We start from the raw sequence: 57,554 nt of genomic DNA, 5'->3' as shown, positions 1-57,554 counted from the left end.
CGAGGCGTTATGCTGCTGATAATACTGCTCCAGGTGATTGACTGCATCGCGGGTTCGCGTGATGTCGTAACCGGAGGCATTCATATTCACCACGAAACCAGCAGGTGCCACGCCAATCAGGACCAGCATGATCAGGCCGATCCCTTTCTGACCGTCATTCGCACCGTGGGAGTAACTCACGCCAATTGCCGAAACAATCAGGGCGATACGGGTCCAGAACGGCGGCTTTTTCTTGCCGTCGATCTTCTCACGGTCAGCAGGCGTCATATGAATACGCGCACGCTTTTTGGTATTGCTCCAGTAGCGACGCAGTATAAAGATTAAGCCACCCGCCATCACCAGACCGACAATCGGCGACAGGATCAGAGAAAGGAAGATGTTCAGCACTTTCGGGATGTTGAGCGCATCAACCACCGAGGTTCCGCTCATCAGGGCGTTGGTCAGACCGATACCGATAATGGCGCCGATCAGCGTATGGGAGCTGGATGCCGGCAGACCGAGATACCAGGTGCCAAGGTTCCAGATAATCGCGGCCAGCAGCATAGAAAACACCATGGCGAGACCGTGAGCCGATCCAACATTTAACAACAGATCGGTGGGAAGCATATGAACAATAGCGTAAGCGACACTCAATCCACCGAGCAGCACGCCAAGGAAGTTAAATACACCCGCCATGACCACAGCAAGCTGGGCACGCATGGCACGCGTATAGATGACCGTCGCAACTGCGTTGGCCGTGTCGTGGAAACCGTTGATCGCTTCGTAAAACAATACAAACAGCAGGGCAAGAACCAATAACAGGCTAGTACTGAGGTCTAGACCAGCAAACAGATGTAGCATAAACGTTACGCCATTTTTGGAGGACATGAACGCGGCGCATTATCCGCGACAACGTGCTGTATGGGAAAGGAAAATATAGCGCTAATTTAACCTTTCGATGTAAGGCGTAAGGGTAACTCAGAGAAAAAGGGTTAGATATTAGACAGATACAATATGACACATTTGCGGCATTTTTTTGACGCTGGCGTCTCAGTGAGCAGATCACTACAATCTGCGCCTTTCCAGTTAAGTGAGCGAGTCGTAGTGGAACAGTTTGACGTTATCATCATTGGTGCCGGTGCCGCAGGGCTGTTCTGCGCCGCCCAGGCCGGGCAGCGGGGACGCCGCGTGTTACTGCTGGATAACGGCAAAAAGCCGGGACGTAAAATTCTGATGTCTGGCGGTGGCCGCTGCAACTTCACCAATCTCTACACCGAACCGGCGGCGTATCTGTCGCACAATCCTCATTTCTGTAAATCGGCGCTGGCGCGTTATACCCAGTGGGATTTTATCGATCTGGTTAATCGCCACGGCATCGCCTGGCACGAGAAAACCCTGGGCCAGCTCTTCTGCGACGACTCCGCCCAGCAGATTGTCGATCTGCTGCTGGCCGAATGTGACAAAGGCAATGTCACCCTGCGGCTGCGCAGTGAAGTGCTCAGCGTGGCGCGCGATGAAAGCGGCTATACCCTGCAACTTAACGGCAGCACGGTTCAGGCGGAGAAGCTGGTCATCGCCAGCGGCGGTCTGTCGATGCCAGGCCTGGGCGCCACGCCGTTTGGCTATAAAATAGCGGAGCAGTTCGGGCTGAGCGTCTTTCCGACGCGGGCGGCGCTGGTGCCTTTTACCCTGCACAAGCCGCTGCTGGAGCAGTTGCAGACGCTGTCAGGCGTCGCGCTGGAGACCACTATCGATGCGCAGGATGGCACCCGCTTCAAAGAGGCGATGCTGTTTACCCACCGCGGCCTCTCCGGCCCGGCGGTGTTACAAATCTCCAGCTACTGGCTACCCGGAGAATTCGTCACTATCGATCTGTCGCCTGCCACGCCGCTTGAGGCGTTTCTGACGGCGCAGCGTGAAGCACACCCTAATCTCAGCCTGAAGAACAGCCTGGCGAAAATCCTGCCGAAGCGTCTGGTGGAAGTATTGCAGGCGCTGAAGGTGGTGCCGGATATCACTCTGAAGCAGCTCAACAGCAAACAGCAAACCGAGCTGGCGCAGACGCTGCACGCCTGGCGCATTCAGCCAAACGGTACCGAGGGATATCGAACTGCTGAAGTGACGCTGGGCGGCGTGGATACCACACAGCTCTCCTCGAAAACGATGGAGGCGCGTGCGGTGCCGGGACTTTACTTTATTGGTGAAGTGGCCGATGTCACCGGCTGGCTGGGCGGCTATAACTTCCAGTGGGCGTGGAGTTCCGCCTGGGCCTGCGCCCAGGCGTTGTAAGGCGCTTACCAGCGCTGATGCACGTGAGGCGCGATCTTCTCCTGATAGATCTGTTTCAGTGCCGCCATCGTATCTGCAGAGAGCGCATCGACATCGCTGGCGCGGGCATTGGCTTCAGCCTGTTCGCGGTTTTTCGCGCCAGGGATCACTACGCTGACATCTTCGTTCATCAGGATCCAGCGCAGGGCAAACATCGCCATGGTGGTGTCGCCAGTGACAAAGCGGCGAATCTCTTCAACCGCCTCCAGCGCCACCTCATAAGGTACGCCGGAAAAGGTCTCGCCTTTATCGAACGCTTCGCCATTACGATTAAAGGTGCGGTGGTCGTCAGCGGCAAACACGCTGTCGGCACGCATTTTGCCGGTCAGCAGGCCCGACGCCAGCGGCACACGGGCGATGATCGCCACATCACGGCGTTTCGCTTCACGCAGCAGCAGTTCAGCCGGACGCTGGCGGAAAATGTTGTAGATCAGCTGAATTGACGAGACGTTTGGAAACTCCAGCGCCTTCAGACCTTCTTCAACTTTCTCAACGGAGACACCGTAGTGACGGATTTTTCCGGCAGCGACCATCTCATCCATCACCGCAAAGACGTCCGGGTTGTAGTAGACCTCGGTCGGCGGGCAATGCAGCTGCACTAAATCCAGCGTGTCGGTTTGCAGGTTCTCGCGTGAACGGTCAATAAAGGCGTTGAGGTTTTCAGCATTGTAACCTTCAGCCACATGTGGCGAGAGGCGACGCCCCAGCTTGGTTGCCACAAACGGACGTTCACCGCCGCGCTGATTCAGCACCTCTGCGATGATTTTTTCGGAACGGCCATCGCCATAGACATCGGCGGTATCAATAAAGGTAATGCCCGCATCCAGCGCAGCATTCAGCGCGGCTTTGGCATCCTCCATGCTCACTTCCCCCCAGGTTCCGCCAATGGCCCATGCGCCAAAGCCAATTTCGGAGACGCGCTGACCGGTACGGCCCAGTGTTCGTAGTTTCATGCAAACATTCCTCGATGCGTTTCAGACAGGGTGACAGAAAGCGGCTAACCAATGAGCTTAGCGCTTCCTGGCAGAGAGGCGATGTGACGTCGTTGCAGACCTGCACGGTAAAAATACGATGCTGCTACGCCATGCTGCTGGTTACGTTGAAGATTTCAGCGGAAAACGGCATGGGCAAGGTGACTACCGCTTCGCTAATTAATTGATTTTAAGAAATTTCACCCGAAATTAAACAGGCGAGAGTGTGGATTCGGTCACATACTTCAATTTTAAGGCCAACAAGTGGATCGCCATGTTTAAATTTGTTAAGTCGGTCTTTGCCAGTCCGGATAAGTTTCTGCAGATCATGACCCGTCAGGATATCAACGACTCGATCGCTGAAGGTGAGCGCATCATTATTGATGAAAACGGCAATATCTCGGTCAACACGCTGAGCGAGGAAGTCCATGAAGATTTTGCCCGCCACGTGAATACGTTAAAGGGAGTGTGAGGTGGGTACCGCAATATTTATGGTGTTGATGGTCAGTGGTTACTGGTACACCAGCCGTGATTTGAACAGCCGCTTTAAAATCCGTCGTTCGTCGGGCTGGGATGTCTATTTCCTGGTCGCGCTTTACGGTTGTATTTTCGTCCTGCAGGGTGTGTTTGCGACCGGTATCATCTGGCTGGTGCTGCTCTGTATCTCCGGCATCGCCAACGCCGTCCAGATGATCCCCGGCGTCCACCTGAAGTGGCAGGTGGAGTTTATGAACTGGAGTTTCCTGGGCATCCAGGCTCCCGTGGTGATCATGCTCACCTTTGCCATTCTTCTCTGCCTTTACCGCTCAAACTGGGCAGGCAGTGCACGACTGAACGTTTCCGGTCGTAAAGACCTCTATCAGCAGCTGTCACGCTCTAATGGTGTGGAGCAACTGTTATTTCAGTGCATGGAAGAGGGCGAACTGGCGTGGATTACAATGAAGTCGCGCCGCATTTACATCGGCATGATTCATGCTTCGACTTTTGAATATGAGAGCACCAAAAATATCGTGCTGATCCCGATGCTGAGCGGATATCGCGACAGCAAGACGCTGAAGCTGGCGGTGGAACATAACTACAGCAAGTGGTACGCCGAGCACGACATCACGCTCGACTCGAAACCCAAAGATGCGATGTCGTTCCGTAAAGTGATCATGGTTGACCAGATTGAGAGTCTGTCGCTGTTCGACCCGGCCAGTGCGGCTGCGCTTTCGATGGGACATCCGCAGGAAGTGGAGAAGAGCCAGGGTAATGACGATGCGGACAGCCCGGACGATAAAAGCCGGGATGCCGCGGGTTAATCGAGCCCGATCTGTTTCCCTTAATGACAGCGCTTCATCAGGGGAAACAGATTCCACCTCACACCATATTTTCCGCCGTAAACAGCCGAAAGGCCACTTTCCCCGCCTGATAGACATCTGGCTGATAGCCGGTTTCGAGATGACTCAGCATCAGATCAATCGCTAAACGGGCATGCTGCTGAGCATGCTGATCCAGGGTAAAAGCCACTTCATCGTTCAGCAGTAGCTGGCGGGTGACATCATAAAGCTCATGGGTGATGTAGGTGCATTTACCCAGCAGCTGGTGGGCGCGCAGGGTGTCGCTGACATCACTATTCCCCATGCCGGTGTTATAGACCCCTGCAATTGCCTGCGACGGACGCAGATGGCGAGCCAGTTCACTGCGAATGGTTTCCCGCTGATCCTGACCCGACAGCACTTCACGCAGATGACGCTGCGGCGCGCGCTGCTCCATGGCCTCACGAAATCCCGCGATGCGCTGACGATGGGCGCGGTAATCAAAACGGCCACTGACCATCATAATGTCGCCGGGCTGATTCACTGTCTTACTCATCAGCAGTCCGGCTGTGCGTCCCGCCTGATACTGGTCGATACCAACATGACACAAGCGGTCGGCATCGGGCAGATCGGTGACGATGGTGATCACCGGCACATTGCGGCTGCGGCACAGCGCCAGTGCCCGATAGATGGGCGGCGAGTCATGCGCAAAAACAATGATGCCGTCGCGGGTGCTGCTGCGGGCGATAATGCTTTGCGCCAGCTGCTCAGGCTGCGCTTCGGCCACCAGGGTTTTGTGCAGTTTCAGGCGGCGATAGCCAAGCTGACTGGCGACCTCGCTGAAATGGGTGGTGAGCTGCTGAAAAAAGGATGAGCCGTTATTGCTGAGGAACACCTCAATCTGCCACGGATGCTGGTACTCCTCTGGCAGCAGACGCTTCAGTCCCACTTCGCGCGCGGCTTTCAGGACTTTACGGCTGGTCTCCAGGGAGACACCGCCGCGCTCATTCAGCACCCGATCGACCGTCGCAATCCCGACGCCTGCCATTTTTGCCACCACCTCTAAGGTGAGCTTTTTCATTCAGACTCCATGCGAAAATGGCAAATTGACTGCTGCCTGTCAGACTGTTTATCTCTTCTAACCGGTTAAAAGTAAAAGATAAAGCGATTTAATGATGGAAAACCATCAACAGCGCTACGCCGTGGGGTTTTACCTGCAGTGCGGTCGTCTGGCTAAAAAGCACAACTGGCCGCTGCCTGGGCAGATTTACCGTTAAGCTTGTGACGAGACAATCAACGAGGAATGAATATGGCTCAGCAAAAAGAGGTTCTGATTATTGGTGCTTCACGCGGTATCGGTCTGGCGGTGGCGCAGGCCTTTGCCGATGAGGGCTGGCAGGTCACGGCCACGCATCGCAGTGGCATCCCGGAGCAGGGTAACCGGCCAGACATTCACTGGCATCCGCTGGATATGACCCACTCATTAGCGGTTCAGCAGTTTGCCAGCCAGCTCAGTGGCAAATCGTTCGATGCGATTCTGATTAACGCCGGGATTTCCGGGCCTGCGCACCAGAAAGTGTCGCAGAGTGACGATCAGGCGCTGGCGCAGCTATTCCTGACCAATGCGATAGCCCCTGTTCGCAGCGCAGAGATCCTGTTGCCGCTGCTGAAACAGGAAGGCGTGCTGGCGCTGACCTCATCTCAGCTCGGCAGCCTGAATGAAAATCCGGAGGCGCAGATGCCGATTTACTCGGCCAGCAAAGCCGCACTGAATATGCTGAGCCGCACGCTGACTCCGGCAGTGGAAGCGCAGAGCGGGACGCTGTTGACGCTGCATCCCGGCTGGGTGAAAACGGATATGGGCGGCGAGAGTGCGCCCCTGACGGCAGAAGAGAGTGCCGCCGGTATCGTCCAGCAGCTGATCCAGTGGCGCGGTCGTGGTGGTCATCACTATGTCGATTACGCCGGCCAGCAACTGCAGTGGTAGGCTGAAGCGGGGCGGTTACGCCCCGATGTCACGCAGCGCTTTACCCTTCATCAGATTGCGTTCAATGTGCTCCAGCGTCACATGTTTGGTCTCCGGTACCAGCATCAGCGTCAGCACGATAAACACCAGGTTGAGCGCGCCGTAGAACCAGAAGGTGTTGGCATTACCCAGTTGATCCAGCATGGTCAGGAAGGTGGCGCCAACAATCATATTGCCGACCCAGTTAGTGGTGGTGGAGGCGGTAATGCCGAAATCACGCCCTTTCAGTGGCTGAATCTCTGAACAGAGCAGCCAGATCACCGGTCCGGCCGCCATCGCAAAGCCGACGATAAACATCAGCAGCATCGCGACAGCAAAGTATTTGCGGAAATCTGTTTCAACGCCGATGTGCAATAGCGTTCCCAGCACGCCCATGCCAACCGCCATCACCAGAAAACTGGTGGTGAGCATCGGCTTGCGACCCCAGCGATCGACAAAGAAGATTGCAATCAGCGTGGCCAGCATATTGACCAGCCCGACAATCACCGTGCCCCACATCTGCTCACTGGTGCTGGAGAAGCCGGCGATGTTGAAGATTTTAGGCGCGTAATACATCACCACATTCATGCCGGTAAACTGCTGCATAACCTGTAGCAGCATACCCAGCCACACCGCGCGGCGGAAATTGCCATTAGAACGGAACAGCGACCAGCCGCGCTGCTTCACCTGCAGGCTTTCCCGGATCTCTTCCAGCTCCTCCCGGGCCTGTTCGCTGCTGTTACGCAGCCGATCCAGCACCCGCTGCGCCTCGTTAAAGCGTCCGTGCGCCGCCAGCCAGCGCGGACTGTTGGGCAGAAACAGCACGCCGATAAACAGGATCACCGCCGGAATGGCGATCACGCCGAGCATCCCGCGCCAGTTACCGCTGTAGCTGAACGCGGTGTCGGAGAGATAGGCCACGACAATGCCGGTGGTCAGCATCAGCTGGTACATCGAAATCATTGAGCCACGAATACGTTCAGGCGCAATCTCCGCCAGATAGAGTGGCGCGGTGTAAGAGGCGATTCCCACCGCCAGACCCAGCATCACGCGGGCACAGACCAGCGACTCCACATCCGGTGAGAAGGCTGACCACAGCGAGCCAATGACAAACAGCGTCGCGCCCGCCAGCATACTTTTCTTCCGTCCCAGCTTTGATGACATCCAGCCCGCCGCCAGTGCGCCCAGCGCCGCGCCAAACATCATCGAACTCACTACCCACTCCTGCTGATGGTTAGTGATCTGCAAATCCTTCGCCAGAAACGGCAAGGCACCTGCAATGACGCCGATATCCAGACCAAACAGCAGGCCGGACAGCGCAGCCATAAAACAGACGAACCAGGTAAAGCGGTTCTGTTGGTTTCCCGATTTTTTTGCCGCGACCATGCGAGTCTCCTTGCGGGGGTTCTGTGTCAATATTGTTAATGTTATGTAAACATAGTCGATGCCAGTGTGGGGGCGATCACACTTCCGGCTATCACCGGTGCCATACAGCATTGCCGCGATAAGAAAGCATCAGAGATCAGCGGGTTGGTTCAGGAGAGGGAAACCGCGGCCGGGGCACGATTACGCAAAACAGGGCGCGTCAGGTCAGGTTTTGCAACTGCCCGCCTGCGGCATTACACTGCCGCTTTACTGCTATTGATTGAAGGTGCTTATGTCTGAACCTTTCCAGCGTCAGCCGCTGCCTCTGCCGGGCGGCCATAAAAAAGTCCTGCTGCACTCCTGTTGCGCACCCTGCTCGGGTGAGGTGATGGAAGCGATGCTGGCATCCGGCATTGAATACACGATCTATTTCTACAACCCGAATATTCATCCGCTCAAAGAGTATGAGCTGCGTAAAGAGGAGAATATTCGCTTTGCCGAAAAATTTGGTGTGCCGTTTATTGATGCGGACTATGACCGGGATAACTGGTTTGAGCGGGCGCGCGGCCTGGAGTGGTCACCGGAACGGGGTGAACGCTGCACCATGTGCTTTGATATGCGCTTTGAACGTACGGCACTCTATGCCCATGAGAACGGCTTTCCGGTGATGACCAGTTGCCTGGGTATTTCGCGCTGGAAAGATATGAAGCAGATTAACAGCTGCGGAGTCCGCGCAGCGGCGGCGTATCCGGATCTGATGTACTGGGATTTTAACTGGCGTAAAGGTGGTGGGTCATCGCGCATGATTGAAATCAGCAAGCGCGAGAGTTTCTATCAGCAGGAATATTGTGGCTGTGTCTATTCACTGCGCGACACCAATCGTCATCGCGTCACCCAGGGACGTGAGCGTATTCAGATTGGTGTGCAATATTATCAGCCGGATGAATCCTGATTAACCTATTTCGCGGAAAGCGTCTGCCGGCGCATATCCGCGCGCTGAGCGCGTAACAGGCCGGACTGTTACGCCACAGCTCTGCTTTAAGCTTTCCGCCCGACCGTAACTGCACAACGCACAGGGATCATCAACGTCGTCCAGCTGCTGCTTTGCCTCGTCCTTCATCAGACGTTTACGGCAGACGCTCGGCGTGCAACCCATAATCTGCTTAAAAGATCGGGTAAAAGATTGCTGGCTTTCAAAATGGTATTTCAGCGCCAGGCTGATGATGGGCGTGCGGCTGTTTTTTAAATCATGAACACTGGCGTTAAGCTTTTTCTTACGAATATATCGCGCCAGGGTTTCATTATGATAACGGGCAAAAAGTTTCTGTAAATACCACTTAGAGTAACCCGCCTTTTCTGCAATATCATCAACGCTTAAACGCTGATCCAGATTATTATTAATCCACTCAGTGATAGAGACGATCACGCTTTCGTTATATTTATTTTCGTTCATAGAACCCCCTGTTTGATTTAAGAAGATTCTAAAATATTTATCTTAATGTGCTTATTCTTTGCGTAAAGATTTTTCAGGATTTTAATCGTTATCTCTGAAGATATTCATTTGAGGGGGTGTTATTAATAAAAAAGATGAATTGTGATTAATCTGTTGGTAATTGTAGGTGAATGAATAAGTGGTTCCGCGGGACAATAATCAAAATGAGCCGTGAGTCCGCAGCCAGACTCACGGTTTACCTTGCCGGAATCTCTGTAATCACGGCTATAGCACGGCACATCAATAGATTTTTGGCTGCGACATGCCAGGCTTACGGCTAACCTTTAACCTGGAGAACCCCCCGGATGAGCCCGACATACGCGCTGAAAAAACCGCTTGCCGCCTTGCTCACCTCGCTGGCGTTATTTGCTCATGCACCGGCCAGTGCCGCTGGTGTGTATGGCGAACAGCTGGAAGGATTTCAATACCCCTATCCGTTGCAGCATTTTGATTTTAAATCCCAGCAGCAGCCGCTGAGTATGGGCTATATGGATGTGAAACCGGCGCAACGGGCCAACGGCGAAACCGTGGTGCTGATGCACGGTAAAAACTTCTGTGGCGCGACCTGGGAAGAGACCATTCGCGCACTCAGTCAGCAGGGATATCGCGTTATCGCGCCCGACCAGATTGGCTTCTGCAGCTCGACCAAACCAGCCAGTTACCAGTACAGTTTTCAGCAGCTGGCAGATAACACCCATCAGTTGCTCACCCGGCTGGGTGTGAAGAAGGCGGTGATTATGGGTCACTCCACTGGCGGGATGCTGGCAACACGTTATGCGCTGATGTACCCGGAACAGACACAGAAGCTGGTGCTGGTTAACCCGATCGGGCTGGAGGACTGGAAAGCCAAAGGCGCACCGTGGCGATCCGTGGATCAGTGGTATCAGCGCGAACTCAAACTCAGCGCAGAGGGCATTAAGAAGTATGAGCAGCAGACCTACTATGTCGGTCGCTGGAAACCCGAATATGACAAGTGGGTTGATATGCTGGCCGGACTCAACAGCGGGCCGGGCCACCAGAAGGTGGCGTGGAACTCCGCCTTAATCTACGACATGATCTTCACGCAGCCCGTATTTTATGAATTCGGCGATCTGAAAGTGCCCACCACGCTGATGATCGGCACCTCAGACACGACTGCCATCGGCAGTGATATCGCCCCGGCAGAGGTGAAAGCCCGGCTGGGTGATTACGCGGTACTGGGTAAAGAGGTCGCAAAACGCATTCCGGGGGCGCGCTTAATCGAATTCCCCGGTATGGGACACGCGCCGCAAATGGAAGAGCCGGCAAAATTTAACCAGACGCTGCTCGACGATCTGGCGCGTCCCTGAACCGTCAGGCGCTGCGGCGCCTGACCTTAGATCGCCACGCGTTTCTGCTTTTTACTGAGGTACATCTGCTCATCGCTGTCGTGCAGCAACTGCTCCAGCGATTGCGGATGCGCCGCGTCAAACTCCACGACGCCGGACGAGAATTGCAGGCGGTAACGGCGGTTCAGACTGACTGATTGCTGTTGCAGATAACGGTCAAACTGCAGGAGCAGCGCTTCGCTCTGCTGCTGCTGCAGACCATTAAACAGCACCACAAACTCATCGCCGCCCAGACGGGCAAACAGATCCGAATGCTTGAACACCACTTTCATCGCATCGGCAAAGTCCATCAGCGCCCGGTCGCCTTCGCGGTGGCCCAGCGAGTCATTAATCTGCTTAAATTTGTCGAGATCGAGAAAGGTCAGGCAGGCGGGCCGGTTTTTCAGCCGGCACTCGTTCAGCACCATCTGTCCCAGCGTCATAAAGCCGCGACGATTGGTGATCTGCGTCAGTTCATCACAGGTGGCAGTCTGAAAGGCGACCAGTTCCGCTTCGGCCATGGCGGCCAGATCGCGCATCGTGGCCTGATCCTCTTCATTAAACTGACGCGGTTCACGACCAATGATACAGAGGGTACCCATTTTAGCGCCGCCCGGTGCCCGCAGCGGACAGCCGGCATAAAAGCGGATATGCGGTTCGCCGGTAACCAGCGGATTATCATAAAAACGTTCATCTTCTGTGGCATCTTCAACGATCATGATCTCATCCTGCAGGATGGCATGACCGCAAAAGGAGATGTCGCGGGGCGATCCTGCGGGTTCATAGCCCTGAGCGGATTTAAACCACTGATGGTCAGCTTCCAGCAGGCTGACTAACGCGATAGGAACGTCATACAGGCGGCGCGCCAGACGGGTTAAACGATCAAATCGTTCTTCCGCTGGGGTGTTCATTATGTTCAGCGCACGCAACTGCGATAAACGTTGTGCCTCGTCGGCAGCGATTTCAGGTGCTTTCATCACAGAGCCCTTTATTTTTTTAGCTCAAGCCAGGTTCTGGTGTTTGCCTTACGGCGAAGAAGAAGAGCGTGACATAGCCATCACGCTCTTTATAAGGAGGGGATCAGAGCACTTTTTGTTCGGCGAGATCAAGGGCGAAATAGCTGAAAATCAGGTCTGCACCGGCGCGTTTAATCGCACCCAGGCTTTCCAGCACCACATTGCGTTCATCAATGGCACCAGCCTGAGCGGCAAACTTGATCATCGCGTATTCACCACTCACCTGATAAGCCGCCAGCGGCAATTCGGTACGTTCACGGATATCGCGCAGGATATCCAGATAAGCACCTGCCGGTTTCACCATCAGTGAATCCGCGCCCTGCGCCGCGTCGAGCAGCGATTCACGGATCGCTTCACGGCGGTTCATCGGGTTCATCTGGTAGGTTTTACGGTCGCCTTTCAGCGCCGTTCCGGCCGCTTCACGGAACGGGCCGTAAAACGAGGAGGCGAATTTGGTGGAGTAGGACATGATGGCGGTCTGAGTGAAGCCCGCGGCGTCCAGTGCCCGGCGAATCGCCTCAACCTGACCATCCATCGCCGCTGACGGGGCGATGAAATCCGCACCGGCTGCGGCGGCAACGACGGCCTGCTTACCCAGGTTTTCCAGGGTTGCATCGTTATCGACGCCGTGATCACACAACACGCCACAGTGGCCGTGGCTGGTGTATTCACAGAAGCAGGTGTCAGACATCACGATCATTTCTGGCACGGTATCTTTGCAGATGCGGGACATACGTGCCACCAGACCGTTCTCGTTCCAGGCATCGCTGCCGGTGGCATCGGTATGGTGCGAAATACCGAAGGTCATCACCGAGCGGATACCCGCTTTGGCGATGCGCTCAATTTCATAGGCGAGACGTTTTTCCGGAATACGCATCACGCCAGGCATCGCCTGAATCGCTTTGTAATCGTCGACTTCTTCTTCAACAAAGATGGGCAGAGCCAGATCGTTCAGGCTCAGTGAGGACTCCTGGAACATTTCACGCATTGAGGCGCTGGCGCGCAATCTTCTTGGGCGCTGGATAAGGGAATAATCAGACATTTTCATTCTTACGCAGGTGAAAAAAGTGACAACAGTTTACTCCCTTTGCCCGCGAGGGATGAAGGTTTGTGTGCGGTCAGGAGAGGGGAAAAGAACTCTCCCGCCGGGCGGCGGGAGAGCAGAACGGTTACTCGTTGATATCCGGATGCTGCTGCACCAGGTTTTTACGTTTCGCTTCCAGGCGGGAGATCTCTTCGTCGATATCTTCGATTTTGTGCTCGATGTTATCGTGATGTTCCTGCAGGATTTCGCGCGCTTCTTCCATATCAGAAGCCGCCGGTGTCGCGCCTTTCAGGGGCTTATTGGCAGTTTCTTTCATGTACAGACCGGTAATCAGACCAATCACTGCCACCACCATCAGATAGTAGGCTGGCATGTAGAGGTTATTGGTCGTTTCTACCAGCCAGGCGGCCAGCGTTGGCGTCAGACCGGCAACCAGTACCGAGATGTTAAACGCACTCGCCAGCGCACTGTAGCGGATGTGCGTCGGGAACATCGCAGGCAGTGAAGAGGCCATCACGCCAGTAAAGGCGTTGAGGATTACCGCCAGCAGCAGCAGACCACCAAAAATCAGTCCCAGTACGCCACTGTTGATCATCATAAAGGCGGGAATTGCGAAGATCATCAGGGCGATACTGCCGATGATGACAAACGGACGACGACCGAAACGGTCACTCATCATGCCGATCATTGGCTGGACAAACAGCATACCGATCATGATGGCGATGATAATCATCACACCGTGGTCTTCGCTGTAGTGCAGGTTATGTGACAGGTAGCTCGGCATGTACGTCAGCAACATGTAGTAGGTGACGTTAGTGGCGATAACCAGACCGACACAGGAGAGCAGGCTGCGCCAGTGTTTGGTCGCAATCTCTTTAAACGATACCTGTGGACCATCCTGCAGGCCTTCGCGGTCGCCCTGTTCCAGTTTGTCCACGTGCTGCTGGAATGCCGGTGTCTCTTCCAGCGCATGACGCAGGTAAAGACCGATAATTCCCAGCGGCAGCGCGACGAAGAACGGCAGACGCCAGCCCCACTCAAGGAAACTCTCTTCTCCGATAATGGAGGAAATCAGCACCACCAGGCCCGCACCGAGCACGAAGCCCGCAATCGAACCAAAGTCGAGCCAGCTTCCCATAAAGCCGCGTTTACGGTCAGGCGAATATTCGGCCACAAAGATTGAGGCACCGGTATATTCACCGCCCACCGAGAAGCCCTGAGCCATCTTCGCTAACAGCAGCAGAATAGGAGCCCAGATGCCGATGGAGGCGTAGGACGGTATCAGACCGATACAGAAAGTACTGACCGACATGATGATGATGGTGATGGAGAGGATTTTCTGACGACCATATTTGTCGCCCAGCATACCGAAGAACAGTCCACCCAGCGGGCGAATCAGGAAAGGAACAGAGAAAGTGGCGAGCGCCGCAATCATCTGAACGCCCGGTGAAACGTCCGGGAAAAAGACCTTACCCAGCGCATAGGCCACAAAGCCGTAAACACCGAAGTCGAACCACTCCATCGCGTTGCCCAGAGAGGCCGCGGTGATGGCTTTACGTAAACGGGTATCATCGATGATAGTCACATCATCGATCCCAATTGGTTTTACACGCTTCCTACGCAATTTCATAGAATTACCCTGTATTGGAACACGAAAGTCCTCAACGGCGCGAGCCGGGTGTGAGTCGTTCAGACCGCTGCGTTGAGAAATTTAAGCATAGCCGTAAATAAGCACTGTTTATGCGCCGGCAGACACAATAATTACTGTTGTGATTATTGCGAACAGCGACAGAGTATACCGTTTTTGTGTGATATCTGTCATGTTTGGGCTACATCCGGCCTGTTTTTACAACAAATAGAGCTGTTTGCAACCGCAGAAAAATTATCACTGAGCGTGACGACCGCCGTTTTTTTCAGCAAAACAGGGTCAAAGAGAGGGAAGTTACGGGCCATGCTGGCACCGGAAGCGGTTATCCGCTTTGCATCACAGGGCGGAGAGCAGAAAGATGAGTGAATGTTGCTCGACTGGCGGTTCAGCTGCCATCTGCTCTGGTTCAGACGTCGGGTTCCTGCCGGGTCTGAAGAGCCAGCTCCCGCTCAATCGGCTGTTCGCCCCGATCGGTCAGCCAGGCAACCAGCGCCGTGTTGTCCATCGGGCGGGCATAATAATAGCCCTGGATAAAGACCACGCCGCGCCGTTGCAGATAGCTGAACTGTAACGCGGTCTCAACGCCTTCTCCCAGCACTTCCAGCTCAAGCTCATGGCTGAGCTGGATAATGGCGTCCAGCACCGGCGTTCTGCCTTCCAGAGATTCAATCGCGTTGATAAAGCCGCGATCGATTTTCAGATAATCTATCGTGAAGGTCTGTAAATAGCTCAGCGAACAGTGACCGGTCCCAAAATCATCAATCGCGACCTTCATTCCGCAACCACGTAACTGCTCCAGCTTGCGAGCCACCTCAGCGCCATCTTTGATCAGGCTGCGTTCGGTCAGCTCAAGGGTAATCAGGAACTGCTTATCTTTGATCCGTTCGGCAAACTGCAGCATATCGTCGACAAAGTCAGGATGCTGCAGATGATCCGCCGCCACGTTAATGGCCAGGTGGAAATGGGGCTCAACCTGCCACGCCTGCACATCCTCTGCAATTAAATCGAGCAGATGGCGGGTCAGCGGCACAATCATGCCTTCCGCTTCTGCTGCGCCGATAAAAATATCTGGCCGCACGCCTTTACCGTCGGGCGTTGTCCAGCGCAGCAGGGCTTCAGCGCCGCTGCAGCGTTGCAGCCGGTTGTCGTAGACCGGCTGATAGTGCGCCCTGAACTGGCCGCTGGTGATGGCCCGGCGAATCTCATCGCGCCATGAAATACGCCGTTTCAGCCAGTTCGCCATCAGCATCATCAGCAGAATAGAGAAGATAGCGGCCATCGGCATGATGATAAACATCACCTGACGCCAGGCCGAGATCAGTTCAGAGGGTGAGGCAATGAGGGTGACAGAGAGCGGATAGCGATGGGAGATAGCCTGATAAATCATGGGTTCAAACCAGCTGGACGCGGCGATGTGCGGATCGCCAAACGAGATCGGCGCGCCGCCGCTGAACGTCATGCTGAAATGATAGAGATGGCTGCTGCTGATCGCGCGCATAAAATCGATCAGATACTGGCCATCAATCACTGCCCAGAATCCCTCGCCATCGGGCAAATCGCGCATAAAAATCACGGCCGGACGATTCGGTACGCCCGTTGTTCCGGCAATGGACAGACTCCACCAGGCTTTTCCGGTAACCGGCGCGTCGCGCATGATCATCTCTTTCAGCAGGCCTGGGCGTGAACCATACACCGACGAGCAGGCGATGTGATCCTGCTCCATTTTACCGATCGCGCGAAAATAGGGGTTGAGCGAGCCAATGCGCTGCAACTGGTTTTCAATCTGGCTGCAGGGCTGATGATGAAACTGGCGCAGCACGGTAATCATATCCCAGGCGCTGTCGCTCATTCTTTCAGCCTGAGATAACAGCGTATTCGCCGCGGTTACCTGCTGCTGATGCACGGTGTGGCGCGCATCCAGGGCGGTGAAAAAAATGCCAATAATCAGAGGCAGCACGCCGGAAATAATAATCACCAGCCTGGCGTAGTCGCGTTTTCGTTTCAGTAGCGGCACCGCTGAATCCTCTGAGTATTATTGGTGTTATGCGGAGGTGCTGATCAGTGGCGCAGCATAGCATCTCTCCGGGCGGTGCAGATTAGCGTTTTTGCGATCAGGAGAACTGACTAAGGTCAATTATCGACCAGACATTGCATTTTTTGACAGGTTGTTTGGTTTTCGTTGCTATGCAGGAAAAAATCAAATGAAAACGGGAGGCAGGCAGGGCAGAAGGCCGATCCGCCGCAGCGGCCAGGAGAGACCCTGGCCCGTCCTGAGGCGGGCGCAGGGCAGGACGTTTTACTTAATCGGCAAAATAGATCTGTTTCAGCGCTACTTCAACGCCGCGCAGTTCGGCAAGGCCTTTCAGGCGGCCAATGGCGGAATAACCGGGATTGGTGCGCTTATGCAGGTCGTCCAGCATCTGATGGCCGTGATCGGGACGCATGGGAATCGCCCGCAGGTTGCCCGCCCGACGGCGGCGCTGCTCTTCCGCCAGAATAACCTTGATCACGCCGACCATATCGACGTCGCCCGCCAGATGCGCCGCTTCATGGAAGCTGGCCGGGTTTGCCTCGCGTTTCGTGGCGCGCAGATGGATAAAGTTAATGCGGTCGGCATAGGTTTCCGCCATCTCAACCAGCGCATTGTCGGCACGCACGCCATAGGAGCCGGTACAGAAACAGAAACCGTTGTGCAGGCTGTCCACGGTTTCTTTCAGCCACTGCATATCTTCCTGGGTAGAAATAATGCGCGGCAGGCCCAGAATAGGACGTGGTGGGTCATCCGGATGCACCGCCAGTTTAACGCCCGTTTCCTCCGCAACCGGCACGATGGCGCGCAGGAAGGTCGCCATATGCTCGCGCAGTTTCGCTTTGTCGATGCCGTCATACTGCGTCAGCTGCGCCTGAAACTGCTCCAGGGTGTAACCCTCTTCGGCGCCTGGCAGACCGGCGATAATATTGCGCACCAGGGTGCTTTTCTCTTCTGCGCTCATGGCGGCAAAGCGCTGAGCGGCGGCCTGCTGCTCGGCTGGGCTGTAATCCTGTTCCGCTCCCGGACGCTGCAACAGATAAAGCTCGAAGGCCGCGAAAGCGTCGGCGTCGAAGCGCAGCGCTTTTGCGCCATCCGGTAGCGTCCAGGCGAGGTCGGTTCGCGTCCAGTCCAGCACCGGCATGAAGTTGTAGCAGACGGTATCAATGCCGCAGGCGGCCAGATTGCGTATCGACTGCTGATAATTAGCGATATAGCGAAGGTAGTCACCACGCTGGGTTTTAATCGCCTCATGGACCGGGATGCTCTCTACCACCGACCAGACCAGACCTTTTTCCGCCAGCAGTGCCTGACGCGCTTTAACCTCCTCAACCGGCCATACCTCGCCGTTAGGGATATGGTGCAGCGCCGTCACAATGCCGGTCGCGCCCGCCTGACGCGCATCATCCAGTGAGACCGGGTCGTTGGGGCCGTACCATCGCCATGTATGTTCCATTTTTACTCCTCAACTGTGATGTGGCCCAGTGGTCAGGCCGCTGGGCCAAGAGTATGATAGTGGACAAAACAGGGCCGTGATCCGGATCGCAGCATGACAAACTGCATCGGTGAAGAGATCGCTTTTACGTGCAATCAGAGGAGAGGGTGATGACGCTGCCAGTAATAAAAACCGAGCGCCTGTACCGTCAGATCGCCAACGTCATCATGGCCGGTATCACGCGCGGTGACTTTGTGGCAGGTGGTTTGCTGCCACCGGAGCGTGAGCTGGCAAAACAGCTGGGTGTCAGTCGTTCATCAGTGCGTGAAGCATTGATTGCGCTGGAGATGACCGGCTGGGTCGATATCCGCACTGGCAACGGCGTTTACGTCGCCCAGCCGTTGCCGCAAGCCGCGGTTCCGCAGGAGAGCGAAACCTGCAGTCTGCAGGATCTGTTGCAGGCACGTGAAGCCTTTGAGGGGATGCTGGCAGGATTTGCCGCACGTAACGGCACCACCGTTCAGCGTGCAGCACTGCTGGCGCTGACCGCTGAACTGCAGCAGTACAATGAAAACGACGCGGCCTTTCTGGAGCAGGACAAGCGCTTCCATCTGCTGATCAGTGAGATGAGCGGCAATGATGTATTACGCGACCTGCTGGAGCAGTTATGGAACCGGCGCCACAGCCCGCATGTGCAGCGACTGGAGCGCCATTATGCCGATAACAGCTTCGCGCAGGAGATGAACGCTGACCATCAGCAGATCGCCAATGCGATTGTGGCGGGCGATGAAGCAGCAGCCCGTCAGGCGATGGAGAGCCATCTCCAGCACGTGCAGCAGCGGCTACTTGGTTAATGCCCGCGCCCGCTTGGGTCGTCCGGTGCCCAGCATAATCGCCAGACGGCTGCCGCCTGGCGTGGTTTCCATCAGAATTTTAGTAATGCTGGTGAGCGGCACCGAGAGCAGCATGCCGACCGGACCGAGCAGCCAGCCCCAGAACACCAGCGACAGAAACACCACCAGTGTCGATAAGCCAAGACCGCGCCCCATCAGGCGCGGTTCCAGCATATTGCCAAACACCATATGAATCGCGGTAAACAGCGCCGCCACCATCGCGGCATCAAACAGGCTGTTCAGTAACAACGCCTGCAGGAAGGGCGGGATACCAGCGATAATCGGGCCGATATTGGGAATAAAGTTGAGGATAAACGCCACGACACCCCATAACAGCGCAAACTTCACATCCAGCAGATAGAGACTCAGCCAGACCGCGATGCCGGTTATCAGACTCACCAGGGTTTTCAGCGCCAGATAGTGCGTGACGCCTTTCAGCGCTTTATGCAGTCCGGCGATGCGAATTTTCGGATTCACCAGCGCGTTGCGCATTTTATAGGGCAGGTGATGGACCTCAAACAGCATAAAGACCACGGTCAGCACCAGCAGCACGGTATTGGTCATCGCGCCGGAAAAGCCGCTCAGTGCCACGGTAGCCAGGTTCATCATGGTATTAGGATCGAAACGCTGTACCAGCGCATCGGTTGAAATATTAAGATGAAAGCCCGCCGCCAGATGTTGCAGCACCGTCATTTTCTGCTCCATGGTGGCGCGCAGTTGCGGATAGAGATCGGAAAACTCGCTCATTGAGCTGGCAATAATGGCACCCAGCAGCACGAGAGCGCAGAAAATCACCGTGATCACCAGCCCAATCGCCAGCCCACGGCGGAAGCCACGACGCATCAGCATCGTTACCAGCGGATTCAGCACAATGGCAAAGAACGCCGCCAGCAGCAGCGGAACCAGAATATCGGACGCTGCCCGAACCCCGGCGAGGATAATGACCAGCATCGCCAGTTTTATCAGAATATTTTGTCCGATCTTTTCCCGTTGCAGCTCGCTCATTCTCTCTCTCATAACGTAATTTGGCTGTTGAAAGTGTAGCTGAAACAAAATTAACAATCTGATTTATCAGAGAAACGGTAAAGCGCGGTGGCAGGTGGGTGATGTAATCAGCGCCACAGCACTCAGCTATCGCGGCAGAGCAGCAACTCCCCATTGTTCCGGTTTTTACCCGGCTTTCTGCTGCACGTCCGGGCAGGGGCAGCCGCCCGATAGCCGTGTCATTAAGATGCGCCAGTGGCGAAAGCGGGTATAGTTAAAGGATAAACCTTATCATTCAGCCAAATACGAGCGCGAGGACTCATGCCTGAACAGCCTGCAGCGGAACCGAGCACCCCATCCGGAAACCTGAACATCTCTCTGCTGATCCTCTCTATCGTGGCCTACAACTTTGCCAGCTATCTCACTATCGGTCTGCCGCTGGCGGTATTGCCAGGATGGGTGCATGACCAGCTGGGCTTCAGCGCATTCTGGGCGGGCCTGGTAATCAGCCTGCAATATGTGGCGACGCTGCTGAGCCGCCCACACGCCGGACGCTATGCCGATCTCTGGGGGCCAAAGAAAGTGGTGGTGACCGGCCTGGTGGGCTGTCTGATCAGCGGGTTGTGTATTTTGCTGGCGGCGCTCATCGAATCACCGCTGTTAAGCCTGACGCTACTCTGCGTGGGCCGCTTGATTCTGGGCGTGGGTCAGAGTTTTACCGGCACCGGCACCTCGTTGTGGGGTGTGGCGCGGGTGGGTTCGCTGCACATTGGCCGGGTTATCTCCTGGAACGGCATTGTCACTTATGGCGCGATGGCGATTGGTGCGCCGCTCGGCGTGGTGATATTCCGGGCGGGTGGCCTGCTGTGGCTGTCGCTGGTCATTGTTGCTATCTGCGTGGTAGGCATCGTCTGCGCGGTGCCGCGTCCGGCCGTAAAAGCCAGCCGGGCCAGACCTCTGCCGTTTCGTGCAGTGCTGGGGAAAATCGCCGGTTTTGGTGCGATTCTGGCGATGGGTTCGGCGGGTTTCGGTGTCATCGCCACCTTTATTACCCTGTTCTATCAGGATAAAGGCTGGGAAGGGGCCGCCTTTGCGCTCTCCCTGTTCAGCGGCGCTTTCGTCGGCGCGCGCCTGCTGTTCCCGAATGCGATTAACCGCCACGGCGGTCTGCGGGTCGCCAGCATCTGCCTGGCGGTTGAAGCCGCCGGACTGTTTCTGGTGGCCGCAGCGGGTGATCCCTGGATGGCAAAAGCGGGCGCATTTCTGACCGGTGCCGGGTTCTCGCTGGTATTCCCGGCGCTGGGCGTGGTGGCGGTAAAAGTGGTGCCGCAGCAGAATCAGGGCAGCGCGCTGGCGACCTACACCGCCTTTATGGATCTGTCGCTGGGGATAACCGGGCCACTTGCCGGATTCATCATGACTTATGCGGGTGTCTCACGCGTCTACCTGCTCACGGCGCTGCTGGTCTGCGTCGCTTTTTTCTGCACGCTGCGCATGCAGCGGCGTCAGGCGGTGTTGCCGGCAGCAGACGATTCTTCAGGATAAAAAAAATGGCCCAGCAGCGGGCCAGAACGTCTTTTCAGACACAGATAAACCGATTAATGGTGCGCGCAAAGCGCAGAACAGGATTCAGGCTTGCAGCAGTTCAATACTGTTGCGGATCTGGCGTTCAACCTCCGCAGGGGTCCAGTTGCTGAGCTGACTGGAGAAAGGCTCAAAGGCATAAACGCCCTTATAGCCAAGCATCTCCAGCCGCTTCACCTGCACCATGCTCTTCATTACATCGTTATCACTCAGCATGATGCGTTCTTCATCGGTCAGTTCGGCGGTCGGACGGCGATCTTCCACGCCCGAAAGGTGCACCAGACCGATCTGGTTAACATCAATGCCGGCTGGAAACTCCTGCTCAGCCTGCTCATAGAGATGATGGTGAAAGGTATCCAGCAATAACTTAAAGGGCACGTCCGCCGCGGCGATCAATTGCTGCGTTTGTACCGCCGAACGCAGCGAGCTGACCGGAAAACCCAGCGGCTCCACCAGACCCTGAATGCCATAGTGGGCAAAGCGCGGGGCCAGCTGCTGCATCGCCGCCTGGGTTTGCTGAGGCGACACGGCTATCCCCTCATTCAGCGGACACATGACCAGCGCCTTTGCACCAATCTGTTGTGCTGTCTGTAACAGTGCTTCGGCCCGGGCCAGTAGCGCGTCATCAATGCGGTTAAACGGATAGAGCGCATTAATGGTGATGATATCAATATGATACCTGTCGGTCAGAGCGCGCAGCTGATCGGTGCTGAGATCGTCAGTGACGCTGCCGCCCGGCATGTCATTACGCAGTTCAACCTTGCTCAGCCCCAGGCGCTGAACCAGCTGAAAAAATGCCTCCAGCGAGAGCCGGGGCGCAATTTTGCGGTTGATACAGAAACGGGTTGGATCGATGGCCATGCGCTGACTCCGGGGCAGGAGGATGATGCGACCAAAGAGAACATTTATTTCATTAATAGTGAATAATGAAACACAAATTATTAGATCAGCCTCGCATTAATTTCATATTCCGTTTCAGCCCGATGCATAAAGGCTGGATCGACTTCGCAGTAAAACGCCCAAACCACTCCCCGGCTATTACCCTGCTACGCTAAGGCTGGCCGCTATTAGTGGCCTCCCGTCATCGTGATGCCGCGAGAGACTAAGTGGCAGGAAAAATGCGATCTGTGCCGCTAAAATCAAATTTTCCAAAAAGAACCATTTGAAAAATTTGTTCCACTGTAATAGCTTCATAGCACGCTTTCAGGTTTGCCTGGTCAGGCAGTGTGGCAGGTCGCATGGTCCGTCTGCAGGGAACTTAACCATCTAAAGAGGCAACATCATGACAATCATAGGTAACTTTATTGGCGGTAAAACCACTTTCAGCGCCAGCAACGAAACCATTCCTGTTTACGATCCGGCAACCGGCAAAGTGGTACGTGAACTGACGCAAAGTACCGCTGATGAAGTGGCCCAGGCGATTGGTGTCGCGCATGACGCTTTTGCCGCCTGGTCGAAAACCTCGCCGCTGCGTCGCGCCCGCGTTCTGTTCAACTTTAAAGCCCTGATGGAGAAGCACCGTGATGAGCTGGCGGCGCTGATTGTCTCTGAGCACGGCAAAGTCTGGTCCGATGCGCTGGGTGAACTGACGCGTGGCATCGAAGTGATTGAGTTTGCCTGCGGGATCCCCCATCTGCTTAAAGGCGAATATTCCCCGAACGTCGGCAGCGGCGTTGACAGCTACTCGCTGATGCAGCCAGTCGGCGTCGTGGCGGGCATTACGCCGTTTAACTTCCCGGCGATGGTGCCGCTGTGGATGTTCCCGATAGCCCTGGCCTGCGGTAACACCTTTGTGCTGAAGCCACCGGCGCTGGATCCTTCCGCGGCAGTGCGTATGGCTGAACTGCTGACCGAAGCGGGCCTGCCCGATGGCGTATTCAACGTGGTGCACAGTTCCAATGAAGATGCTGAGCAGCTCTATAAAGATCCGCGTATTGCCGCGGTGAGCTTCGTCGGTTCTTCTGGCGTGGCTGAGCATATCTATAAAACCGCCAGCGCCCACGGCAAGCGGGTACAGGCGTTTGGCGCGGCGAAAAACCACGCTATCGTTATGCCGGATGCCGACCTGGATGCCACCGTCAACGCCATTATGGGCGGTGCGTTTGGCTCTGCTGGTGAACGCTGCATGGCGCTGCCGGTTGTGGTCGCCGTGGGCGATGATACCGCCGACAAGTTGATCGCCCGTCTGACTCCGCTGGTGAACGCGCTGCGTATCGGCCCTGGCATTAATCAGGGCGCTGATGAAAATGAGATGGGACCGGTCGTTTCGGCGGCGCACCAGAAGAAAGTGCTGGGCTACATCGACAAAGGCGAGCAGGAAGGCGCGAAGCTGGTGGTCGATGGTCGTAACGTGCAGGTTGCGGGTCACGCCGAAGGTTACTACGTCGGCGGCACGCTGTTTGATCATGTCACCTCTGAGATGGTGATCTGGCGTGAAGAGATTTTTGGGCCGGTGCTGAGCATCATGCGCGCGCCGGACTACGACAGTGCGCTGCAACTGGTTAACAGCCATGAATTCGGCAACGGCAGCGCGATTTTCACCAGCAACGGTCACACCGCACGTGAGTTTGTGCAGAACGTTGAAGCGGGTATGGTCGGTGTCAACGTGCCGGTTCCGGTGCCGATGGCGTTCCACAGCTTCGGCGGCTGGAAGCGTTCAGTGTTTGGCGCGCTCAATGTTCATGGACCGGATGGCGTGCGTTTCTATACCCGCATGAAAACGGCCACCGTACGCTGGCCATCCGGTCAGCAGACTGTGTCTGAATTCAGTATGCCAACCTTAGGCTGATTCATTTCAACGCTGATCCCGGTGCGCGACCGGCAGGATAATCTGCCGGTCGCTTTGTTCGCTGGCACCGCGCCCGCGAGCCCACCGCAGCGTCAATCGTGACAGAGAGGAGTATCAGGATGTCTTTACTGTCGAAAGCACAAGCCCCTGACGCGCAGGGTCGTATTCAGCATGTGACGCCTGAGCGCGCCGGCTGGCGTTATGTGGGATTTGATGCCTATTTGCTGAAGAAAGGGGAAACCCTGCGCCTCAGTAGTGGTGACAAAGAGCTGTGTCTGGTGCTGGTGGCCGGGCTGGCCTCGGTAAAAACCCGCCATGCTGATTTTCCCGGTATCGGTCAGCGCATGTCGCCTTTTGAGCGCGTACCGCCTTATTCCGTTTATGTGCCGCATGATGATGAAGTAGAGGTTTACGCTGACAGCGATCTTGAGCTGGCGGTCTGTAATGCGCCCGGTCAGGGGAATCTGCCTGCGCGCCTGATTGCGCCAGCCGATGTTGGTGTTGAGCATCGCGGAAAAGGGCGCAACCAGCGCCTGGTTCACAATATCCTGCCTGACAATGAACCGGCTGATAGCCTGCTGGTGGTGGAAGTCTATACCAACGAGGGTGATACCAGCTCTTATCCCAGCCACAAGCACGACCAGGAGGAGAGTGAAAACGAAACCTACCTGGAAGAGACCTACTATCACCGTTTCGATCCGGAACCTGGCTTTGCCATGCAGCGCGTCTACACCGACGACCGTTCCCTGGATGTCTGTATGGCACCTTATAATCGCGACGTGGTGATGGTACCGCGCGGCTATCATCCGGTAGCGACGCTGGCGGGATACAATAACTACTATCTGAACGTGATGGCGGGGCCGGTGCGGCTGTGGAAATTTACCTGGGAGAAAGATCACGCCTGGGTGAACAGCGACAGCTATCCGCGGAAAGCGTAAGTCTTCGCTGAAAAATAAACAGCAATCACGGTTTATAAGCCGCGTTCATATCAGTAAAAAGGGCAGCCTGTCGCGCTGCCCTTTTTTGTGTGTGGAACTCAGCTGGTCTTTGCGTTGTTCAGTGCCAGCGAAACCGCCAGCGTCTGTGCCAGGCAGAGTGAAGCGACCTGCGAACGGAAGCCATCGACCTGCGCTTCACGTACTACAAAGCAGACATCGCTGAAGGCGGCCAGCGGACTGACCTGACTGTCGGTAATGGCAATCTGATGCGCACCGCGTTTGGCACCCATTTCAACCACCTCGACCGCTTCACGTGCATAAGGCGAGTAGCTGATCGCAATCACCACATCTTTCGGGTTGACCAGGCTGAGCTGCTCGGTAAACATCCCGCCCAGGCCATCAATCAGGAAAGCGCGGCGCTCAAGATGACGCAGCGCGTAGACCAGGTAGGAGGCGACGCTGAAAGAGCGGCGCAGGCCGATAACATAGATATTCTCAGCCTCATTCAGCAGTTTCACCGCTTTGTTCAGCTGCTCAGGATTAACCTGCATCGCCAGCTGCTGCAGCGCCTGGCTGTTAACCATGGTAAAGACGTTGAGGATTTCCGCCGGACTTTCAGGCGCACTGGCGCTGTCGTCCGTGGAGGTCTGGCGAAACAGGCGAGCGCGCTCGGTATAGTTGACCGTCTCCTCCATCAGATGCTGACGAAAAACCTGTTTCATTTCGTTGAAGCCGCTGAAGCCAAAAGCATTCGCAAAGCGGATCAGCGTCGACGGTGGCACATCGGCCTGCTGAGCAATCGAGGCGACGGTATCGAAAGCAATACTGTTACTGTTATCAAGGATGTAGCGCGCAACCTGTTTAAGACGCTTGCTCAGCGTTTCGTAGCGGCGACGAATATCGTCCTGCAAGAGAGAAAGTTGGGTGGGATTATTGTTCATCACTTCTGCCCGTATAATTAGAATAATGGCTGCATAATGAGCGCTATAGTATCAGATGGATGGAAAATTTCATTTCTTTGCGTCAACGACGCGGTTTATTTCATGGCTTTATGAAATGGTTCACAGATTAGCTTTAGCGCCCGATGCATGACTTTTCGCGGGCAATGTCAGGATGAAAGCCGGGATGAAATGCCAGCAGGGATGGAAGTATGCAGTCTTTCACCATTCAGATTGGAATGGCTGCAGATTGCTGAAAAATCGGGTCTGGCAGCAACACATTAGCTAAACGAGCAGGGAACACGGTCAGAAGAGGAAAGCGTCCCGCACCAAGGATGGTGCGGGCCGAGCATGCCATGGATGGCAGCTTTCGCGTCTTTCCGATCTGACCGTGTTCCCTGTGACTGCACGGTCTAAAAGCGGCTTTTTGACAGAGCAGCAAATCAGGCGCGGGCAGCGCGCCAGTACTCAATCAGTCGCAGATAGTTGCCTTTAACCGTCTCAATCAGCGCCTGATCGTCCAGCTCCCCCTGTAACCACTGGCGGGAAGGCTGACCAAAGATAGTGCGGCCTACCGCAAAACCTTTCACCCAGGGCGCTTTGGCCGCCGCGGCGAAGCCCGCTTTAAGCTTCTCTTCGGGCGCATCCAGACCGAGTAACAGAATGCCGCGACAGTGGGGATCCTGCTGCTCAATCAGACCGCTGATCGCCTGCCAGCTTTCCGCCGACAGCGGTGGCAGTTTCCACCAGTCAGGCTGGATGCCCAGACTGTAGAAATGGCTCAACATATCAAAGTAATACGTTTCATTCTTATCCGGATTGTTGTCAGGCAGAATCACTTCCAGCAGCAGCTCATGACCGCTTTTGTTACAGCCGTTCCAGACGTCGAGCACCAGCTCATCCTGCTCTTTACGCAGTTCAGCACTGTCATGCGGATGATAGAAGACCAGACATTTCACCACGTGTTCGGCAGGCCAGTCGATCAGCTGTGAGCCGATGTTGCCATGTTCCAGGCGCAGCGGACGCGAGCTCGGCAGCTCAATCGGGCGGCCAATCCACCAGTTCTTACCGGTGATGGCGTTCAGCGCCTTCTGACCGTAGGTCGTATCCGCCAGAATCCCGCTTTTATTCTCTAATCCTGCTTCTCTGGCAGCCTGCTGAGCGGCTTCCAGCAGCAGCAGTTTCAGTTCCGGAATGCGGCTTTCGTCCACGCCCGCTTCCTGCGCCATATCCGCCAGTTGTTTGCGGTGGTCAAAGGCGAAGACATTCAGCTCCGGCCACTGCTGCTTGCGGGTAGTCACGCGGTGCAGATGGTTCAGACGGCTGTCGAGATCGGGACGCTTCACCTCTTTGTCGCGACTCAGGAAATCATCCAGCTCCGCTTTGGTTGGCATGGCGGGTGCGCAACCGTGGCGTGACACCACCAGCGCTCCACAGGCGTTGGCGTAACGGCACGCCTGAGTCCAGCCCTCATCATTCAGCCAGCCGCGCAGCAGGCCAGACATAAAGGCATCGCCCGCGCCCAGCACGTTGAGAACCTCGACGCGAACGCCCGTGTGCAGTTCAGTCTGTTCCCAGCTATCCGGGATCTCGCCTTCAAACACCACGCAACCCAACGGACCGCGTTTGCAGACCAGCGTCGCCTGACTCGCCTGACGCACGTTTTTCAACGCGGTCAGGGTGTCGGTGCTGCCACCGGCAATATGAAACTCCTCTTCGGTGCCGACGATCAAATCGAAATAGTGCACCACTTCCTGTAACTGCTGCGTGACCTGTGACGACTCAATAAAACGCGTTTCACCGTCGCCCAGAGAGGTCAGTCCCCACAACACCGGGCGGTAATCGATATCCAGCGCCGTGCGCAGGCCGTTGTGGCGGGCAATATCCAGCGCTTTCAGCACCGCTTCGCGGGTCTGAGGATGGGATAAGTGGGTGCCGGTAACCGCCACTGCGCGCGCAGAGGTAATAAAGGCTTCATCGATATCGTCCGGAACCAGACCCATATCGGCGCAGTTATCGCGGTAGAAAATCAGCGGAAAAGTCTCTTCATCTTTGATGCCGAGGATCACCAGTCCGGTCAGACGCTGCGGATCGGTGATTAGCGCATCGGTGTTACAGCCTACGCGCTGCAACTCTTCACGCAGAAAGCGACCATTATGCTCATCTCCCACCCGCGCCAGCATCGCCGATTTCAGCCCCTGAATCGCGGTGCCATAGGCGACATTGCCCGACGAGCCGCCCAGATATTTAGCAAACGAGGTGACATCTTCCAGTCGCGCCCCGATTTGCTGGCCATAAAAATCAACGGCGATGCGCCCGATACAAATCACATCAAGCGGTTTCTGTTGTGTACTCATACCTGTGGTTTCCTTCTGTGATTAGCAGCGCTGGCGGGCGTAAAGACCGACACCAGTTACGCTCTGCTTCCGGGTCTGTAGGTGTCTGACTGGCTATGAGGGGAGTATGAGGAATAAAAATTCCATATTCAATACGAAATGAAATATCCATCGCAATTTTGTGAACCAGGTAAAACTCCTGATTGCCGCCCGCCTGAGCGAACTCTGCCAGCGTGATGTGCGGTATGTCAGGGTTGTGAAGGGGATCGCAGGAATCCGCACGCCAGTCAGGCAAGCTGCTGCATTGAAATGAATTTTTTCATCAGGCACCACTCTCTGTTAAACGTTCCAGATTTCCCCACTGTAATCGCCCGCCAGACCTGTTGCCGTCATTAAATTTGATCTCACTCGCAAAATGAAATGTTTCTTCTGTAATCGTGTTTTATGAAAAATATATTTGTTTATAATCGCCTCACGTTTCAGTTATTCAGGTCGCCTTTTCCGCCGATGACAACGCCTGGCGTGCTGTCGCGGAAGTCGGGGTCCACCAGCATGTAAGGAAGAATATGGGCACTATCAGACTGACCACGGCACAGGCGCTGGTTAAATTTCTTGATAATCAATTCATTGATGTCGATGGCGTTGAGACGAAGTTCGTAAAAGGCATCTTCGCCATTTTCGGACATGGCAACGTGCTGGGGCTGGGCCAGGCGCTGGAACAGGATAGCGGCGATCTGGTGGTCTACCAGGGCCGTAATGAGCAGGGCATGGCTCATGCAGCCACCGGCTTTGCGCGCCAGTCGCTGCGCCGCCAGATTATCGCCTGCAGTTCGTCTGTGGGGCCTGGTGCGGCCAATATGATCACCGCCGCAGCGACCGCGACCGCCAACCGCATTCCTCTGCTGCTGCTGCCAGGCGACGTCTTCGCCACCCGTCAGCCCGATCCGGTGCTGCAACAGATTGAGCAGAGCTACGATCTCAGCATCAGCACCAACGATGCCTTCCGCGCCGTCAGCAAATACTGGGATCGCGTCAGCCGCCCGGAACAGCTGATGTCCGCCTGTATCAACGCCATGCGTGTACTGACCGATCCGGCAGAAACCGGCGCGGTCACGCTGTCGCTGCCGCAGGATGTGCAGGGCGAAGCCTGGGATTACCCGGACTACTTCTTCCAGAAACGGGTGCACCGTCTGGATCGCCGCCTGCCGGTGGCGGCGCAGCTGGCAGATGCCCTGACGCTGATTAACCGTAAGCGCAAGCCGATGATTATCTGCGGCGGCGGAGTGAAATACTCCGAAGCGGGCGAGGCGCTGCGCCAGTTTGCCGAGCGCTATCAGATTCCCTTTGCGGAGACGCAGGCGGGCAAAGGCACGCTGGTCTCTGACCATCCGCTGAATGTCGGCGGCGTGGGCGAAACCGGCTGTCTGGCGGCTAACCTGCTGGCGAAAGAGGCCGATTTAGTGATCGGCATCGGCACCCGCTACACCGACTTCACCACCGCGTCGAAATGGATTTTCCAGCATCCCGATGTCAGCTTCCTGAACATCAACGTCAGTAACTTCGACAGCTACAAGCTCGATGGCGTGCAGCTGCTGGCCGATGCCCGCGAAGGGCTGACCGCGCTCACCGCCGGGCTGGCCTCGCAGCACTACAGCAACGACTGGGGCAATCAGATTGAGCAGGCGCAGAGCCAGCTGCTGAAAGAGACGCAGCGCGTCTACCAGGTGGAATATCACGATGGCGACTTTGTGCCGGAGATTGCGGATCATCTCGACCGCGAAGCGGTGTTCGCTGAGTTTAACCGCCTGACCCAGTCGCTACTGACGCAAAGCAGCGTGCTCGGCACCTTAAATGAGCAACTGCCGAAAGACGCAGTGGTTGTAGCAGCGGCGGGCAGTCTGCCGGGCGACCTGCAGCGCGTCTGGCGCACCAAAGATTACAACGCCTACCACGTTGAATATGGCTACTCCTGCATGGGTTATGAAGTGAATGCCGCGCTGGGTGTGAAGCTGGCGCAGCCGCAGCGCGAGGTCTATGCGCTGGTCGGTGATGGCTCCTTTATGATGCTGCATTCAGAGCTGGTCACCTCGATTCAGGAAGGGGCGAAGATCAACGTAGTGCTGCTGGATAACATGACCAACGGCTGCATCAATAACCTGCAGATGGAACACGGCATGGACAGCTTTACCACCGAGTTCCGGTTCCGTAATGCGGAAGGCGGCAAGCTGGACGGCGGCTTTATCCCGGTCGATTTTGCCGCTATCGCCGCCGGTTATGGCTGTAAAACCTATCGTGTGACCACGCTGGAGCAGCTCAAAGCGGCGCTGGAAGATGCCCGTACCCAGACGGTTTCCACCCTTATCGACATCAAAGTGCTGCCAAAAACCATGATCCACAAATATTTCAGCTGGTGGCACGTCGGCGTGGCGCAGGCCTCGAAGACCGAACGTTCTCAGGCGGTGGCGGACAAGCTCAACAGCCATCTGGATCAGGCACGAAAATATTAATTTCAGGGCCGTGCCGCGGCCCGTTTTGCTCTTCTCCGTACGAACCCTACACAGGTGTAATTATGACTTTGAAACTTGGCGTCATCGGTACAGGTGCAATTGGTCAGGAACATATTCGCCGCTGCAGCCATGTGCTGCAGGGTGCACAGGTGGTTGCCGTCTCTGACATTAATGTCGAAGGCGCGCGTGCCGCACTGCAACGCCTGAATATTGAGGCGGAGGTATTCGAAAATGGACACGACGTGATTCAGTCTCCGAATGTTGATGCGGTGCTGGTCACCTCATGGGATCCGACCCATGAAGAGTTCACCTTAGCGGCGATTGCCGCCGGTAAACCGGTGTTCTGTGAAAAGCCGCTGGCGATGAGCGCCGAGGGCTGCCGCCGGGTCGTGGATGCAGAGATTCAGGCGGGTAAACGCCTGGTGCAGGTCGGCTTTATGCGTCCTTACGATGCGGGCTACCGTGCACTGAAAAAAGTGATCACCGATGGCGATATCGGTGAGCCGCTGATGCTGCACTGTGCGCACCGCAACCCGACCGTGCCGGAGAACTACACCACGCCGATGGCGATCACCAACACCCTGATCCACGAGCTGGATGTGCTGCGCTGGCTGACAAACGATGACTATAAAACGGTGCAGGTAGTCTTCCCGCGCGTCACCTCGAAGTCACACAGTCAGCTGAAAGATCCGCAGATCGTGCTGTTTGAAACCCAGAAAGGGGTTCGCATTGACGTCGAGATCTTCGTTAACTGCGCTTACGGCTATGACATCCAGTGTGAAGTGGTGGGTGAAGAGGGGATTGCCCGCTTGCCAGAGCCCTCTTCGGTGCAGCTGCGCAAAGAGGCCCGCCTCTCGAACACCATTCTGGTGGACTGGAAAGATCGCTTTATCGAGGCGTATGACGTTGAGCTGCAGGCGTTTATCAACGACATCAAAGCGGGCCAGTTGACCGGTCCTTCTGCCTGGGATGGCTTTGCCGCCTCAGTCGCCGCCGATGCCTGCATTAAAGCGCAGAACAGTGGTGCGATTGAGCCGGTAGAGATGCCGCCGCGTCCTGCTTTCTATAACTGATTTAGCTGTCTATGCGGCATGGCCGCTCTCCGCCTGGGAATAAGATAATGAACAAAGAGAATGTAAAACTGGCGATCGCCCCGATCGGCTGGACCAACGATGACATGCCGGATCTCGGCAGTGAGAATACCTTCCAGCAAACCGTCAGTGAGATGGCGCTGGCTGGCTTTACCGGCAGCGAAGTAGGCAGCAAATATCCTCGCGATCCGGCGATCCTGAAACCGATGCTCGACATTCGCGGCATCGAAATCTGTAACGCCTGGTTCAGCACCTTTTTCGCCAACGGCGACAAACAGAAAACCATCGAACAGTTCATCGAGCATATGAACTTCCTGCATGCGATGGGCGCGCGGGTGATTGGCTGTTCTGAACAGAGTAAAAGTATTCAGGGCACCGGGCTTGCGGTGTTTGAAGAGAAAGCCATTTTCAGCGATGAAGAGTGGCAGTTAACCGCGGAAGGCTACAACGAACTGGCCCGCATCGCGGCGGAGAAGGGGATGCGCGTGACGCTGCATCACCACATGGGCACCGGCATTCAGACCACTGAAGAGATTGACCGGTTTATGGAGATGACCGACGAGCAGGTCGGTTTGCTCTATGACACCGGCCACGTCTACTACTCCGAAGGCTCCCAGCAGAAGATGCTGGCGGTACTGGAGAAATATCTGCCGCGCATCTTCCACGTTCATCTTAAGGATGTGCGTGATGAGGTGGTCGCCGAGGTGCGTGAGAACCATCTTTCGTTCCTGGAAGGAGTGAAAAAGGGCACCTTTACCGTACCGGGCGATGGCGTGATCGACTTCAGACCGGTGTTCAAAATCCTGGATGATTACGGCTATAAAGGCTGGATGGTGGTTGAAGCGGAGCAGGATCCGGCACTGGCCAATCCGTTTGAATATGCGGTGAAAGCGCGGAAATATATTCGCGAGAATGCAGGTTTATAAAAAGCCCTTCTGAACGAAGGCTGGCTTCCCCGTGCAGGGAAGCCAGCCTTTTGTTTTACTTCAGCGTAATGCTTTTCACGATGTTGTCAGCATCGCTCTGCGCCTGCTGCTGATTATCACCTGGCAGCGTAATCTGCAGCGTCACCAGTTTGCCATCTACTTTCGCCAGAACCACTGAAGACCATGAGGTCTGGTTGTTGGCAGAAATCACCGTATCCAGCTGCTGCGCGGGCTGATCTTTCAGCGTCACAGATTTGTTCGACACCACCTGCAACTGCGGATCGCGGTTACGCTGCTGCTGTTCCATACGCTGCGACAGCACATCCAGACCATCATTGGTCGGGTCACCGGCAATCACAATAATGGCGCGGGCACCGGTTTCATCCGCATAAACGTGCATGTTAGTGGTCTGCGAACCCAGTTTACCGCTTTTATCGGACATGCCTGGTGGCAGCGAGAAGCTCAGTTTGCCATCCATCAGCGTGACGGTTTGCGCCGACTGACTGGCGCTGACGCCGTTGTCATTCGCCGCTTCATCTTTCTTCTGGTCACAGGCCGCTAAGCCGAGTACCAGTAAACCCATTCCTACATATTTCACCAGGTTGCGCATCAGAATCCCTTTTTAAGTTTCCAGTCAGGCATTAATACAACAGGAATCAGGTTGCAAACGCAACCTGATGATTGTCAGAAGATCTTAGCGGATAGTAGTGGAAACCGTATGGGCACTTAGCCGAAATTGACCTGGCGGGCGGTCTGGCGTTCAGCCAGACGTTTCAGCGCCGCGTTGAGCAGCACGCCGTAGGCGGGCAGGAAGAAGACCATGCAGATCAGCACTTTGAAGCTGTAATCCACCAGGGCAATCTCAACCCAGTGCTGCGCCATAAACGCATCGGGGCTTTTATAGAAGGCGATAAAGAAGAAGGCCAGCGTATCGCTGATATTCCCCAGGAACATGGCGCAGCCCGGCGCAATCCACCACTGTGGCAGGCGACGCAGACGGTTGAACACGTGAACGTCGAGGATCTGACCCAGCGCGTAAGCCATAAAGCTGGCGCAGGCGATACGGGCAACAAACAGATTCATCACTTCCAGTGCCTGCCAGCCCTGCCATTCACCCTGATAGAACAGCGCCGAGACGCTGTAAGAGATAAACAGCGCCGGGATCATCACGGCCAGAATAATGCGTCGGGCCAGCGGTGCGCCAAAAATACGCACGGTGAGGTCGGTCGCCAGGAAGATAAACGGGAAGCTGAATGCACCCCAGGTGGTGTGGAAGCCAAACACTGAAATAGGCAACTGAACCAGATAGTTACTCGAAGTGATCACCAGCAGGTGAAACAGCGATAACCAGAAAAGCGCATGCATGCGCTGACGCGAAGAAAATGCGAGCATATTCAACCTTTTTAATGTTGGGGTGAGGGAACCCATTGCGGGACGCCGTTCGGGCAGCGCCTGGCAGTTTTATGAGCAAAAAGCGGCGGCATCTTACCGCGTTGTGCTTTTTATGCAATGGTTAATTTTAGCGCAATCGTTATCGCCTTGCTTCACCGCCAGCACGCGCTAGAATGAGCGCCCCTTACCTGAACCGAGTTGATTATGAGCGATGCTTTTTCCTCTGCCGACCATCAGCTGGATGCCCGTGGCCTGCGTTGCCCGGAGCCGGTGATGATGGTGCGCAAAACCGTACGCAGCCTGCAGGATGGCGAGACGTTGCTGATCATCGCCGATGATCCGGCCACCACGCGTGATATTCCCGGCTTCTGCCGCTTTATGGAACATGGCTTGCTGGCGCAGCAAACCGACACGCTGCCCTATCAGTTTCTGATCCGCAAAGGCATGGCGGGTTAACGACAGCCGTACAGGCCGCCGTTAACCTCACTCTTCAGATCAGAAGCCGCCTGCTCAGGCGCGGCGACGCAGTAACCGCAGCGCGTTGGCGGTGACCAGCGCGGTCGCACCCGAATCCGCCAGCACCGCCAGCCAGAGTCCGGTCAGACCCAGCAGGGTTGTAACCAGGAAAATCGCCTTCAGCCCCAGCGCAATACCGATATTCTGGCGGATGATACGCCGTGTCCGGCGTGCCAGCGCAATCATCGGAGCCAGATTGCTGAGCTGATTACGCGTCAGGGCAGCATCGGCCGCTTCCAGCGCCACATCGGTGCCGCTGCCCATCGCAATGCCCAGCGTTGCCGCTTTCATTGCTGGCGCGTCGTTAATGCCATCCCCGACCATCGCCAGCGGCTGTTGCTGACTCAGTTCACGGATCGCCGCGACTTTATCGGCGGGCAGCAGACTGGCGCGATAATCAATATCCAGCTGGCGGGCAATGGTCGCCGCAGCGCGCGGATTGTCGCCGGTCAGCATCAGGCTCTCAATACCCAGCTTTTTCAGCGCCTTTAACGCCTCAACGGCGTCGTCGCGCAACTGATCGCGCAGAGCCAGCGCACCCAGCGCTTCGCCATCGCGCATCAGCACCACCAGAGTTTCACCTTCAGCTTCCTGTTGCGCTATCTGCGCATTTTGCTGCGGCGTCAGACCGGGCGCATGGCCGGGCGTCAGCAGCTGAATCTGCTGGCCAGCGACTTTCGCGCTGATGCCGCGTCCCGCCTGCACCTGCTGATCCTGCGCGTCAGGAATCACCAGATCACGCGCCTGCGCGGCCGCCACGATAGCGCTGGCCAGCGGATGGGTGGCCCCCTGTTCCGCAGCGGCGCTCAGCGCCAGCATCTCTGACTCGCTGGCCGTGCCAAAGCGCAGGATCTGCGTCAGCTGTGGCTTGCCCAGCGTCAGGGTACCGGTTTTATCAAACGCCATTCTGCGCACCGAACTCAGCCGCTCCAGCGCCGCACCGCCTTTGATCAGTGCGCCCTGTCGCGCCGCCGCAGCCAGCCCGGAGGTAATGGCGGCAGGCGTGGAGATCACCAGTGCACAGGGGCAGCCAATCAACAACAGTGTCAGCCCTTTGTAGATCCACGGCTGCCAGTCGCCTGCGCCGAGCAGTGGCGGCACCACCATCACCAGCAGCGAGAGCAGCATGACCAGCGGCGTGTAAATACGGCTGAACTGGTCGATAAAGCGTTCGACCGGCGCACGATGCGTTTCCGCTTCTTCAATCAGCTGCAGGATACGGTCGATCGCGCTTTCACCCGGCTTCGACACCACTTCCAGCATCACCAGGCGATCAACGCTGGTAGCACCGGCGAGGATTTTTTCGCCGCTGGCCCGCGTTACCGGCAGTGATTCACCGGTTAGCGCGCTCTCATCGAAACTGGCAAGCGGGCTGATTAAGCTGCCATCGACCGGCAAGCGGCTGCCCGCCGCGACTTCAATCACATCGCCGGGTTGCAGCGCTGCGAGCGGTACCTCAGTACGTTTGCCCTGTTCAAGGCGGATCGCCGATTCAGGCCGCAACGCCATCAGGCTGGTAACACCGCTGCGCGCCCTGGAAGCGGCATAGCTTTCCAGCTGTTCGCCCAGCTGAAACAGCACCAGCACCATCGCGGCTTCAGCGTGTGCGCCAATAATCAGTGCGCCAGCTGACGCCAGCGTCATCAATGTCTCAATAGTAAAAGGCGATCCGCTGCGCAGACGCTGCCAGGCGCCGCGCGCCACCGGGACCAGGCCGACCAGCGTGGTCAGCACAAACAGCCGATCGCCCCAGGCGGGTGCGAACTGGCTGAGAATGCTACTGGCAAGCACCAGCAGCGCCAGCAAAATCAGCATCCGGTTATGCTGCCAGCCCGGCGTAGCGGGGGATGTGGCCAACGTGGCTGATGGGGTTGCGAGCTGGAAGCCGGCTTTTTTCACCGCCTGTTCAACGGCGTTTTGTACATCCTGGTCAGCATTGACTACCAGTTTCTCGCTGCTGAATAAGACACGGGCGTCGGTCACGCCACTTACCTGACGGACAGCGGTTTCAATGGTGCGAGCACACGACGGGCAATCCATCCCGCTGACCTGCCAGCTAAAGGGATAACTGTCGGCACCTCGCCGGTCGCTTTCCTCAGCGGTGTCGGCGTCGTTGCCAGGGCTGCAGTGACTGTCACAGCAACAGCCTGCCGTCTCGGCAGGTACAGGCGTCGCGGCATGAATAGAAAGGGAGAGGGGGCGGGCCTGGCGAACCTGGCACAGCGGTTTTGCTGCGGCGTGACTGGCACGGGGTTTGCCGCAGCCACAGGCGTGATGTTGATGCATATGACCTCCAGAGTGTAAGAATAGTGGGATGAGCAACGCAGCCCATCCTTTATCCTACACTCTGGAGTGAACTCCAGAGTCAAGGCTATTTTTTCAGACGACCCATAACGAGCGCACGATCATAAAGTGACCGGCGAAGTAGCAGGCGGCGACAATCGCGCTGTCGGCGGTAAAGCGGCGGCGATAGTGTGAGATAAACCAGACGGCGTTTGCCAGCAGCAGCAGACCGGCACCAACCATGATCGAGAAGCTGTAATCGGTCGGGCGGAAGAAGTACTGCTCGGTCGCTATCCAGGTCATCACCAGCGTCATGCCGATAAAGGTGCAGACAGGCCAGCGCAGATCTTCCAGTCGGCTCCAGATGATGCCAATCAGGGCGGCACCGATGATGAGCAGCGTCAGCGGAATTGGCCAGAAGAAGGTCATGGTCATGCTGGCGGCGAAGCAGAGGGTATAAAGCAGGTGCGACAGGAAGAAAGCCCCGATGGCATAGAGCATCTGCTGACGTGGCAGCAGCGTTAACGCATCACCGACCAGCGTCGCGACCAGACCGGCCAGAATCAGGTAGTCCGTAGTCTGCAGCACCGGTGCCTGCCAGGCCAGCCCGACAAGCAGCAGCAGCGTGACCGGCTTAAATAACCAGCGTTGCCATTGCGGGCCGCGATAGGTGGCGTCGACATAGAGCCAGCCGGAGAAAAGTACAGCGAGGAAAGACCAGAGCATTGTTTCTCCCTTTTTTGTTCAAAATGGTGAAAGATCCCAAAATATCCCTTCCAGTTTAGGTTAAGCCTCTGAGATGTGACAATCAGGCAACTCTGGTTGTATGCTTTGCCGCCTGATTAATCATCCTGCAGGCACAAGAACGCTATGAGCAAACCGCCGCTAATCTTTATCATCGTTCTGGCGATTATCGCCGTGCTGGCGACCCGTCAGTTCATTAAGCAACGCCGGGAAGTGGCGGTGAATAACGCTTCACCCGAGCGTTCTCTGCAGGTTGAGGTCAAAACCAAACGTGAATTTCCTGCACCCAATCGCCGTTCACGGCAGCGGGAAGTGATCGCCGGGGAAGAGATGCGCTACGAGGTGCTGTTTCACCCGCTGAACGGTGCCAGCGACATCAAAGTGCAGCTTAAAGAGGCGGAATATCATCAGCTGGACAAGGGCGCCAGAGGCGAGCTGAAGATGCAGGGCACGCGCTTTATCAGCTTCACACCCCGGCAGTAACCGGCGGGCATTGCACCCGCCCGGGATTATTTCTTGCGTGGGAAGTTTTTCTTCTGCCAGGCGACCAGTTCGAACACCCCGAACAGAAACACTTTGGCCTGGGTGACGCGGTCAATCGGCGGCGCATCTTTGGTCTGCGTGGTGCGCAGTAACACCAGCTGCAGACCATGCATCAGGATCATGAAAATCAGCGCAACGTTGATAAAATAAGTCAGCGGTTTCGGGTAGGGATGAACCAGGTTAGCCAGCAGAAATCCCCACACGCATAGCATCAACAGACGCCCCAAATTAAGTAACATCCTGCGTCTCCTGTTGACGTTGATACAAACGATAAGCCACTTGTCCGGCTATTTTCTCGCGATAAAGATCCCACTCTGGCGGCACCGGCGGTGCGCCATTTTCCACTTCACTTTCGACGTAAATCAGCGCCTGATCGGCCAGCCAGTGATTCTGCTCCAGCAGCTGTAACGTCTGTTCCAGCAATCCCTGGCGAAACGGCGGATCGATAAACACCACATCGAACGGTTCACCTGGCTGTGCCAGCCAGTTTAACGCATTGGTCTGAATCACGGTGCCATTACTGGCGCGCAACGTCTGCAGATTTTTTGTCAGCTGCTGCGCCACCGGCCGTTCCAGCTCGAGCAGCGTCGCCGATCCCGCGTAACGCGACAGGGCTTCCAGTCCTAATGCGCCGCTACCGGCAAAGCAGTCGAGGCAGCGCGCCTCTGGCAGCACCGGGGCCAGCCAGTTAAACAGCGTCTCACGTACCCGATCGGTAGTCGGGCGCAGTCCGGCGCTGTCCGGCACCGGTAACTTGCGTCCGCGCCACTGGCCGCCAATGATGCGAATCTGCCCGGCACCGCCTGTACTGCGGGGGTTTTTATTCATCTTGCTCACAACTCGTCATAATTTGTTGCGTAGTTTAACGGGCGAATCGGTGAGAAGAAACGTTAAAAAAGGGTGCTGTGGTGAGCTGGCTGGAAAGTGTTAGACTACTGAGTTGCTGAAGTCATGCATTATTCTGCGGTTTACGCCGGTCTGGCGCTGACCAACTTTCATTGATTTACCCCTGGAAACCACGCGCGACCGGGACAAAGCCATCGAGGAGTGTCGTCACACAATGGCAAAAGAGAAAAAACGTGGCTTTTTTTCCTGGCTGGGATTTGGCAAAGAGGAAGAGAAACAACCTGTCGCGGAGGAGCAGACACAAGAGGTCGCAGAACCCGCAGAGCAGCAGGCAGAACAGGACGCCCCGGCATTAAGCCAGGCTGAAGCGCAAGCGGAAGAGACTGTCGTTATCACCGAAACGGTGGCCGGGCAGCAGCGTGAGGCGGAAGTCACCGCGGCAGCGCCGCACGAGTCAGCACCCATGGTGCTGGATGAAGCTGCGCCGATTGAGGCCGATCCTGAAGCGCTACTGGAAATCGCCGCACCTGAACATGACGCGACGCCGGTTATTGACGCCGACGACGTGGTAAAACCAGCCGTTGATGCGGAACCCGCCGATGCGCCGTTAAGCGAAGAAGAGCTGACCGCGCTGGCGCTGGATGACGCCGGGATCGTTGAAACCCCGCACAGCGAAGCCGAAGCGCCGTTAAGCGATGAAGCGCTGACGCCGGACGAGGCTGCGATCGTTGAAACATCGGACAGCGAAGCGGAAGCACCGCTCACCGAGGAAGAGCTGACCGCACTGGCACTGGGCGAAGCCGAAGTCACCGACGCGGAACCGGCAGAGACATTATCCGATACCGTCAGCGATCTCCCGCTGGCCGCCGCGCCACTCATCGTGCAGGAGCAGGAGCGTCCCAGCAAAGAGGGCTTCTTTGCCCGCCTGAAGCGCAGCCTGGTGAAAACCCGTCAGAACCTCGGTTCCGGTTTTATCAGCCTGTTCCGTGGCAAAAAGATTGATGATGAGCTGTTTGACGAGCTGGAAGAGCAACTGCTGATTGCGGATGTGGGTGTGGATACCACTCGCCGCATCATCACGCATCTGACCCAGCAGGCAAACCGCAAGCAACTGCGTGACGCGGAAGCGCTCTTCGGCCTGCTGAAAGCGGAGATGGCCTCGATTCTGGCGAAAGTGGACGCGCCACTGGACGTCTCAGGCAAAACGCCGTTTGTGATCCTGATGGTTGGCGTCAATGGTGTAGGTAAAACCACCACCATCGGTAAACTGGCGCGCCAGTATCAGGCTGAAGGCAAATCCGTGATGTTAGCGGCTGGTGATACCTTCCGCGCCGCGGCTGTTGAGCAGCTGCAGGTGTGGGGCCAGCGCAATAACATTCCGGTGATTGCTCAGCACACCGGTGCAGATTCCGCTTCGGTGATCTTCGATGCTATTCAGGCCGCGAAATCGCGTGGCGTTGACGTGCTGATTGCCGATACCGCGGGTCGTCTGCAGAACAAATCGCATCTGATGGAAGAGTTGAAAAAAATCACCCGCGTGATGAAGAAACTGGATGATTCAGCGCCACACGAAGTGATGCTGACGCTGGATGCCAGCACCGGACAGAATGCGGTCAGCCAGGCCCGACTGTTTAATGAGGCCGTTGGCGTGACCGGGATTGCGCTCACCAAGCTGGATGGCACCGCCAAAGGCGGCGTGATCTTCTCGGTGGCCGATCAGTTCGGTATTCCGATTCGCTACATTGGTGTCGGTGAAGGCATTGAAGATTTACGGCCGTTTAAGGCGGAAGATTTTATTGAGGCACTGTTTGCCCGAGAGGACTAATTAGGATGATTCGCTTTGAAGAGGTCAGTAAGGCATATCTCGGCGGACGTCAGGCGCTGCAGGGGGTAGATTTCCGTCTGCGTCCCGGCGAAATGGCGTTTCTGACCGGCCACTCCGGTGCCGGTAAAAGTACCTTGCTGAAGCTGATTTGTGGCATTGAGCGCCCGAGTGCCGGAAAAATCTGGTTCAGCGGCCATGACATTTCCCGCCTGCGTAACAGCGAGGTGCCTTTCCTGCGTCGTCAGATCGGCATGATTTTCCAGGATCACCACCTGCTGATGGATCGTTCGGTTTATGAAAATGTGGCGATCCCGCTGATTATCTCCGGTGCCAGCGGCGAAGACATTCGTCGTCGCGTTTCGGCAGCACTGGATAAAGTGGGTCTGCTCGACAAAGCGAAAAGTTATCCGATTCAGCTTTCTGGCGGTGAACAGCAGCGTGTGGGCATCGCCCGTGCGGTGGTGAACAAGCCAGCCGTGCTGCTGGCCGATGAACCGACCGGTAACCTTGACGACGCGCTGTCAGAAGATATTCTGCGCCTGTTCGAAGAGTTTAACCGCGTCGGCGTCACCGTCCTGATGGCGACGCATGACAGCGGTCTTATCGCCCGACGCAACTACCGGATGATGACGCTGAATCAGGGACGTCTGCACGGAGGCCACGATGGTCAATAAACGCATTAAACGTCCGGCTGCGCCGAAAGCGAAGCAGCAGTCGAAGAGCAAAGCGCTGAAAGGCGGCTGGCAGGAGCAGTGGCGCTATGCGCTGCGCGGTACGCTTTCTGATATGTGGCGTCAGCCGCTGGCAACCCTGCTGACGGTGATGGTCATCGCCATTTCACTGACGCTGCCCAGCGTCTGCTACATGGTATGGAAAAACGTCAGCCAGGCGGCAACGCAGTGGTATCCGGCGCCGCAGTTAACCGTTTATCTCTCCAAAACGCTGGATGACACGGCGGCAGAAAACGTGGTGGCGCAGCTCAAGCAGGTCGAAGGCGTGGATAACGTCAACTACCTGACGCGGGAAGAGGCGCTGAACGAGTTCCGCAACTGGTCAGGCTTTGGCGGCGCAATGGATATGCTGGAGCAGAATCCGCTGCCTGCGGTGGCCATCATCACGCCTAAGCTCAATTTCCAGAACTCAGACACCATGCAAAGCCTGCGCGATCGGGTAACTAAAGTGCAGGGCGTGGATGAAGTGCGGATGGATGATAGCTGGTTTGCGCGGCTGGCGGCGCTGACCGGGCTGGTGGGGCAGATCGCCTCAATGATTGGCGTGCTGATGATCGTGGCAGTGTTCCTGGTGATCGGTAACAGCGTCCGGCTCAGCATCTTTGCCCGACGCGACACCATTAACGTGCAGAAGCTGATTGGTGCCACTGACGGCTTTATCCTGCGTCCATTCCTCTATGGCGGGGCGCTGCTGGGCTTCAGCGGGGCGGTGCTGTCGCTGCTGCTGTCGGAAGTGCTGGTGCTGCGTCTGCAGTCCGTTGTTGCCAGCGTGGCGACGGTATTTGGTACCACCTTCTCGCTGGAAGGCTTCTCCTGGGATGAGGCGCTGCTGCTGTTACTGATTGCGGCAATCATCGGCTGGGTGGCTGCGTGGCTGGCAACGGTACAACATTTACGTCGATTTACGCCGCAGTAAACGCCTGCAACATTTTTTTGTTATAATGGTCCTCTGCTACCGATGGTGGGTGCAGAGGATATTTCCCCTCTTCCCTTCCTGTCATCTGTGTGTAAAATATTCACCGCTATAATTGAACTTGTGGATAACTTTACCACTCTAAGTAGCACAGATTGCTTTCGGATTTCGCGCGACGTTAACGTAATGTATCGTCTGCGCAGGGAAATGTGCGGCAATTCCACTAAATTTGTGAGGGTTTGAATGACCAAAGAAATGCAAACTTTAGCTATTGCTCCTCTTGGCAACCTGGAGTCTTACGTCCGGGCTGCGAATACCTGGCCGATGCTCTCGGCAGAAGAGGAAAAAGCGTTGGCTGAACGGCTGCATTACCAGGGCGATCTGGATGCGGCAAAGACGCTGATCCTGTCTCACCTACGCTTTGTAGTTCATATCGCTCGTAATTACTCCGGCTACGGTCTGCCACAGGCTGACCTGGTCCAGGAAGGCAATATCGGCCTGATGAAAGCGGTACGTCGCTTCAACCCAGAAGTGGGCGTGCGTCTGGTTTCGTTTGCCGTGCACTGGATTAAAGCGGAGATTCACGAATACGTGCTGCGTAACTGGCGTATCGTGAAAGTCGCGACCACCAAAGCACAGCGTAAGCTGTTCTTTAACCTGCGTAAAACCAAGCAGCGTCTGGGCTGGTTCAATCAGGACGAAGTCGAGATGGTTGCGCGTGAGCTGGGCGTAAGCAGCAAAGATGTGCGTGAAATGGAATCGCGTATGGCCGCGCAGGATATGACCTTTGATATGTCTGCCGACGACGAGAGCAGCGAAGGCCGCTCTATGGCACCCGTGCTTTATCTTCAGGATAAAACCTCTGACTTTGCTGACGGCATTGAAGAGGATAACTGGGATGCGCACGCGGCTGACAAGCTGAGCTATGCGATGGAAGGTCTGGATGAGCGTAGTCAGCACATCATTCGCGCCCGCTGGCTGGACGAAGACAATAAAACCACGCTGCAGGAGCTGGCCGATCAGTACGGCGTGTCAGCCGAACGTGTCCGGCAGCTGGAAAAGAACGCCATGAAGAAACTGCGTATGGCGATCGAAGCGTAACGCACTTCGACATCTTAAGGGGCGACTTTATGTCGCCCTTTTTGTTTTTCTGCGCCTGACTATTCTACCGCCATTATCCAGCCGTCACTCTGCGCCCTGAAGCCACACGCCTGCATAAAGGCTGCCCGCACCTGCTGATCGTCACTGCCATCATCGGCAATCCACCAGTCCGCTATCGACCCATTCTGCCTGATCGTCTCCTCCAGTAAATATTGTCCCACCCCGCGTCGGCGCGTGACATCGCGCACCGACAGCCGGTGAATTTTGCCGTGGATCCCGGCGATTTCCAGCTGCAAACCCGCCAGTAGCCGGTCGTTAAAACGGGCAGCATAGAGACGATGGCGCTCATCCAGCTGCTGCTCCAGTTGTTCAATCTCCAGATCCGGCCAGACTTTGCCAAGATCGATGCGGTCCTGCGCGGTCAGCGTGGTTAAACGCTGGATAGTGAGCTTCATAACAAAAACCTCTGTAACAGGGGAAAGTGCAGCGAAAATGTACAACCAGAGTGCTACCACATTTTCATCAATAAAACAGGTCAAAAGATGGTCGGGATGCCAGGATGATAGTTGTAAACAGGGAGAGCGTGCGATCAATCCAGCATAACGCGCTGGCAAAGCGGTGAAAAACCGGCCGTTGCCTCCAGTGTATTATGCTGTTTCACTCAGTCAATTCTGAATATGTCAGTTGATTTACAGAAGAAACTTCCTGTTTAATAACCTGAAAAATAAAGCCTTATTAATAAAAAATGTCAGAAAAATACGCTAACTCATTCATGCTTAATCAGTTTTCGACTTTATCTGACAGCACAAACACTCACAACATACACGACAAAACAAATGGGGTAGTCAGGATGAAAATGAAAGGTCGCGCATTACTGGCGGGATGTGTAGCACTGGCGATGAGCCATGCGGCGCTGGCTGAAGATATCAAAGTGGCGATTGTCGGCGCAATGTCTGGCCCGGTGGCGCAGTACGGCGACATGCAGTTCGCCGGTGCGACTCAGGCGATTGAAGATATCAACGCCAAAGGCGGTGTTAACGGCAACAAACTGGTTGCGGTGAAATATGACGACGCCTGTGACCCGAAACAGGCGGTTGCGGTAGCGAACAAGGTGATTAACGACGGCATCCGCTACGTGATCGGCCATCTCTGCTCTTCATCCACCCAGCCCGCTTCTGACATCTATGAAGATGAAGGCGTGCTGATGATTACCCCGGCGGCGACCGCCCCTGACCTGACTTCCCGCGGCTATAAACTGATTATGCGCACCACCGGTCTCGACTCCGATCAGGGGCCGACCGCCGCGAAATATGTGATGAGCGAGCTTAAACCGCAGCGCATCGCCGTGGTGCATGATAAACAGCAGTATGGCGAAGGCCTGGCGCGCTCCGTACAGGAGAGCCTGAAAAAGCAGGGCGCCAATATCGTGATGTTTGAAGGTATCACCGCTGGCGATAAAGATTTCTCTACGCTGGTCGCGCGCTTCAAGAAAGAGAACGTCGATTTCGTCTATTTCGGCGGTTACTACCCGGAAATGGGCCAGATCGTGCGTCAGGCACGTGCTGCGGGCCTGAAAACCCAGTTTATGGGACCGGAAGGCGTGGGTAACGCCTCGCTGTCGAACATCGCCGGTGCCGCTTCTGAAGGCATGCTGGTGACCCTGCCAAAACGTTACGATCAGGTTGAAACCAACAAACCGATCGTTGAAGCGCTGAAAGCGAAGAAACTGGATCCGACCGGACCGTTCGTCTGGACCACCTATGCCGCACTGCAGTCACTGGCAACCGGCATGGAGCGCAGCAAGAGCGCTGAGCCGGACGCTATCGTGAAAAACCTCAAGGAAGGTGCGGCGGTGCCAACCGTCATGGGCAACCTGAACTGGGATGAGAAGGGTGACCTTAAGGGCTTTGAATTCGGCGTCTTTAAATGGCATGCCGATGGCACCTCGACCGCAGTGAAGTAAACCAGGCTGTTTTGTGGTGAGCGGGAGGCCGGTTAACCGGTTTCCCCTGACCAGCGACACGAACGCCTGGTGCTGGTCTGCCAGGCGTTTTTTGTACCCCGATCGCCCATGATCGGTTAAGTAAGGGTCAAGGTATGTCCGAGCAGTTTCTCTATTTTATTCAGCAGATGTTTAACGGTGTGACCCTGGGCAGCACCTACGCGCTGATCGCCATCGGTTACACCATGGTTTACGGCATTATCGGCATGATCAACTTCGCCCACGGCGAGGTCTACATGATCGGTAGCTATGTCTCCTTTATCGTGATTGCCGCTCTGATGATGATGGGCATCGACACCACCTGGCTGATGATTGCGGCCGGCTTTGTGATGGCGGTAATTATCTCCAGCGCCTACGGCTGGAGCATCGAGCGCGTCGCCTACCGGCCTGTGCGCTCGTCCAAGCGCCTGATTGCGCTGATCTCCGCCATCGGGATGTCGATATTCCTGCAAAACTACGTCAGCCTGACGCAGGGTTCACGTGACCTGGCGCTGCCGAGTCTGATTACCGGACAGTGGACGGTAGGCGAGAGCAACGGCTTTGCCGCTACCATCTCCACCATGCAGATAGTGATCTGGGTGGTGACGTTCCTGGCGATGCTGGCGCTGACCACCTTTATCCGCTATTCACGCATGGGCCGCGCCTGCCGCGCCTGCGCAGAAGACCTGAAAATGGCCAGCCTGCTGGGGATAAACACGGACCGCGTGATCTCGCTGACCTTTGTTATCGGTGCCGCGATGGCCGCGGTGGCGGGCGTATTGCTGGGACAGTTCTACGGTTCAATCAACCCCTTCATCGGCTTTATGGCAGGCATGAAGGCGTTCACCGCCGCCGTGCTGGGCGGGATTGGCAGTATTCCGGGCGCGATGATTGGCGGCCTGGTGCTGGGCATCGCCGAGGCGCTGACCTCGGCCTATCTCAGTACGGAATATAAAGATGTGGTCTCGTTTGCCCTGCTGATTGTGGTGCTGCTGGTGATGCCGACCGGGATTCTGGGCCGCCCGGAGGTCGAAAAAGTATGAAGACTTCCTTTATCAATGCCCTGATCTCCTCGGTGATGCTGCTGGTGCTCGCCACCTTCTTTATGGGGCTGCGCCTGAATCTGGACGGCACTAATCTGGTGGTGCAGAACGCCGGGAGCGTGCGCTGGAACTGGATCGCCACAGGCTGTGCGGTGGTGTTTCTGTTTCAACTGCTGCGTCCGGTATGGCAAAGCGGCCTGAAGAAAATCTCGGGTCCGGCACTGGTGTTACCGGGTCTGGATGGCTCGACGCCGAAGCAGAAGCTGGTGATGGCGGTGCTGATTATCGCCGCCGTTGCCTGGCCATTCCTGGTGTCACGCGGCACCGTCGATATCGCCACCATGACGCTGATCTACGTGATGCTCGGTCTGGGCTTAAACGTGGTGGTCGGCCTCTCTGGCCTGCTGGTGCTGGGTTATGGCGGCTTTTACGCCATCGGTGCCTACACCTTTGCGCTGCTGAACCACTATTACGGTCTCGGCTTCTGGCAGTGCCTGCCGCTCTCCGGCATAGTTGCCGCGCTGTTTGGTCTGCTGCTGGGCTTCCCGGTGCTGCGACTGCGCGGCGACTATCTGGCGATAGTGACGCTGGGCTTCGGTGAGATCGTGCGTATTCTGCTGCTGAACAATACCGCCCTGACCGGCGGGCCGAACGGCATCAGCCAGATCCCGAAACCGACGCTGTTTGGTCTGGAGTTTGGTCGTACGCCGCGGGAAGGTGGCTGGGATACCTTCCATAACTTCTTTGGGCTGAAGTACGATCCCAGCGACCGCATTATCTTCCTCTACCTGGTGGCGCTGCTGCTGGTGGTGCTGACGCTGTTTGTGATCAACCGGCTGCTGCGGATGCCGCTGGGCCGAGCCTGGGAAGCCCTGCGTGAGGATGAGATTGCCTGTCGTTCACTGGGCCTCAGCCCGACCCGCATCAAGCTGACCGCCTTTACCATCAGTGCCGCGTTTGCCGGTTTTGCCGGCAGCCTGTTCGCGGCGCGTCAGGGCTTTGTCAGCCCGGAATCCTTTACCTTTGTCGAATCCGCCTTTGTGCTGGCGATTGTGGTTCTGGGCGGGATGGGGTCGCAGTTTGCGGTGATTCTGGCCGCCATTCTGCTGGTGGTGTCACGCGAGCTGATGCGCGATCTCAATGAGTACAGCATGCTGGTGCTGGGTGGCCTGATGGTGCTGATGATGATCTGGCGTCCGCAGGGCCTGTTGCCGATGAAGCGTCCGCATCTGAAGCTCAGAACCGGTAAACAAGGAGAGCAGGCATGATTCAGCCTTTATTAGCCGTTGAAGGCCTGATGATGCGCTTCGGCGGTCTTTTAGCCGTGAACAATGTGGCGCTGGAGCTGCGTCCGCAGGAGATCGTTTCGCTGATTGGCCCCAATGGTGCCGGTAAAACCACCGTGTTCAACTGCCTGACCGGCTTTTACAAGCCAACCGGCGGGACGATCACATTGCGTGAGCAGCATCTTGAAGGGTTGCCGGGCCAGAAGATTGCGCGGATGGGCATCGTGCGGACGTTCCAGCACGTGCGTCTGTTCCGTGAGATGACGGTCATTGAGAACCTGCTGGTGGCGCAGCATCAGCATCTAAAAAGCGGCCTGTTTTCCGGTCTGCTGAAAACCCCGGCGTTTCGCCGCAGTGAGAACGAGGCGCTGGATCGTGCGGCGACCTGGCTGGAGCGGGTGGGGCTGCTGGATCTGGCTAACCGTCAGGCGGGCAATCTGGCCTATGGTCAGCAGCGTCGACTGGAGATTGCGCGCTGTATGGTGACGCGCCCGGAAATCCTGATGCTGGATGAACCGGCGGCGGGCCTTAACCCCAAAGAGACCCATGAGCTGGATGCGCTGATTGCGGAACTGCGTGGCGAACACAAGGTGTCGGTGCTGCTGATTGAACATGATATGAAGCTGGTGATGGGCATTTCTGACCGTATTTATGTGGTCAATCAGGGAACGCCGCTGGCTAACGGAACGCCGGAAGAGATTCGTAATAACCCGGATGTCATTCGTGCCTATTTAGGAGAGGCCTGAGATGGCAAATGCGATGTTAACCATTGAGAACGTCAGCGCCCACTACGGCAAAATTCAGGCGCTGCACAACGTCAGCCTCTATATCAATCAGGGCGAAATCGTCACCCTGATTGGCGCTAACGGTGCAGGAAAAACCACGCTGCTGGGTACGCTGTGCGGCGAACCGCGCGCGACGCAGGGCACCATTACCTTTGATGGCAAAACCATTACTGACTGGCAAACCTCGCGCATTATGCGTGAAGCGATCGCCATCGTGCCGGAAGGCAGACGGGTCTTTTCGCGCATGACGGTAGAAGAGAACCTGGCGATGGGGGGCTTTTTTGCCAGCCGTCCGGACTATCTGACGCGGATCAAGCGCGTTTATGAACTCTTCCCGCGGCTGGAGGAGCGTAAAATCCAGCGCGCCGGGACGATGTCGGGCGGCGAACAGCAGATGCTGGCGATTGGCCGTGCGCTGATGAGCCAGCCGCGCCTGCTGTTGCTGGACGAACCGTCGCTGGGACTGGCACCGATCATTATTCAGCAGATCTTCGACACCATTGAGCAGCTGCGCAGCGAGGGGATGACGATTTTCCTGGTGGAGCAGAATGCTAATCAGGCGCTGAAGCTGGCGGATCGGGGCTATGTGCTGGAGAACGGGCATGTGGTGCTCGAAGACACAGGTGCAGCACTTCTTTCCAACGAAGCCGTCCGCAGCGCTTACTTAGGTGCCTGATGGGGCACGGCCTGGCTTACTTGCCATTTCGACACCGGGCAGTGCTCGTAATCCTCACGTATATATATACGCTCCGGTTACTGCGCGCTGGCCGGTGCCGAACTGCCTGCGCCGCCGACGGCCTTGAGCATCGGTGTGGGTGTTGCCGCCAACGGGCTTTGAGTTTGCCCTTAAAAAGCAGGGACAAGTGCTGTCATTGCCAATATCCGTTACAATTTATGTAAATAAACTCGACTTTGTAATGGTGTATAGCCGCTCAGATTGCTGAAACCCAAATCAGGGTGAATTTGGCTGCAACGAAAAAACTCAACGCACAGGGAACACGGGCAGAGGAGGAAAGCGTCCCGCGCCATGGACGGCGCGGGCCGAGCATGTCATGGATGACGGATTTTGCGTCTTTCCGATCTGACCGTGTTCTCTGTGCAGGGCTCAGTCTTACAGCAACCAGGCCAGACTTTGTCAACAAGCTCAGCTGCAGTTAGTCGCTCTGTCTTTTCCACTATTCAGTCTGTCACCCGGCTGTCATCTTTCTGTTATTAATCCTTCATTTCCCCGTGTCATGTTACTTCGCGAAACAGAAATCCGTGATTTCACGCGTATTTACCTGCACAGGAAAATTCTATGTCCGTCGTTACCTTTCGTCGTAGCCTGATGAGCGTGCTGCTCGGTCTGACGCTCAGCAGCCATGCCATGGCCGCCACTGAGATCCCTTTCTGGCACTCTATGGAAGGCGAGCTAGGCAAAGAAGTGGATTCGCTGGCACAGCGTTTTAACCAGACGCATCCCGATTACAAAATTGTTCCGACCTACAAAGGTAACTACGAGCAGAGCCTGGCGGCAGGGATTGCGGCAGTGCGCAGTGGCAAAGCCCCTGCGGTGCTGCAGGTTTATGAAGTCGGTACGGCGACCATGATGGCCTCGCAGGCGATTGTGCCGGTGCATCAGGTCTTCAAAGACGCCGGTATCCCCTTTGATGAAAAGCAGTTCGTGCCAACGGTGGCGGGCTACTACAGCGACAGCAAAGGTCAGCTGATCTCTCAGCCGTTCAATAGCTCGACGCCAGTGCTCTACTACAACAAAGATGCCTTTAAAAAAGCGGGTCTGAACCCGGACCAGCCGCCGAAAACCTGGCAGGAGCTGGCGATGGATGCCGCTGCCCTGCGCAAATCGGGCATGAGCTGTGGCTACGCCAGCGGCTGGCAGGGCTGGATCCAGATTGAAAACTTTAGCGCCTGGCACGCTCTGCCGGTAGCGACCAAAAACAACGGGTTTGACGGACTCGACGCCGTGCTGGAGTTCAACAAGCCGGTACTGGTTCGTCATATCGGGCTGCTGGAAGCGATGAACAAGAAAGGGGACTTCACCTACTTTGGCCGCAAAGATGAGTCCACCGCCAAGTTCTACAACGGCGACTGTGGCATCACCACCGCATCATCCGGTTCGCTGGCTGATATCCGTCATTACGCCAAATTCAACTTCGGCGTTGGCATGATGCCGTATGACGAGACCGTGCCGAATGCGCCGCAGAACGCCCTGATCGGCGGTGCCAGCCTGTGGGTGATGAAAGGCAAAGATGCCGCAACCTACAAAGGTGTGGCTGAGTTTATGCAGTTCCTCGCTAAACCGGAAATCGCCGCGGAATGGCACCAGAAAACCGGCTATCTGCCGATTACCACCGCCGCCTACGAGCTGACTAAACAGCAGGGCTTCTACGATAAGAATCCGGGCGCGGATATCGCTACCCGTCAGATGATGAACAAGCCGCCACTGCCGTTTACCAAAGGCATGCGTCTGGGCAACATGCCGCAGATTCGTACCGTGATCGACGAAGAGCTGGAAAGCGTCTGGACCGGCAAGCAGTCGCCGCAGAACGCGATGGATAACGCAGTGAAACGCGGTAACGAGTTGCTGCGCCGCTTCCAGCAGCAGGTGAAGTAATCTCTCCTTGCGGGCCAGCTCAGGCTGGCCCCTCTCTCTGACGCCAGGTACGCCATGTCTTCATCTCGTCCGGTCTTTCGCACCAGTCTGTTGCCCTATCTTCTGGTGCTGCCGCAACTGCTGATTACCGCCATCTTCTTTCTCTGGCCTGCCGGTGAAGCGCTGTGGTACTCGCTGCAAAGCCTCGATCCCTTTGGCATCTCCAGCAGCTTTGTCGGGCTGGAAAATTTCAGACGCCTGTTTGCCGATCCTTACTATCTGGATTCGTTCTGGACCACCATAAAATTCAGCGGCATGGTCACGGTATTCGGCATGGTCTTTTCGCTGCTGCTGGCGGCGCTGGTGGATTATGTGGTGCGGCTGCGCCGTCTCTATCAGACGCTGTTGCTGCTGCCCTACGCCGTTGCGCCTGTCGTGGCCGCGGTACTGTGGATGTTCCTGTTTAATCCGGGCCTGGGCCTGTTCAGCTATCTGCTGAACCACATCGGCTACAACTGGAACTATGCGCAAAACAGCGGTCAGGCGATGTTCCTGATTGTGCTGGCATCGATCTGGCAGCAGATGAGCTACAACTTCCTGTTCTTCTTCGCTGCGCTGCAATCGATCCCCAAATCGCTGGTGGAAGCCGCCGCCATTGACGGTGCCGGACCGGTGCGTCGCTTCTTCAACCTCTCGCTGCCGCTGATTACGCCGGTCAGCTTCTTCCTGCTGGTGGTGAATCTGATCTACGCCTTCTTCGATACCTTCCCGGTGATCGATGCCGCCACCGGCGGCGGGCCGGTACAGGCGACCACCACGCTGATCTACAAAATCTATCGCGAAGGCTTTACCGGTCTGGATCTCTCCTCGTCCGCTGCGCAGTCGGTGGTGCTGATGCTGCTGGTCATCGGGCTGACGGTGCTCCAGTTCCGCTTTGTTGAACGTAAGGTGCAATACCAATGATTGAGAATCGACGCGGGCTGGATCTCTTCAGCCACATCGTGCTGGTGCTGGGCGTGCTCACCATCCTGTTTCCGCTCTATGTTGCCTTTGTGGCGGCGACGCTGGATAACGAAGCGGTCTATCAGGTGCCGATGACGCTGGTGCCCGGCACGCACCTGTGGGAGAACATCTCGCGCATCTGGACGCATGGCGTCAACGGCAACGGGCCGGCGTTTGGCCTGATGCTGCTCAACAGCATGATCATGGCGCTGGGCATCACCTTCGGCAAAATCACGGTGTCGATGCTGTCGGCGTTTGCGCTGGTCTGGTTTCGCTTTCCGCTGCGCACGCTCTTTTTCTGGCTGATCTTCATTACCCTGATGCTGCCGGTAGAGGTGCGTATCTTCCCGACAGTACAGGTGATTGCCGATCTCAACCTGCTCGACAGCTACAGCGGATTAACCTTGCCGCTGATGGCCTCGGCGACCGCCACCTTCCTGTTCCGCCAGTTCTTTATGTCGCTGCCGGATGAGCTGGTGGAGGCGGCACGCATCGACGGTGCCAGCGCGATGCGCTTCTTTATCGACATTGTTCTGCCGCTGTCGAAAACCAATCTGGCGGCGCTGTTTGTGATCACCTTTATCTACGGCTGGAACCAGTACCTCTGGCCGCTGCTGATCATCAATGACGCCAGCCTCGGCACGGCGGTGGCGGGGATTAAAAGCATGATCTCCTCCAGCGGATCGCCGACCCAGTGGAATGAAGTGATGGCGGCAATGTTATTAACCCTGATCCCACCATTGGTGGTGGTGTTAGTCATGCAGCGTGCCTTTGTGCGCGGTCTGGTTGAGAGTGAGAAATAAGATGGCAGGCGTAACCCTTCAGGCAGTAACCAAATCCTACGATGGCAAAAATCAGATCATCCAGCCGCTGAATGTCACCATCAATGACGGCGAATTTATGGTGATGGTCGGACCATCCGGCTGCGGTAAATCGACCCTGCTGCGCATGGTGGCCGGACTGGAGCGCGTCAGCTCCGGCGATATCTATATCGACGACCGGCGCGTTACTCAGGAAGAGCCAAAAGATCGCGGGATTGCAATGGTGTTCCAGAACTACGCGCTCTATCCCCATATGTCAGTGGAAGAGAACATGGCCTATGGCCTGAAAATCCGTGGCATGGGCAAAGAGCAGGTCCGCCAGCGGGTGCTCGACGCGGCGCGCAGTCTGGAGCTGGATCATCTGCTGATGCGTCGGCCTCGCGAACTCTCCGGCGGACAGCGCCAGCGCGTGGCGATGGGCCGCGCGATCGTGCGTGAACCGGCAGTTTTTCTGTTTGATGAGCCGCTCTCCAACCTTGATGCCCGTCTGCGGGTGCAGATGCGGCTGGAACTGCAGCAGCTGCATCGCCGCTTACAGACCACCAGCCTCTATGTCACCCACGATCAGGTGGAGGCGATGACGCTGGCGCAGCGGGTGATGGTGATGAACAAAGGGGTGGTCGAGCAGCTTGGCACGCCGGTCGAGGTGTATGAGCGTCCCGCCAGCCAGTTCGTTGCCTCGTTTATTGGCGCGCCCGCCATGAATCTGCTGAAAGGGCAGTTCAGCAGCGATGGATCACGCTTTGACCTCGACGCCTCGCACGCTCTGCCGCTCAGCGACAGTAAAGCGAAATGGGCTAACCGGCCGGTGGTGCTGGGTATCCGGCCAGAGCACATCCGGCTCAGTAGCCGCGAGCAGGGCGGCGTGCCGCTGCGGGTCGATACGCTGGAGATGCTGGGGGCTGATAATCTGGCACATGGCCGCATCGGTGACACGCCACTGGTGGTACGCTTAGCCCACAGTGAACGCCCGCAGCCAGGCAGTACGCTGTGGCTGCATCTGCCGTCAGATGCGTTACACTTCTTCGATTCAACCCATGGAAAGCGTCTGGAATGAGCACACAACACTGGCCCTATCCCCACATCGTCGCCCATCGCGGCGGCGGTAAACTGGCACCGGAAAATACGCTGGCGGCGATCGACACTGGCGCGAAATATGGTCATCAGATGATTGAATTTGATGCCAAATTATCGGCCGATGCGCAGATCTTCCTGCTGCATGACGACACGCTCGATCGCACCAGCAACGGCTGGGGCGTGGCGGGTCAGCTGCCGTGGGAGAAGCTGTCGCAGCTTGATGCGGGCAGCTGGTTTGGCAACGCGTTTACCGGTGAAAAGCTGGCGCGGCTCGATCAGGTGGCGGCACGCTGCCGTCAGCATCAGATGATGGCGAACATCGAAATCAAACCGACCACCGGCAGCGATGCTGAAACCGGACGCGCCGTGGCACAGGCTGCCGCGATACTGTGGCAGGATCAGGTCGCACCGTTGCTCTCTTCGTTCTCTTTTGAGGCGCTGGAAGCCGCGATGAAGGCAGAGCCGCAGTTGCCGCGTGGCCTGCTGTCGCACAGCTGGGACCCGCAGTGGCAGGAGAAAACAGCTGCGCTGGCGTGCGTCTCAATTCACCTTAATCATAAGGTGCTGACCGCTGAGCGGGTCACCGAACTGAAAGCCGCAGGCCTGAAGATTCTGGTTTATACCGTGAACAGCCCGGATCGGGCGCGGGAATTGCTGAAATGGGGCGTCGATGCCATCTGTACTGATGCCATCGACATCATCGGCCCCGATTTTCATTAGTTCTGGTTTAGATTCTGATTCTGGTTCTGCTGGCCCGGCTGCGTGGTAATCACCCGCTGCTGGGCGCTGTTCCGCTGCTCCTGCATTTTACGCTGCGTGTCCTGCGTCTGACGCTGCTGATCCTGGCGCAGCTTCAGCTGCTGCTGCTGCTGCTGGGTCTGCATCTGCGACTGCATCCGCTGCTGGCTGGGGTTATAGCCAGGTTTATTCGGATCGTTAGTGCTGTTCAGCGTGTTCGCCTGACTGGCGAAAGGCAGCAGAGCGGCCAGAATAATCATCCACTTTTTCATCACTCCTCCTTCCTTAAAGCGACAGGGTTTTGGGTGCACAACGGCGTACACCGATATAAGGGTCGTAGCCATAAGTTTACCCGATATCACAGACCTTACTTTCCGATCTATTCCTGATTTGACTTAACCCCGGTTATTTTGCTGTATTTGTAGGCACTTGCAGAAATGATAAAAAAATGTAAATAACAATATGGGATGGTGGCAGGATGAAAATGCAGCAAACAGTGCGTCAGCTTAGCTGGTCGCTGGTGATGAGTTTCACCGTCGTGGCAGGCGCTAACGCCGCGCCAACGCAGGCTCCTCCGGTCTCCTACGGTGTGGACAGTGACACTTTTCACCCGGTAAAAGCGCAGCACGGCATGGTAGCGTCAGTGGATGCGATGGCGACGCAGGTTGGCGTCGAGATCCTGCGTCAGGGCGGTAATGCGGTGGATGCCGCGGTGGCGGTAGGCTTTGCGCTGGCCGTGACCCATCCGCAGGCGGGCAATCTCGGCGGCGGTGGTTTTATGCTGCTGCGCACTGCCTCTGGCCGCGCCACGGCTATCGATTTCCGTGAAATGGCACCGGGACACGCGTCGCGTGACATGTTCCTGGATAAGCAGGGCAACGCCGACAGCAAGCTGTCGCTGACATCACATCTCGCCTCAGGCACGCCGGGCACCGTAGCCGGACTGGCGCTGGCTGCGCAGAAATATGGCACTCTGCCGCTGAGCACGCTGCTGGCACCGGCGATCAAACTGGCGCGTGACGGTATTCCGGTCAACGACGCGCTGGCGGACGATCTGAAAACCTACGGCAAAGAAGTGCTGATCACCCATCCCAACAGCAAAGCGATCTTCTACAAACCGGACGGTACGCCGTGGCAGAAGGGCGATAGGCTGGTGCAGAAAAACCTGGCTCACAGCCTGCAACTGATTGCCCGTCAGGGGCCGGATGCCTTTTACAAAGGTGAAATCGCGGATGAGATCGCCGGAGAGATGGCGCAGCATGGCGGGCTGATCAACAAAGCTGACCTGGCGGCCTATCGTGCGGTCGAGCGTAAGCCAATTAGTGGGACATACCGTGGCTATGAAGTCTTCTCAATGCCGCCGCCGTCATCCGGTGGCATCCACATCGTGCAGATTCTGAATATCCTGGAGAACTTCGATCTGGCGAAGATGGGCTTTGGCAGTGCTGATGCCATGCAGGTGATGGCGGAAGCGGAGAAATATGCCTACGCGGACCGCTCGGAATATCTCGGCGATCCCGATTTCGTGAAAGTGCCGTGGCAGGCGCTGACCAGTAAAGCCTATGCCAAAACCCTGGCGCAGCAGATCGATGTGGCGAAGGCGCGGCCCTCCAGCGAGATCAAACCGGGCAAGCTCGAACCTTATGAAAGCAATCAGACTACCCATTTCTCGGTGGTGGATAAGCAGGGGAATGCGGTCGCGGTGACTTATACGCTTAACACCTATTTCGGCAGCGGAATTGTGGCGGGCAACAGCGGCATCCTGATGAATAACGAGATGGATGACTTCTCAGCCAAGCCAGGCACGCCCAATGTCTACGGACTGGTCGGCGGGGAAGCGAATGCGGTGCAACCGGCGAAACGTCCGTTGTCATCGATGTCGCCGACCATCGTCGCCAAAGAGGGCAAAACATGGCTGGTGACCGGCAGTCCTGGCGGCAGCCGCATTATCACCACGGTGTTGCAGATGGTGGTTAACAGCATCGATTTCGGGATGAACGTGGCGGAAGCCACTAATGCGCCGCGCTTCCATCATCAGTGGCTGCCGGATCAGCTGCGGGTGGAGAAGGGCTTCAGTCCCGATACGCTGCGTCTGCTGGAAACCAAAGGTCAGCATGTGAAGGTACTGCCGTCGATGGGCAGTACACAGAGCATCATGATCGGGCCGGATGGCATGCTCTATGGCGCTTCCGATCCGCGCAGCATCGATGATTTGAGTGCGGGTTATTGAGATTTTACTGTGTTGTTTGCGCAGGCACGGTTTAACAGTGAACCGTGTCAGACAGAGTCAGCAATCAGAAAGGGCCCCGGAAGGGTAATGCCAGTCAGTTAAGCGACAGGTGATAACGCAGTCTGGTGCCGGGCAGGGGCTGGCGGTCCTCGCGCCGCTGCG

Annotated in this window: 52 protein-coding genes (1 of these 52 running past the window's edge); 30 read left to right on the top strand and 22 right to left on the bottom strand. The window is 56.4% G+C overall.

What is annotated here, in order from left to right; genetic code table 11:
- A protein-coding gene (pitA, locus tag NR195_RS19305; protein WP_010253391.1) for an inorganic phosphate transporter PitA crosses the window boundary here: on the bottom strand, positions 1–840 show its 5' portion. Its footprint begins 663 nt before the window's first position; only the first 840 of its 1,503 coding nucleotides appear in the window; the start codon lies at positions 838–840; the stop codon falls past the left edge of the window.
- 243 nt (positions 841–1,083) lie between these two features.
- On the opposite strand from pitA, the gene NR195_RS19300 reads away from it, so the two are divergent.
- A complete protein-coding gene (locus tag NR195_RS19300) occupies positions 1,084–2,268 on the top strand; it encodes an NAD(P)/FAD-dependent oxidoreductase (protein ID WP_010671506.1) in 1,185 nt (394 codons plus the stop codon).
- 5 nt (positions 2,269–2,273) lie between these two features.
- Here NR195_RS19300 and NR195_RS19295 read toward each other — a convergent pair whose 3' ends face one another.
- Positions 2,274–3,260: an aldo/keto reductase gene (locus NR195_RS19295; protein WP_010253389.1), complete on the bottom strand. Its 987-nt coding sequence runs from the start codon at positions 3,258–3,260 to the stop codon at positions 2,274–2,276.
- Between the two features lie 292 nt (positions 3,261–3,552).
- Here NR195_RS19295 and NR195_RS19290 point away from each other — a divergent pair, with 292 nt between their 5' ends.
- Positions 3,553–3,750: a hypothetical protein gene (locus NR195_RS19290; protein WP_010253388.1), complete on the top strand. Its 198-nt coding sequence runs from the start codon at positions 3,553–3,555 to the stop codon at positions 3,748–3,750.
- A 1-nt stretch (position 3,751) separates the two neighbouring features.
- On the top strand, positions 3,752–4,579 hold the full coding sequence (locus NR195_RS19285) for a hypothetical protein (protein WP_010253387.1): 828 nt from the start codon (positions 3,752–3,754) through the stop codon (positions 4,577–4,579).
- A 58-nt stretch (positions 4,580–4,637) separates the two neighbouring features.
- Here NR195_RS19285 and NR195_RS19280 read toward each other — a convergent pair whose 3' ends face one another.
- Complete coding sequence (locus NR195_RS19280) at positions 4,638–5,657, bottom strand: LacI family DNA-binding transcriptional regulator (RefSeq protein WP_033773085.1); 1,020 nt, start codon at positions 5,655–5,657, stop codon at positions 4,638–4,640.
- A 228-nt stretch (positions 5,658–5,885) separates the two neighbouring features.
- Between NR195_RS19280 and NR195_RS19275 the strand changes: the two genes are divergently transcribed.
- Complete coding sequence (locus tag NR195_RS19275; protein ID WP_256844826.1) at positions 5,886–6,563, top strand: SDR family oxidoreductase; 678 nt, start codon at positions 5,886–5,888, stop codon at positions 6,561–6,563.
- A 15-nt stretch (positions 6,564–6,578) separates the two neighbouring features.
- Here the strand turns inward: NR195_RS19275 and NR195_RS19270 are convergent, their stop codons facing one another.
- Positions 6,579–7,967: a sugar porter family MFS transporter gene (locus NR195_RS19270; RefSeq protein WP_010253379.1), complete on the bottom strand. Its 1,389-nt coding sequence runs from the start codon at positions 7,965–7,967 to the stop codon at positions 6,579–6,581.
- Between the two features lie 271 nt (positions 7,968–8,238).
- Between NR195_RS19270 and NR195_RS19265 the strand changes: the two genes are divergently transcribed.
- A complete protein-coding gene (locus tag NR195_RS19265; RefSeq protein ID WP_022623997.1) occupies positions 8,239–8,898 on the top strand; it encodes an epoxyqueuosine reductase QueH in 660 nt (219 codons plus the stop codon).
- Here NR195_RS19265 and NR195_RS19260 read toward each other — a convergent pair whose 3' ends face one another.
- On the bottom strand, positions 8,899–9,399 hold the full coding sequence (locus NR195_RS19260) for a helix-turn-helix domain-containing protein (protein ID WP_256844825.1): 501 nt from the start codon (positions 9,397–9,399) through the stop codon (positions 8,899–8,901).
- 344 nt (positions 9,400–9,743) lie between these two features.
- Here NR195_RS19260 and NR195_RS19255 point away from each other — a divergent pair, with 344 nt between their 5' ends.
- Positions 9,744–10,766 carry an alpha/beta fold hydrolase gene (locus NR195_RS19255; protein WP_033759078.1) on the top strand — a complete coding sequence of 341 codons (1,023 nt, stop codon included), beginning with the start codon at positions 9,744–9,746 and terminating at the stop codon, positions 10,764–10,766.
- A 26-nt stretch (positions 10,767–10,792) separates the two neighbouring features.
- Here the strand turns inward: NR195_RS19255 and NR195_RS19250 are convergent, their stop codons facing one another.
- From NR195_RS19250 to uxuA, 5 genes are all read right to left on the bottom strand, one after another.
- The gene (locus tag NR195_RS19250; RefSeq protein ID WP_061704369.1) at positions 10,793–11,761 is read right to left on the bottom strand and encodes a diguanylate cyclase; all 969 of its coding nucleotides are present in this window, start codon (positions 11,759–11,761) and stop codon (positions 10,793–10,795) included.
- 103 nt (positions 11,762–11,864) lie between these two features.
- Positions 11,865–12,842: a porphobilinogen synthase gene (hemB, locus tag NR195_RS19245; RefSeq protein ID WP_010671515.1), complete on the bottom strand. Its 978-nt coding sequence runs from the start codon at positions 12,840–12,842 to the stop codon at positions 11,865–11,867.
- A 127-nt stretch (positions 12,843–12,969) separates the two neighbouring features.
- Positions 12,970–14,475 carry a glycine betaine/L-proline transporter ProP gene (gene proP / locus NR195_RS19240; RefSeq protein ID WP_010253365.1) on the bottom strand — a complete coding sequence of 502 codons (1,506 nt, stop codon included), beginning with the start codon at positions 14,473–14,475 and terminating at the stop codon, positions 12,970–12,972.
- A gap of 424 nt (positions 14,476–14,899) precedes the next feature.
- The gene (locus NR195_RS19235) at positions 14,900–16,507 is read right to left on the bottom strand and encodes an EAL domain-containing protein (RefSeq protein WP_182500872.1); all 1,608 of its coding nucleotides are present in this window, start codon (positions 16,505–16,507) and stop codon (positions 14,900–14,902) included.
- Between the two features lie 286 nt (positions 16,508–16,793).
- The gene (gene uxuA / locus NR195_RS19230) at positions 16,794–17,978 is read right to left on the bottom strand and encodes a mannonate dehydratase (protein ID WP_256844824.1); all 1,185 of its coding nucleotides are present in this window, start codon (positions 17,976–17,978) and stop codon (positions 16,794–16,796) included.
- A 149-nt stretch (positions 17,979–18,127) separates the two neighbouring features.
- On the opposite strand from uxuA, the gene NR195_RS19225 reads away from it, so the two are divergent.
- A complete protein-coding gene (locus NR195_RS19225) occupies positions 18,128–18,811 on the top strand; it encodes a FadR/GntR family transcriptional regulator (RefSeq protein ID WP_010253357.1) in 684 nt (227 codons plus the stop codon).
- Here NR195_RS19225 and NR195_RS19220 read toward each other — a convergent pair.
- Positions 18,800–19,855, bottom strand: a complete 1,056-nt coding sequence (locus NR195_RS19220; RefSeq protein WP_010253354.1) for an AI-2E family transporter — start codon at positions 19,853–19,855, stop codon at positions 18,800–18,802. The two genes, NR195_RS19225 and NR195_RS19220, sit on opposite strands and share 12 nt — an antisense overlap.
- Positions 19,856–20,155: 300 nt before the next feature.
- Here NR195_RS19220 and NR195_RS19215 point away from each other — a divergent pair, with 300 nt between their 5' ends.
- Positions 20,156–21,379, top strand: a complete 1,224-nt coding sequence (locus NR195_RS19215) for an MFS transporter (RefSeq protein ID WP_050680341.1) — start codon at positions 20,156–20,158, stop codon at positions 21,377–21,379.
- An 84-nt stretch (positions 21,380–21,463) separates the two neighbouring features.
- Here the strand turns inward: NR195_RS19215 and NR195_RS19210 are convergent, their stop codons facing one another.
- On the bottom strand, positions 21,464–22,279 hold the full coding sequence (locus NR195_RS19210) for a TIM barrel protein (RefSeq protein WP_256844823.1): 816 nt from the start codon (positions 22,277–22,279) through the stop codon (positions 21,464–21,466).
- 421 nt (positions 22,280–22,700) lie between these two features.
- Between NR195_RS19210 and NR195_RS19205 the strand changes: the two genes are divergently transcribed.
- Together NR195_RS19205 and iolB are read left to right on the top strand one after the other, a co-directional pair.
- The gene (locus tag NR195_RS19205) at positions 22,701–24,206 is read left to right on the top strand and encodes a CoA-acylating methylmalonate-semialdehyde dehydrogenase (protein WP_010671520.1); all 1,506 of its coding nucleotides are present in this window, start codon (positions 22,701–22,703) and stop codon (positions 24,204–24,206) included.
- Between the two features lie 119 nt (positions 24,207–24,325).
- Entirely contained in the window at positions 24,326–25,144 is an 819-nt protein-coding gene (gene iolB, locus NR195_RS19200; RefSeq protein WP_010671521.1) for a 5-deoxy-glucuronate isomerase, read from the top strand.
- A 98-nt stretch (positions 25,145–25,242) separates the two neighbouring features.
- Here the strand turns inward: iolB and NR195_RS19195 are convergent, their stop codons facing one another.
- A complete protein-coding gene (locus NR195_RS19195) occupies positions 25,243–26,085 on the bottom strand; it encodes a MurR/RpiR family transcriptional regulator (protein ID WP_010253340.1) in 843 nt (280 codons plus the stop codon).
- Between the two features lie 440 nt (positions 26,086–26,525).
- Complete coding sequence (gene iolC, locus NR195_RS19190; protein WP_256844822.1) at positions 26,526–28,439, bottom strand: 5-dehydro-2-deoxygluconokinase; 1,914 nt, start codon at positions 28,437–28,439, stop codon at positions 26,526–26,528.
- Between the two features lie 545 nt (positions 28,440–28,984).
- Between iolC and iolD the strand changes: the two genes are divergently transcribed.
- The 3 genes from iolD (at position 28,985) to iolE (ending at position 32,942) form a co-directional block, all read left to right on the top strand.
- Positions 28,985–30,925: a 3D-(3,5/4)-trihydroxycyclohexane-1,2-dione acylhydrolase (decyclizing) gene (gene iolD / locus NR195_RS19185; protein WP_010253337.1), complete on the top strand. Its 1,941-nt coding sequence runs from the start codon at positions 28,985–28,987 to the stop codon at positions 30,923–30,925.
- A gap of 62 nt (positions 30,926–30,987) precedes the next feature.
- Positions 30,988–31,998 (top strand): Gfo/Idh/MocA family protein, encoded by a 1,011-nt coding sequence (locus tag NR195_RS19180; protein WP_033780961.1) that lies wholly within the window; start codon positions 30,988–30,990, stop codon positions 31,996–31,998.
- A 47-nt stretch (positions 31,999–32,045) separates the two neighbouring features.
- Entirely contained in the window at positions 32,046–32,942 is an 897-nt protein-coding gene (gene iolE / locus NR195_RS19175; RefSeq protein ID WP_010253335.1) for a myo-inosose-2 dehydratase, read from the top strand.
- A 55-nt stretch (positions 32,943–32,997) separates the two neighbouring features.
- Here iolE and NR195_RS19170 read toward each other — a convergent pair whose 3' ends face one another.
- Positions 32,998–33,552 (bottom strand): DcrB family lipoprotein, encoded by a 555-nt coding sequence (locus NR195_RS19170; protein ID WP_010253333.1) that lies wholly within the window; start codon positions 33,550–33,552, stop codon positions 32,998–33,000.
- 116 nt (positions 33,553–33,668) lie between these two features.
- Complete coding sequence (locus NR195_RS19165) at positions 33,669–34,334, bottom strand: 7-cyano-7-deazaguanine/7-aminomethyl-7-deazaguanine transporter (protein WP_010253331.1); 666 nt, start codon at positions 34,332–34,334, stop codon at positions 33,669–33,671.
- A gap of 204 nt (positions 34,335–34,538) precedes the next feature.
- Here NR195_RS19165 and tusA point away from each other — a divergent pair, with 204 nt between their 5' ends.
- Complete coding sequence (tusA, locus tag NR195_RS19160; protein ID WP_010253330.1) at positions 34,539–34,790, top strand: sulfurtransferase TusA; 252 nt, start codon at positions 34,539–34,541, stop codon at positions 34,788–34,790.
- Between the two features lie 54 nt (positions 34,791–34,844).
- Here the strand turns inward: tusA and NR195_RS19155 are convergent, their stop codons facing one another.
- Positions 34,845–37,136: a zinc/cadmium/mercury/lead-transporting ATPase gene (locus tag NR195_RS19155; RefSeq protein WP_061901965.1), complete on the bottom strand. Its 2,292-nt coding sequence runs from the start codon at positions 37,134–37,136 to the stop codon at positions 34,845–34,847.
- Between the two features lie 93 nt (positions 37,137–37,229).
- Positions 37,230–37,859 carry a lysoplasmalogenase gene (locus NR195_RS19150; protein ID WP_010253326.1) on the bottom strand — a complete coding sequence of 210 codons (630 nt, stop codon included), beginning with the start codon at positions 37,857–37,859 and terminating at the stop codon, positions 37,230–37,232.
- 144 nt (positions 37,860–38,003) lie between these two features.
- Here NR195_RS19150 and NR195_RS19145 point away from each other — a divergent pair, with 144 nt between their 5' ends.
- Positions 38,004–38,360 (top strand): DUF2500 domain-containing protein, encoded by a 357-nt coding sequence (locus NR195_RS19145; protein ID WP_060681232.1) that lies wholly within the window; start codon positions 38,004–38,006, stop codon positions 38,358–38,360.
- 26 nt (positions 38,361–38,386) lie between these two features.
- On the opposite strand, the gene NR195_RS19140 is transcribed toward NR195_RS19145, so the two are convergent.
- On the bottom strand, positions 38,387–38,659 hold the full coding sequence (locus tag NR195_RS19140; protein ID WP_003852192.1) for a DUF1145 family protein: 273 nt from the start codon (positions 38,657–38,659) through the stop codon (positions 38,387–38,389).
- On the bottom strand, positions 38,649–39,248 hold the full coding sequence (gene rsmD, locus NR195_RS19135) for a 16S rRNA (guanine(966)-N(2))-methyltransferase (RefSeq protein ID WP_010671526.1): 600 nt from the start codon (positions 39,246–39,248) through the stop codon (positions 38,649–38,651). Before rsmD ends, NR195_RS19140 begins: the two co-directional genes overlap by 11 nt.
- 232 nt (positions 39,249–39,480) lie before the next feature.
- On the opposite strand from rsmD, the gene ftsY reads away from it, so the two are divergent.
- From ftsY to rpoH, 4 genes are all read left to right on the top strand, one after another.
- Complete coding sequence (ftsY, locus tag NR195_RS19130) at positions 39,481–41,091, top strand: signal recognition particle-docking protein FtsY (RefSeq protein ID WP_256844821.1); 1,611 nt, start codon at positions 39,481–39,483, stop codon at positions 41,089–41,091.
- A gap of 5 nt (positions 41,092–41,096) precedes the next feature.
- Positions 41,097–41,765, top strand: coding sequence for a cell division ATP-binding protein FtsE (ftsE, locus tag NR195_RS19125; RefSeq protein ID WP_010253318.1), 669 nt, complete (start codon positions 41,097–41,099; stop codon positions 41,763–41,765).
- A complete protein-coding gene (gene ftsX / locus NR195_RS19120) occupies positions 41,755–42,738 on the top strand; it encodes a permease-like cell division protein FtsX (RefSeq protein ID WP_010253316.1) in 984 nt (327 codons plus the stop codon). The genes ftsE and ftsX overlap by 11 nt, the downstream gene beginning before the upstream one ends.
- A gap of 240 nt (positions 42,739–42,978) precedes the next feature.
- Positions 42,979–43,836 carry an RNA polymerase sigma factor RpoH gene (gene rpoH / locus NR195_RS19115; protein WP_010253314.1) on the top strand — a complete coding sequence of 286 codons (858 nt, stop codon included), beginning with the start codon at positions 42,979–42,981 and terminating at the stop codon, positions 43,834–43,836.
- Between the two features lie 59 nt (positions 43,837–43,895).
- On the opposite strand, the gene panM is transcribed toward rpoH, so the two are convergent.
- Complete coding sequence (gene panM, locus NR195_RS19110) at positions 43,896–44,291, bottom strand: aspartate 1-decarboxylase autocleavage activator PanM (RefSeq protein ID WP_033759053.1); 396 nt, start codon at positions 44,289–44,291, stop codon at positions 43,896–43,898.
- Between the two features lie 395 nt (positions 44,292–44,686).
- On the opposite strand from panM, the gene NR195_RS19105 reads away from it, so the two are divergent.
- The 10 genes from NR195_RS19105 to ugpQ all read left to right on the top strand — a co-directional run bounded on the left by NR195_RS19105 (position 44,687) and on the right by ugpQ (position 55,144).
- A complete protein-coding gene (locus tag NR195_RS19105; protein WP_010253311.1) occupies positions 44,687–45,799 on the top strand; it encodes a branched-chain amino acid ABC transporter substrate-binding protein in 1,113 nt (370 codons plus the stop codon).
- 134 nt (positions 45,800–45,933) lie between these two features.
- Positions 45,934–46,860, top strand: a complete 927-nt coding sequence (gene livH / locus NR195_RS19100) for a high-affinity branched-chain amino acid ABC transporter permease LivH (protein WP_009087789.1) — start codon at positions 45,934–45,936, stop codon at positions 46,858–46,860.
- Positions 46,857–48,128 (top strand): high-affinity branched-chain amino acid ABC transporter permease LivM, encoded by a 1,272-nt coding sequence (locus NR195_RS19095; protein WP_010253305.1) that lies wholly within the window; start codon positions 46,857–46,859, stop codon positions 48,126–48,128. Before livH ends, NR195_RS19095 begins: the two co-directional genes overlap by 4 nt.
- Positions 48,125–48,892, top strand: coding sequence for a high-affinity branched-chain amino acid ABC transporter ATP-binding protein LivG (gene livG, locus NR195_RS19090; RefSeq protein WP_256844820.1), 768 nt, complete (start codon positions 48,125–48,127; stop codon positions 48,890–48,892). The genes NR195_RS19095 and livG overlap by 4 nt, the downstream gene beginning before the upstream one ends.
- Before the next feature lies 1 nt (position 48,893).
- Positions 48,894–49,607: a high-affinity branched-chain amino acid ABC transporter ATP-binding protein LivF gene (gene livF / locus NR195_RS19085; protein ID WP_022624013.1), complete on the top strand. Its 714-nt coding sequence runs from the start codon at positions 48,894–48,896 to the stop codon at positions 49,605–49,607.
- A gap of 621 nt (positions 49,608–50,228) precedes the next feature.
- On the top strand, positions 50,229–51,545 hold the full coding sequence (ugpB, locus tag NR195_RS19080; RefSeq protein WP_256844819.1) for a sn-glycerol-3-phosphate ABC transporter substrate-binding protein UgpB: 1,317 nt from the start codon (positions 50,229–50,231) through the stop codon (positions 51,543–51,545).
- Positions 51,546–51,599: 54 nt separating this feature from the next.
- Positions 51,600–52,487, top strand: a complete 888-nt coding sequence (ugpA, locus tag NR195_RS19075; RefSeq protein WP_010253295.1) for a sn-glycerol-3-phosphate ABC transporter permease UgpA — start codon at positions 51,600–51,602, stop codon at positions 52,485–52,487.
- Entirely contained in the window at positions 52,484–53,329 is an 846-nt protein-coding gene (gene ugpE / locus NR195_RS19070; protein WP_010671530.1) for a sn-glycerol-3-phosphate ABC transporter permease UgpE, read from the top strand. Before ugpA ends, ugpE begins: the two co-directional genes overlap by 4 nt.
- A gap of 1 nt (position 53,330) precedes the next feature.
- Complete coding sequence (locus NR195_RS19065; RefSeq protein ID WP_010253289.1) at positions 53,331–54,404, top strand: sn-glycerol-3-phosphate import ATP-binding protein UgpC; 1,074 nt, start codon at positions 53,331–53,333, stop codon at positions 54,402–54,404.
- Positions 54,401–55,144 carry a glycerophosphodiester phosphodiesterase gene (ugpQ, locus tag NR195_RS19060; RefSeq protein ID WP_010671531.1) on the top strand — a complete coding sequence of 248 codons (744 nt, stop codon included), beginning with the start codon at positions 54,401–54,403 and terminating at the stop codon, positions 55,142–55,144. Before NR195_RS19065 ends, ugpQ begins: the two co-directional genes overlap by 4 nt.
- Here the strand turns inward: ugpQ and NR195_RS19055 are convergent.
- On the bottom strand, positions 55,141–55,434 hold the full coding sequence (locus NR195_RS19055; protein WP_010253283.1) for a DUF2756 domain-containing protein: 294 nt from the start codon (positions 55,432–55,434) through the stop codon (positions 55,141–55,143). The genes ugpQ and NR195_RS19055 overlap by 4 nt on opposite strands.
- Positions 55,435–55,640: 206 nt before the next feature.
- Here NR195_RS19055 and ggt point away from each other — a divergent pair, with 206 nt between their 5' ends.
- Entirely contained in the window at positions 55,641–57,392 is a 1,752-nt protein-coding gene (gene ggt / locus NR195_RS19050; protein ID WP_061704360.1) for a gamma-glutamyltransferase, read from the top strand.
- The last annotated feature ends 162 nt before the right edge of the window (positions 57,393–57,554 follow it).

It is taken from the genome of Pantoea sp. Ft-CA_14, assembly GCF_024520875.1.
Taxonomy (GTDB): domain Bacteria; phylum Pseudomonadota; class Gammaproteobacteria; order Enterobacterales; family Enterobacteriaceae; genus Pantoea; species Pantoea agglomerans.
This window is presented reverse-complemented; position numbering and strand designations above follow the sequence as displayed.

Bases quoted from the DNA above. Each gene is read 5' to 3' on its own strand.
- proP (WP_010253365.1), bottom strand. From the start codon at position 14,475: ATGAAATTGCGTAGGAAGCGTGTAAAACCAATTGGGATCGATGATGTG.
- NR195_RS19170 (WP_010253333.1), bottom strand. From the start codon at position 33,552: ATGCGCAACCTGGTGAAATATGTAGGAATGGGTTTACTGGTACTCGGC.
- NR195_RS19195 (WP_010253340.1), bottom strand. From the start codon at position 26,085: ATGAACAATAATCCCACCCAACTTTCTCTCTTGCAGGACGATATTCGT.
- NR195_RS19140 (WP_003852192.1), bottom strand. From the start codon at position 38,659: ATGTTACTTAATTTGGGGCGTCTGTTGATGCTATGCGTGTGGGGATTT.
- tusA (WP_010253330.1), top strand. From the start codon at position 34,539: ATGAGCGATGCTTTTTCCTCTGCCGACCATCAGCTGGATGCCCGTGGC.
- NR195_RS19150 (WP_010253326.1), bottom strand. From the start codon at position 37,859: ATGCTCTGGTCTTTCCTCGCTGTACTTTTCTCCGGCTGGCTCTATGTC.
- ugpA (WP_010253295.1), top strand. From the start codon at position 51,600: ATGTCTTCATCTCGTCCGGTCTTTCGCACCAGTCTGTTGCCCTATCTT.
- NR195_RS19065 (WP_010253289.1), top strand. From the start codon at position 53,331: ATGGCAGGCGTAACCCTTCAGGCAGTAACCAAATCCTACGATGGCAAA.
- NR195_RS19250 (WP_061704369.1), bottom strand. From the start codon at position 11,761: ATGAAAGCACCTGAAATCGCTGCCGACGAGGCACAACGTTTATCGCAG.
- livG (WP_256844820.1), top strand. From the start codon at position 48,125: ATGATTCAGCCTTTATTAGCCGTTGAAGGCCTGATGATGCGCTTCGGC.
- ugpE (WP_010671530.1), top strand. From the start codon at position 52,484: ATGATTGAGAATCGACGCGGGCTGGATCTCTTCAGCCACATCGTGCTG.
- iolC (WP_256844822.1), bottom strand. From the start codon at position 28,439: ATGAGTACACAACAGAAACCGCTTGATGTGATTTGTATCGGGCGCATC.
- NR195_RS19255 (WP_033759078.1), top strand. From the start codon at position 9,744: ATGAGCCCGACATACGCGCTGAAAAAACCGCTTGCCGCCTTGCTCACC.
- hemB (WP_010671515.1), bottom strand. From the start codon at position 12,842: ATGTCTGATTATTCCCTTATCCAGCGCCCAAGAAGATTGCGCGCCAGC.
- ugpQ (WP_010671531.1), top strand. From the start codon at position 54,401: ATGAGCACACAACACTGGCCCTATCCCCACATCGTCGCCCATCGCGGC.
- NR195_RS19280 (WP_033773085.1), bottom strand. From the start codon at position 5,657: ATGAAAAAGCTCACCTTAGAGGTGGTGGCAAAAATGGCAGGCGTCGGG.
- iolE (WP_010253335.1), top strand. From the start codon at position 32,046: ATGAACAAAGAGAATGTAAAACTGGCGATCGCCCCGATCGGCTGGACC.
- NR195_RS19275 (WP_256844826.1), top strand. From the start codon at position 5,886: ATGGCTCAGCAAAAAGAGGTTCTGATTATTGGTGCTTCACGCGGTATC.
- NR195_RS19295 (WP_010253389.1), bottom strand. From the start codon at position 3,260: ATGAAACTACGAACACTGGGCCGTACCGGTCAGCGCGTCTCCGAAATT.
- NR195_RS19260 (WP_256844825.1), bottom strand. From the start codon at position 9,399: ATGAACGAAAATAAATATAACGAAAGCGTGATCGTCTCTATCACTGAG.
- panM (WP_033759053.1), bottom strand. From the start codon at position 44,291: ATGAAGCTCACTATCCAGCGTTTAACCACGCTGACCGCGCAGGACCGC.
- NR195_RS19055 (WP_010253283.1), bottom strand. From the start codon at position 55,434: ATGAAAAAGTGGATGATTATTCTGGCCGCTCTGCTGCCTTTCGCCAGT.
- NR195_RS19210 (WP_256844823.1), bottom strand. From the start codon at position 22,279: ATGGCCATCGATCCAACCCGTTTCTGTATCAACCGCAAAATTGCGCCC.
- rsmD (WP_010671526.1), bottom strand. From the start codon at position 39,248: ATGAATAAAAACCCCCGCAGTACAGGCGGTGCCGGGCAGATTCGCATC.
- livH (WP_009087789.1), top strand. From the start codon at position 45,934: ATGTCCGAGCAGTTTCTCTATTTTATTCAGCAGATGTTTAACGGTGTG.
- NR195_RS19215 (WP_050680341.1), top strand. From the start codon at position 20,156: ATGCCTGAACAGCCTGCAGCGGAACCGAGCACCCCATCCGGAAACCTG.
- iolB (WP_010671521.1), top strand. From the start codon at position 24,326: ATGTCTTTACTGTCGAAAGCACAAGCCCCTGACGCGCAGGGTCGTATT.
- NR195_RS19265 (WP_022623997.1), top strand. From the start codon at position 8,239: ATGTCTGAACCTTTCCAGCGTCAGCCGCTGCCTCTGCCGGGCGGCCAT.
- NR195_RS19220 (WP_010253354.1), bottom strand. From the start codon at position 19,855: ATGAGCGAGCTGCAACGGGAAAAGATCGGACAAAATATTCTGATAAAA.
- ftsE (WP_010253318.1), top strand. From the start codon at position 41,097: ATGATTCGCTTTGAAGAGGTCAGTAAGGCATATCTCGGCGGACGTCAG.
- NR195_RS19155 (WP_061901965.1), bottom strand. From the start codon at position 37,136: ATGCATCAACATCACGCCTGTGGCTGCGGCAAACCCCGTGCCAGTCAC.
- ugpB (WP_256844819.1), top strand. From the start codon at position 50,229: ATGTCCGTCGTTACCTTTCGTCGTAGCCTGATGAGCGTGCTGCTCGGT.
- NR195_RS19165 (WP_010253331.1), bottom strand. From the start codon at position 34,334: ATGCTCGCATTTTCTTCGCGTCAGCGCATGCATGCGCTTTTCTGGTTA.
- NR195_RS19095 (WP_010253305.1), top strand. From the start codon at position 46,857: ATGAAGACTTCCTTTATCAATGCCCTGATCTCCTCGGTGATGCTGCTG.
- NR195_RS19290 (WP_010253388.1), top strand. From the start codon at position 3,553: ATGTTTAAATTTGTTAAGTCGGTCTTTGCCAGTCCGGATAAGTTTCTG.
- ggt (WP_061704360.1), top strand. From the start codon at position 55,641: ATGAAAATGCAGCAAACAGTGCGTCAGCTTAGCTGGTCGCTGGTGATG.
- NR195_RS19205 (WP_010671520.1), top strand. From the start codon at position 22,701: ATGACAATCATAGGTAACTTTATTGGCGGTAAAACCACTTTCAGCGCC.
- NR195_RS19145 (WP_060681232.1), top strand. From the start codon at position 38,004: ATGAGCAAACCGCCGCTAATCTTTATCATCGTTCTGGCGATTATCGCC.
- NR195_RS19180 (WP_033780961.1), top strand. From the start codon at position 30,988: ATGACTTTGAAACTTGGCGTCATCGGTACAGGTGCAATTGGTCAGGAA.
- uxuA (WP_256844824.1), bottom strand. From the start codon at position 17,978: ATGGAACATACATGGCGATGGTACGGCCCCAACGACCCGGTCTCACTG.
- ftsX (WP_010253316.1), top strand. From the start codon at position 41,755: ATGGTCAATAAACGCATTAAACGTCCGGCTGCGCCGAAAGCGAAGCAG.
- iolD (WP_010253337.1), top strand. From the start codon at position 28,985: ATGGGCACTATCAGACTGACCACGGCACAGGCGCTGGTTAAATTTCTT.
- livF (WP_022624013.1), top strand. From the start codon at position 48,894: ATGGCAAATGCGATGTTAACCATTGAGAACGTCAGCGCCCACTACGGC.
- NR195_RS19105 (WP_010253311.1), top strand. From the start codon at position 44,687: ATGAAAATGAAAGGTCGCGCATTACTGGCGGGATGTGTAGCACTGGCG.
- NR195_RS19270 (WP_010253379.1), bottom strand. From the start codon at position 7,967: ATGGTCGCGGCAAAAAAATCGGGAAACCAACAGAACCGCTTTACCTGG.
- NR195_RS19225 (WP_010253357.1), top strand. From the start codon at position 18,128: ATGACGCTGCCAGTAATAAAAACCGAGCGCCTGTACCGTCAGATCGCC.
- ftsY (WP_256844821.1), top strand. From the start codon at position 39,481: ATGGCAAAAGAGAAAAAACGTGGCTTTTTTTCCTGGCTGGGATTTGGC.
- rpoH (WP_010253314.1), top strand. From the start codon at position 42,979: ATGACCAAAGAAATGCAAACTTTAGCTATTGCTCCTCTTGGCAACCTG.